This is a genomic window from Duganella sp. Root336D2, assembly GCF_001425005.1.
Classification (GTDB): domain Bacteria; phylum Pseudomonadota; class Gammaproteobacteria; order Burkholderiales; family Burkholderiaceae_D; genus Rugamonas.
The window spans coordinates 1-57,671 of the sequence record NZ_LMDB01000003.1 but is presented as its reverse complement, the minus strand read 5'-3'; the positions used below and the strand labels follow the sequence as shown (position 1 = coordinate 57,671).

At 60.7% G+C, this 57,671-nt stretch carries 48 protein-coding genes, 1 tRNA gene and 2 pseudogenes (1 of these 51 running past the window's edge); 22 read left to right on the top strand and 29 right to left on the bottom strand.

From position 1 onward, the window contains the following. Positions 1-407: the 5' portion of a dihydrofolate reductase gene (locus ASD07_RS05290; protein WP_082507157.1), read on the bottom strand. The gene continues 76 nt to the left of window position 1, outside the view; 407 of the gene's 483 nt are visible here — the first part of the coding sequence; the start codon lies at positions 405-407; its stop codon lies beyond the left edge, outside the window. Between the two features lie 214 nt (positions 408-621). Here ASD07_RS05290 and carA point away from each other — a divergent pair, with 214 nt between their 5' ends. Genes carA through ASD07_RS05270 form a run of 4 tightly spaced genes read left to right on the top strand, consistent with a single transcriptional unit; the run spans position 622 to position 8,864 of the window. After that, on the top strand, positions 622-1,779 hold the full coding sequence (carA, locus tag ASD07_RS05285) for a glutamine-hydrolyzing carbamoyl-phosphate synthase small subunit (RefSeq protein WP_055926409.1): 1,158 nt from the start codon (positions 622-624) through the stop codon (positions 1,777-1,779). After that, the gene (carB, locus tag ASD07_RS05280) at positions 1,772-5,587 is read left to right on the top strand and encodes a carbamoyl-phosphate synthase large subunit (protein WP_055926407.1); all 3,816 of its coding nucleotides are present in this window, start codon (positions 1,772-1,774) and stop codon (positions 5,585-5,587) included. The genes carA and carB overlap by 8 nt, the downstream gene beginning before the upstream one ends. A gap of 3 nt (positions 5,588-5,590) precedes the next feature. Further along, entirely contained in the window at positions 5,591-7,324 is a 1,734-nt protein-coding gene (locus ASD07_RS32140) for a methyl-accepting chemotaxis protein (RefSeq protein ID WP_055926404.1), read from the top strand. Positions 7,325-7,337: 13 nt separating this feature from the next. Then, on the top strand, positions 7,338-8,864 hold the full coding sequence (locus tag ASD07_RS05270; protein ID WP_055926402.1) for a M48 family metallopeptidase: 1,527 nt from the start codon (positions 7,338-7,340) through the stop codon (positions 8,862-8,864). Here the strand turns inward: ASD07_RS05270 and ASD07_RS05265 are convergent. Genes ASD07_RS05265 through wrbA form a run of 10 tightly spaced genes read right to left on the bottom strand, consistent with a single transcriptional unit; the run spans position 8,861 to position 20,755 of the window. Then, positions 8,861-9,832 carry a thymidylate synthase gene (locus tag ASD07_RS05265; protein WP_055926398.1) on the bottom strand — a complete coding sequence of 324 codons (972 nt, stop codon included), beginning with the start codon at positions 9,830-9,832 and terminating at the stop codon, positions 8,861-8,863. The two genes, ASD07_RS05270 and ASD07_RS05265, sit on opposite strands and share 4 nt — an antisense overlap. A 12-nt stretch (positions 9,833-9,844) precedes the next feature. After that, positions 9,845-11,389 carry a DEAD/DEAH box helicase gene (locus tag ASD07_RS05260; RefSeq protein WP_055926395.1) on the bottom strand — a complete coding sequence of 515 codons (1,545 nt, stop codon included), beginning with the start codon at positions 11,387-11,389 and terminating at the stop codon, positions 9,845-9,847. Next, a complete protein-coding gene (locus ASD07_RS05255) occupies positions 11,386-12,465 on the bottom strand; it encodes a low specificity L-threonine aldolase (protein WP_055926392.1) in 1,080 nt (359 codons plus the stop codon). Before ASD07_RS05255 ends, ASD07_RS05260 begins: the two co-directional genes overlap by 4 nt. A gap of 8 nt (positions 12,466-12,473) precedes the next feature. Further along, positions 12,474-14,291, bottom strand: a complete 1,818-nt coding sequence (locus ASD07_RS05250) for an ABC transporter transmembrane domain-containing protein (RefSeq protein WP_055926389.1) — start codon at positions 14,289-14,291, stop codon at positions 12,474-12,476. A gap of 20 nt (positions 14,292-14,311) precedes the next feature. Then, complete coding sequence (locus ASD07_RS05245; protein WP_055926386.1) at positions 14,312-15,379, bottom strand: lipocalin-like domain-containing protein; 1,068 nt, start codon at positions 15,377-15,379, stop codon at positions 14,312-14,314. Next, complete coding sequence (locus ASD07_RS05240; protein WP_055926382.1) at positions 15,379-17,922, bottom strand: FtsX-like permease family protein; 2,544 nt, start codon at positions 17,920-17,922, stop codon at positions 15,379-15,381. Before ASD07_RS05240 ends, ASD07_RS05245 begins: the two co-directional genes overlap by 1 nt. Then, the gene (locus ASD07_RS05235) at positions 17,910-18,335 is read right to left on the bottom strand and encodes a DUF4124 domain-containing protein (protein WP_055926379.1); all 426 of its coding nucleotides are present in this window, start codon (positions 18,333-18,335) and stop codon (positions 17,910-17,912) included. Before ASD07_RS05235 ends, ASD07_RS05240 begins: the two co-directional genes overlap by 13 nt. Continuing rightward, positions 18,332-19,744 carry an FAD-binding oxidoreductase gene (locus ASD07_RS05230; RefSeq protein WP_055926377.1) on the bottom strand — a complete coding sequence of 471 codons (1,413 nt, stop codon included), beginning with the start codon at positions 19,742-19,744 and terminating at the stop codon, positions 18,332-18,334. Before ASD07_RS05230 ends, ASD07_RS05235 begins: the two co-directional genes overlap by 4 nt. Positions 19,745-19,746: 2 nt before the next feature. After that, entirely contained in the window at positions 19,747-20,148 is a 402-nt protein-coding gene (locus tag ASD07_RS05225) for a DUF2069 domain-containing protein (RefSeq protein WP_055926374.1), read from the bottom strand. Then, complete coding sequence (gene wrbA / locus ASD07_RS05220) at positions 20,141-20,755, bottom strand: NAD(P)H:quinone oxidoreductase (protein ID WP_055926804.1); 615 nt, start codon at positions 20,753-20,755, stop codon at positions 20,141-20,143. The genes ASD07_RS05225 and wrbA overlap by 8 nt, the downstream gene beginning before the upstream one ends. Before the next feature lie 53 nt (positions 20,756-20,808). Here wrbA and ASD07_RS05215 point away from each other — a divergent pair, with 53 nt between their 5' ends. Continuing rightward, a complete protein-coding gene (locus ASD07_RS05215; RefSeq protein WP_055926371.1) occupies positions 20,809-22,161 on the top strand; it encodes a YihY family inner membrane protein in 1,353 nt (450 codons plus the stop codon). Positions 22,162-22,168: 7 nt separating this feature from the next. On the opposite strand, the gene ASD07_RS05210 is transcribed toward ASD07_RS05215, so the two are convergent. Together ASD07_RS05210 and ASD07_RS05205 are read right to left on the bottom strand one after the other, a co-directional pair. Next, positions 22,169-22,957 carry an alpha/beta fold hydrolase gene (locus ASD07_RS05210; protein WP_055926368.1) on the bottom strand — a complete coding sequence of 263 codons (789 nt, stop codon included), beginning with the start codon at positions 22,955-22,957 and terminating at the stop codon, positions 22,169-22,171. A gap of 2 nt (positions 22,958-22,959) precedes the next feature. After that, positions 22,960-24,270: an O-acetylhomoserine aminocarboxypropyltransferase gene (locus ASD07_RS05205; RefSeq protein ID WP_055926365.1), complete on the bottom strand. Its 1,311-nt coding sequence runs from the start codon at positions 24,268-24,270 to the stop codon at positions 22,960-22,962. A gap of 145 nt (positions 24,271-24,415) precedes the next feature. On the opposite strand from ASD07_RS05205, the gene ASD07_RS05200 reads away from it, so the two are divergent. Continuing rightward, positions 24,416-24,874 (top strand): CBS domain-containing protein, encoded by a 459-nt coding sequence (locus ASD07_RS05200; RefSeq protein WP_055926361.1) that lies wholly within the window; start codon positions 24,416-24,418, stop codon positions 24,872-24,874. A gap of 67 nt (positions 24,875-24,941) precedes the next feature. Here ASD07_RS05200 and ASD07_RS05195 read toward each other — a convergent pair whose 3' ends face one another. Then, positions 24,942-27,203 (bottom strand): EAL domain-containing protein, encoded by a 2,262-nt coding sequence (locus ASD07_RS05195; RefSeq protein ID WP_055926358.1) that lies wholly within the window; start codon positions 27,201-27,203, stop codon positions 24,942-24,944. A 211-nt stretch (positions 27,204-27,414) separates the two neighbouring features. Between ASD07_RS05195 and aroC the strand changes: the two genes are divergently transcribed. Both aroC and ASD07_RS05185 read left to right on the top strand, forming a co-directional pair. Continuing rightward, positions 27,415-28,515: a chorismate synthase gene (gene aroC / locus ASD07_RS05190; protein WP_055926355.1), complete on the top strand. Its 1,101-nt coding sequence runs from the start codon at positions 27,415-27,417 to the stop codon at positions 28,513-28,515. Continuing rightward, positions 28,512-29,654, top strand: coding sequence for an MFS transporter (locus ASD07_RS05185; protein ID WP_229207061.1), 1,143 nt, complete (start codon positions 28,512-28,514; stop codon positions 29,652-29,654). The genes aroC and ASD07_RS05185 overlap by 4 nt, the downstream gene beginning before the upstream one ends. A gap of 3 nt (positions 29,655-29,657) precedes the next feature. On the opposite strand, the gene ASD07_RS05180 is transcribed toward ASD07_RS05185, so the two are convergent. Next, positions 29,658-31,136: an HDOD domain-containing protein gene (locus tag ASD07_RS05180; protein ID WP_055926353.1), complete on the bottom strand. Its 1,479-nt coding sequence runs from the start codon at positions 31,134-31,136 to the stop codon at positions 29,658-29,660. Continuing rightward, positions 31,133-32,866: a bifunctional diguanylate cyclase/phosphodiesterase gene (locus ASD07_RS05175; protein ID WP_055926350.1), complete on the bottom strand. Its 1,734-nt coding sequence runs from the start codon at positions 32,864-32,866 to the stop codon at positions 31,133-31,135. The genes ASD07_RS05180 and ASD07_RS05175 overlap by 4 nt, the downstream gene beginning before the upstream one ends. A gap of 246 nt (positions 32,867-33,112) precedes the next feature. Here ASD07_RS05175 and ASD07_RS05170 point away from each other — a divergent pair, with 246 nt between their 5' ends. The 4 genes from ASD07_RS05170 to ASD07_RS05155 all read left to right on the top strand — a co-directional run bounded on the left by ASD07_RS05170 (position 33,113) and on the right by ASD07_RS05155 (position 36,254). Further along, positions 33,113-34,795, top strand: a complete 1,683-nt coding sequence (locus tag ASD07_RS05170) for an isovaleryl-CoA dehydrogenase (RefSeq protein WP_055926347.1) — start codon at positions 33,113-33,115, stop codon at positions 34,793-34,795. A 45-nt stretch (positions 34,796-34,840) separates the two neighbouring features. Then, the gene (gene upp, locus ASD07_RS05165) at positions 34,841-35,491 is read left to right on the top strand and encodes a uracil phosphoribosyltransferase (protein ID WP_055926344.1); all 651 of its coding nucleotides are present in this window, start codon (positions 34,841-34,843) and stop codon (positions 35,489-35,491) included. A gap of 5 nt (positions 35,492-35,496) precedes the next feature. Beyond that, positions 35,497-35,850, top strand: coding sequence for an Hpt domain-containing protein (locus ASD07_RS05160; protein ID WP_055926341.1), 354 nt, complete (start codon positions 35,497-35,499; stop codon positions 35,848-35,850). A gap of 200 nt (positions 35,851-36,050) precedes the next feature. After that, a complete protein-coding gene (locus ASD07_RS05155) occupies positions 36,051-36,254 on the top strand; it encodes a cold-shock protein (protein ID WP_028102570.1) in 204 nt (67 codons plus the stop codon). Between the two features lie 110 nt (positions 36,255-36,364). Here the strand turns inward: ASD07_RS05155 and ASD07_RS05150 are convergent, their stop codons facing one another. Continuing rightward, on the bottom strand, positions 36,365-37,270 hold the full coding sequence (locus ASD07_RS05150; RefSeq protein ID WP_055926339.1) for a LysR family transcriptional regulator: 906 nt from the start codon (positions 37,268-37,270) through the stop codon (positions 36,365-36,367). A gap of 124 nt (positions 37,271-37,394) precedes the next feature. Here ASD07_RS05150 and aceB point away from each other — a divergent pair, with 124 nt between their 5' ends. After that, on the top strand, positions 37,395-38,984 hold the full coding sequence (aceB, locus tag ASD07_RS05145) for a malate synthase A (protein WP_055926336.1): 1,590 nt from the start codon (positions 37,395-37,397) through the stop codon (positions 38,982-38,984). A gap of 105 nt (positions 38,985-39,089) precedes the next feature. On the opposite strand, the gene ASD07_RS05140 is transcribed toward aceB, so the two are convergent. Next, on the bottom strand, positions 39,090-39,740 hold the full coding sequence (locus tag ASD07_RS05140) for a 2-hydroxychromene-2-carboxylate isomerase (protein WP_055926334.1): 651 nt from the start codon (positions 39,738-39,740) through the stop codon (positions 39,090-39,092). A gap of 13 nt (positions 39,741-39,753) precedes the next feature. Continuing rightward, positions 39,754-40,539, bottom strand: coding sequence for a hydroxyacylglutathione hydrolase (gloB, locus tag ASD07_RS05135; protein ID WP_055926331.1), 786 nt, complete (start codon positions 40,537-40,539; stop codon positions 39,754-39,756). Between the two features lie 20 nt (positions 40,540-40,559). On the opposite strand from gloB, the gene ASD07_RS05130 reads away from it, so the two are divergent. The 5 genes and pseudogenes from ASD07_RS05130 to ASD07_RS05110 form a co-directional block, all read left to right on the top strand. After that, positions 40,560-41,339: a class I SAM-dependent methyltransferase gene (locus ASD07_RS05130; RefSeq protein WP_055926328.1), complete on the top strand. Its 780-nt coding sequence runs from the start codon at positions 40,560-40,562 to the stop codon at positions 41,337-41,339. Then, positions 41,332-41,772 (top strand): ribonuclease HI, encoded by a 441-nt coding sequence (gene rnhA / locus ASD07_RS05125; RefSeq protein ID WP_055926325.1) that lies wholly within the window; start codon positions 41,332-41,334, stop codon positions 41,770-41,772. Before ASD07_RS05130 ends, rnhA begins: the two co-directional genes overlap by 8 nt. A gap of 45 nt (positions 41,773-41,817) precedes the next feature. Next, the gene (gene dnaQ / locus ASD07_RS05120) at positions 41,818-42,519 is read left to right on the top strand and encodes a DNA polymerase III subunit epsilon (RefSeq protein WP_055926322.1); all 702 of its coding nucleotides are present in this window, start codon (positions 41,818-41,820) and stop codon (positions 42,517-42,519) included. Between the two features lie 12 nt (positions 42,520-42,531). Next, a tRNA-Val gene (locus ASD07_RS05115) sits at positions 42,532-42,606 on the top strand. A 285-nt stretch (positions 42,607-42,891) separates the two neighbouring features. Continuing rightward, a pseudogene (locus ASD07_RS05110) lies at positions 42,892-43,383 on the top strand (SNF2-related protein); the annotation flags it as partial. Between the two features lie 206 nt (positions 43,384-43,589). Here ASD07_RS05110 and ASD07_RS05105 read toward each other — a convergent pair. From ASD07_RS05105 to ASD07_RS29930, 7 genes are all read right to left on the bottom strand, one after another. Then, entirely contained in the window at positions 43,590-43,946 is a 357-nt protein-coding gene (locus tag ASD07_RS05105) for a Lar family restriction alleviation protein (protein ID WP_055926316.1), read from the bottom strand. An 11-nt stretch (positions 43,947-43,957) separates the two neighbouring features. Next, a complete protein-coding gene (locus ASD07_RS05100; protein WP_055926313.1) occupies positions 43,958-44,137 on the bottom strand; it encodes a hypothetical protein in 180 nt (59 codons plus the stop codon). Between the two features lie 22 nt (positions 44,138-44,159). After that, the gene (locus ASD07_RS05095) at positions 44,160-44,432 is read right to left on the bottom strand and encodes a hypothetical protein (protein ID WP_055926310.1); all 273 of its coding nucleotides are present in this window, start codon (positions 44,430-44,432) and stop codon (positions 44,160-44,162) included. 74 nt (positions 44,433-44,506) lie between these two features. Continuing rightward, positions 44,507-44,908 carry a hypothetical protein gene (locus ASD07_RS30685; RefSeq protein WP_156397880.1) on the bottom strand — a complete coding sequence of 134 codons (402 nt, stop codon included), beginning with the start codon at positions 44,906-44,908 and terminating at the stop codon, positions 44,507-44,509. Between the two features lie 711 nt (positions 44,909-45,619). Continuing rightward, complete coding sequence (locus ASD07_RS05085; RefSeq protein WP_055926304.1) at positions 45,620-46,756, bottom strand: sensor histidine kinase KdpD; 1,137 nt, start codon at positions 46,754-46,756, stop codon at positions 45,620-45,622. 378 nt (positions 46,757-47,134) lie between these two features. Then, positions 47,135-47,383, bottom strand: a complete 249-nt coding sequence (locus ASD07_RS05080) for a hypothetical protein (RefSeq protein WP_057245901.1) — start codon at positions 47,381-47,383, stop codon at positions 47,135-47,137. 498 nt (positions 47,384-47,881) lie between these two features. Continuing rightward, positions 47,882-48,037 carry a hypothetical protein gene (locus ASD07_RS29930; RefSeq protein ID WP_200953761.1) on the bottom strand — a complete coding sequence of 52 codons (156 nt, stop codon included), beginning with the start codon at positions 48,035-48,037 and terminating at the stop codon, positions 47,882-47,884. A 473-nt stretch (positions 48,038-48,510) separates the two neighbouring features. On the opposite strand from ASD07_RS29930, the gene ASD07_RS05075 reads away from it, so the two are divergent. Continuing rightward, positions 48,511-48,909: a hypothetical protein gene (locus ASD07_RS05075; protein ID WP_055926299.1), complete on the top strand. Its 399-nt coding sequence runs from the start codon at positions 48,511-48,513 to the stop codon at positions 48,907-48,909. A gap of 117 nt (positions 48,910-49,026) precedes the next feature. Here the strand turns inward: ASD07_RS05075 and ASD07_RS05070 are convergent, their stop codons facing one another. The 3 genes from ASD07_RS05070 to ASD07_RS05060 are packed head-to-tail and all read right to left on the bottom strand — an operon-like array spanning position 49,027 to position 54,844. After that, positions 49,027-50,349, bottom strand: a complete 1,323-nt coding sequence (locus ASD07_RS05070; protein WP_055926295.1) for a T6SS immunity protein Tli4 family protein — start codon at positions 50,347-50,349, stop codon at positions 49,027-49,029. A gap of 46 nt (positions 50,350-50,395) precedes the next feature. After that, complete coding sequence (locus ASD07_RS05065) at positions 50,396-52,090, bottom strand: triacylglycerol lipase (RefSeq protein WP_055926292.1); 1,695 nt, start codon at positions 52,088-52,090, stop codon at positions 50,396-50,398. A 3-nt stretch (positions 52,091-52,093) separates the two neighbouring features. Beyond that, positions 52,094-54,844 carry a type VI secretion system Vgr family protein gene (locus tag ASD07_RS05060; protein ID WP_082507140.1) on the bottom strand — a complete coding sequence of 917 codons (2,751 nt, stop codon included), beginning with the start codon at positions 54,842-54,844 and terminating at the stop codon, positions 52,094-52,096. Positions 54,845-55,055: 211 nt separating this feature from the next. Between ASD07_RS05060 and ASD07_RS05055 the strand changes: the two genes are divergently transcribed. From ASD07_RS05055 to ASD07_RS05045, 3 genes and pseudogenes are all read left to right on the top strand, one after another. Then, on the top strand, positions 55,056-55,598 hold the full coding sequence (locus ASD07_RS05055; protein ID WP_055926286.1) for a hypothetical protein: 543 nt from the start codon (positions 55,056-55,058) through the stop codon (positions 55,596-55,598). Between the two features lie 405 nt (positions 55,599-56,003). Beyond that, positions 56,004-57,275 (top strand): DUF6531 domain-containing protein, encoded by a 1,272-nt coding sequence (locus tag ASD07_RS30680; RefSeq protein ID WP_156397879.1) that lies wholly within the window; start codon positions 56,004-56,006, stop codon positions 57,273-57,275. A 209-nt stretch (positions 57,276-57,484) separates the two neighbouring features. Continuing rightward, positions 57,485-57,671: pseudogene (locus ASD07_RS05045) on the top strand (hypothetical protein); the annotation flags it as partial.

Below are 57,671 nucleotides of genomic sequence, written 5' to 3'. Positions count from 1 at the left end.
CATTCGCCCGCCGCCAGCGCCGGGAAGAATGCATCGCATTCGTAAGTGCGGCCGATGCGGGTGATTACAAGCTTATCAACCAGCGGCAAGGCTTGCTGGTACACCTGCGCGCCGCCGATCACGAATGCCTCGTCGGTGCCGGCGATCAGGGCCTTCGCTTCGTCCAGCGAGCCTACGCGCTCCACGCCGTCGTGCTGCCATTGCGCGTTGCGGCTGATGACGATGTTGCGGCGGTTGGGCAAAGGGCGGCCGATCGAATCGAAGGTCTTGCGGCCCATGATAATCGGGTGGCCGGAAGTCAGGCGTTTGAAGTGCGCCAGGTCCTCCGGCAAGTGCCAAGGAAGAGTGTTGTTGATGCCGATGCCATTACTGGAATCTGTGGCAACGATAATGGTCAAATTCGTCATGGCCGACATTATATATCGGAGCACTTTGCAATCCGGTCACGTTGCGGAATTGCGCCACCGCAATGTATTTTGGCCTTGGAACGGGGCCTTGTGACGTTTGGAGAGTTTTGGCGGGGGTGTGCCGGCGTATCGTAGCTTCCAGCGCGCTAGGAATTACTGCTGAGTAATTCTGTTTGTTGGTTTTATAACGATATGGACCCCAGGAGAACCCCTGATGAAACACCCACTCAAGCATCCCCAAGGGAATGCCGGGCGCGCTATTCTCGCATTGGCTGATGGCACCCTGTTTGAAGGCACCTCGATCGGTGCCAATGGCTCCACGGCTGGCGAAGTCGTATTCAATACCGCCATGAGCGGGTACCAGGAAATCCTGAGCGACCCAAGCTACAGCCGCCAGATTGTCACGCTGACTTATCCGCACATCGGCAACACCGGCGTCAACCGCGAAGATGGCGAAGCGCCTTTGATCCACGCGGCAGGCCTGGTGGTGAAAGACGTGCCTTTCCTCGCATCGAATTTCCGCAGCGAGCAAGACCTGTCGTCCTGGCTGGCGGAGCAGGGCGTGGTTGCCATCGCCGGCATCGATACCCGCAAGCTGACCCGCATCCTGCGCGAGAAGGGTGCCCAGTCCGGCGCTATCATCGCCGGCGGCGCAGCGGAAGAGGCATTGCGCCTGGCCCGCGAGTTTCCCGGCCTGTCCGGCATGGACCTGGCGCAAACCGTCAGCACCGCTGCGCCATACGAATGGAACGAGACCGAATGGATGCTGGGCCACGGCCATGGCCGCCAGGTGCAGCCGCGCTGCCACGTGGTGGCCTACGACTTCGGCGTGAAAGCCAATATCCTGCGCATGCTGGCCCAGCGCGGCTGCCGCGTGACGGTGCTGCCTGCCAAAGCCGGCGCCGCAGCAGCACTGGCCCTGCACCCGGACGGGATCTTCCTGTCGAACGGCCCTGGCGATCCCCAGCCCTGCGACTACGCCATTGAAGCCGCACGCGAATTGATTGAACGCGGCGTGCCGACTTTCGGCATCTGCCTCGGCCACCAGATCATGGCATTGGCTTCCGGCGCCCGCACCGTGAAGATGAAATTCGGCCACCACGGGGCCAACCATCCTGTACAAGATATCGAGACTGGACGTGTCATGATCACCTCGCAGAACCACGGCTTTGCCGTCGATCCTGATTCGCTGCCGAATAACTGCGCAGTCACTCATATTTCCCTGTTCGACGGTTCGCTGCAAGGCTTCCGCCGCATCGACAAACCGGCGTTCTGCTTCCAGGGGCACCCGGAGGCATCGCCGGGACCGCACGACCTGGCGCCGCTGTTTGACCGCTTTGTCAGCATGATGGAGGGCGCACGCCATGGCTAAGCGGACCAACATCAAGCGCATCCTGATCATTGGCGCCGGCCCGATTGTGATCGGCCAGGCCTGCGAATTCGATTACTCCGGCGCCCAGGCCTGCAAAGCGCTGCGCGAAGAGGGGTATGAGGTGGTGCTGGTGAACAGCAACCCGGCCACCATCATGACCGACCCGGGCATGGCCGATGTCACCTATATCGAGCCGATCACCTGGGAAACCGTGGCGCGCATTATCGAGAAAGAGCGTCCGCAGGCCGTGCTGCCGACCATGGGCGGCCAGACCGCGCTGAATTGCGCGCTCGACCTGCACCGCCACGGCGTGCTGGAATGCTTCAATGTGGAGTTGATCGGCGCTACACCGGAAGCCATCGACCGCGCCGAGGACCGCGCCAAGTTCAAGGCAGCCATGGAGCGTATCGGCCTGCAGTCGGCGCGTTCCGGCATTGCCCATACCATGGCCGAAGCCTGGCAGGCGCAGGAACGCCTCGGCTTCCCGGTCATCATCCGCCCGTCCTTCACCATGGGCGGCAGCGGCGGCGGCATCGCCCGCACTGCCGACGAATTCACCGCCATCTGCCTGCGCGGCCTGGAGCTGTCGCCGACTTCTGAACTGCTGATCGAGGAATCGCTGATCGGCTGGAAGGAATTCGAGATGGAAGTGGTGCGCGACCGCAAGGACAACTGCATCATCGTCTGCTCGATCGAAAACCTGGACCCGATGGGCGTGCATACCGGCGACTCGATCACCGTCGCTCCGGCCCAGACGCTGACGGACAAGGAATACCAGATCATGCGCAATGCCTCGCTGGACGTGCTGCGCGAGATCGGCGTCGATACCGGCGGCTCGAACGTGCAGTTTGCGGTCAATCCGCAGGACGGCCGCATGATCGTGATCGAAATGAACCCGCGTGTGTCGCGCTCCTCCGCGCTGGCTTCCAAAGCGACCGGCTTCCCGATTGCCCGCGTCGCGGCCAAGCTGGCAGTCGGCTTCACGCTGGACGAACTGCAGAACGATATTACCGGCGGCGCCACCCCGGCCTCTTTTGAGCCCGCGATTGACTACGTAGTGACCAAGATCCCGCGTTTCGCATTCGAGAAGTTCGCCGGCGCCAACGACCGCCTGACCACGCAAATGAAATCCGTGGGCGAAGTGATGGCGATGGGCCGCACCTTCCAGGAATCGTTCCAGAAGGCGCTGCGCGGCCTCGATATCGGCGTTGACGGCCTGCAGCGCATCGCCACCGGCCGCGACGTGATCGAACAGGAATTGGGCCTGCCAGGCCCGCAACGTATCTGGTACGTGGGCGAGGCCTTCGCACAGGGAATGTCGCTGGCGGAGGTGAATCGCCTGTCGCATATCGATCCCTGGTTCCTGGCCCAGATCCAGGACCTGGTGGAAGTCGAGGAATGGGTAGCCACGCAGCAGTTGGGCGGTTTCGACCGCGCGGTGCTGCGCCGGCTGAAGCAGCAAGGCTTCGGCGACCGCCGCCTGGCCGACCTGCTTGGCGTGCACGAAGATGCGGTGCGCAAGCAGCGCCACGCCCAGGGCATCCGCCCGGTGTACAAGCGCGTCGACACCTGCGCCGGCGAATTCGCGACCCGCACCGCCTATATGTATTCCACCTATGACGAGGAATGCGAAGCCGAGCCGACCGGCGCCCGCAAGATCATGGTGCTGGGCGGCGGCCCGAACCGGATCGGCCAAGGCATCGAATTCGACTATTGCTGCGTGCACGCGGCGCTGGCAATGCGCGAAGACGGCTACGAGACCATCATGGTCAACTGCAATCCGGAAACCGTATCGACCGACTACGATACTTCCGACCGCCTGTACTTCGAATCGCTGACGCTGGAAGATGTGCTGGAAATCGTCGCCATCGAAAAGCCGGAAGGCGTGATCGTGCAGTACGGCGGCCAGACCCCGCTCAAGCTGGCCCTGGCGCTTGAAGCGAACGGCGTGCCGATCATCGGCACCTCGCCCGACATGATCGATGCGGCCGAAGACCGCGAACGCTTCCAGAAGCTGCTGTTTGAGCTGGACCTGCGCCAGCCGTCCAACCGCACCGCACGCACCGAGCAGCAAGCCGTGGCCATGGCGGAGGAAATCGGCTATCCGCTGGTGGTGCGCCCATCCTACGTGCTGGGCGGCCGCGCCATGGAAATCGTGCACGAGCGCGCCGACCTGGAACGCTATATGCGCGAGGCGGTCAAGGTTTCGCATGACTCGCCGGTGCTGCTGGACCGATTCCTGAACGACGCCATCGAAGTGGACGTGGACTGCGTCAGCGACGGCAGCCAGGTCGTGATCGGCGGCGTGATGGAGCACGTGGAGCAGGCCGGCATCCACTCCGGCGATTCGGCCTGCAGCCTGCCGCCGTATTCCCTGTCTGATGCCACCGTGGCGGAAATCAAGCGCCAGACGGTGCGCCTGGCCCAGGGCCTGAATGTAGTGGGCCTGATGAACGTCCAGTTCGCGGTCCAGCGCCAGAAAGCCGACGCCCGCATGGTGGACCGGGTGTATGTGCTGGAAGTGAATCCACGCGCCTCGCGCACCGTTCCTTTCGTTTCGAAGGCGACCGGCGTGCAGTTGGCCAAGGTCGCGGCGCGCTGCATGGCCGGCCAATCGCTGGCAGGGCAGGGTGTTACCGCGGAGGTGATTCCGCCTTATTACAGCGTCAAGGAGTCGGTTTTGCCGTTTGCAAAATTCCCCGGTGTCGACACCATCCTCGGGCCGGAAATGAAATCCACCGGCGAGGTGATGGGAACCGGCACCACCTTCGGCGAGGCTTTCATGAAAGCCCAGCTGGGCGCCGGCGTGCGCATCCCGCAGGCCGGATATGTCTATATGCGGGTGCGCAAGTCCGACCAGGCGCGCGCCGTGGCGCTGGCGCGCGAGCTGGCCGACGCCGGCTACTCGCTGTGCGCCAGCGAAATAACGGCTGCTGTACTGGAGGCGGGTGAAGTGCCGGTCAGTACCATCGAAGACGAAACCCTGCTAGGCTTGCTGGCCCTGCGTGAAATCGCCATGGCCGTGGTCACGGTGGACGAGAAACGCGTGGCCATTGCCGCCACACGCAGCCTGCGCATGGCGGCACTGGCTTCCGGCACGGTGATGTTTACCACGATCGCCGCAGCGGAAGCAGCGGCGGAAGCACGCAAGCATGCCGACAACACCACCGTGCGCTCGTTGCAGGAACTGCATGCCATGGGCGGCGCCGAACTGCGCCAGGCGCCGCCGGCGCCGCGTCCCGTGCCCGGCGCAGCAGACCTGGCTGCGGCAGCCTGGCAGGTGCCGGAACGCCGCGCCCAATCGCGCCAGCGCAGCGTCGGGGTGGAGCCGCTCAAGGTCTTCATTCGCCAGCCTTTCACCGAATCGAACGAACACGAGCAGCGCATGATCAACGAGATCATGCAGATGATCGACAGCGCCAACGGCTTGCCGCATGCCTTCGACTACCTGACCGGCTTGCAGGCCGAGAGTGCGGAGACCTTCCGTGCCTCGTTCGAGCGCAGCCAGGGCTTGCCGTTCACGCCGCAGAACTTCCGCCGCCACCGGCTTGCATTGCTGGACCAGGCGGACGTCATGCTCAACATCCGTGTTGGGATGAGTGAGAGCAGCGCTTTCGAGTTGAGCTATCACATATTCAAAGGGCGCCGAACACCTATCCTGTTCCTGGTGTGGAAAGGCGCGCCGATTAAAACCACGCTGCTGCGCGAACTCGATGACCTGGTGGATATCACCTATATCGAATTCGACGAAGTTTCGGAGCTGCGTGGCCGGTTGCATCAGTTTTTCAAATGTTTGGTAAAGGAGTGAGCGATGTTCAATAATTTCAAAATCAAGACCCTGCTGGTAGGCGTGCTGGGTTTGCTGATTGGCCTGCTGGCGATTATTGGCGGCCTCGGAATCCTGAGCGCGGAGCGCTCGGTCGGCCTGGTGAAGGACGTTACGGTAGCTAACCAGAAGAACATCGCGGAGCGCAACGCCATCCGCCTGGACATGGAAACGGGCCGCAGCCAGATCCTGCAGGCATTGCAGCATAATCCGGACTTCGCCTGGAGCAAGCTGCATGACCACCCGCTGACCAACCACTTCAACATCGTGGACGAAGTGACGGCGCGCGTGAACAAGCGCTGGGAGAGCTACCTGGCCAGCATCAAGACGCCGGAAGAGCGCAAGCTGGCCGAAGACTGGTTCGCCAAGAGCGATGGCCTGGGAGTGGAACACGTCCGGGCCGCCACGGCGGCAGTAAAGGAAAACCGCTGGGACGACGCGGAAACGGTCCTGATCAAGAAGATCAATCCGTCCTATCGTATCGGCGACGGTGCGCTGAAGACGTTGACTGAACACGCCGACAAGCGTATCGAGGCCGATGCCGCCGCGGTCGCAGCGGGCCTGAGCCGCAACAGCACCACCGTAACCGTGGTCCTGGTCTGCGGCCTGGCCCTGAGCGTATTCGCCGGCCTGGTACTGATGAAGGCGATCTCCGAACCCCTGGCGGAAGCCATGGACGTGGCGCACCGCGTTGCCGATGGCGACCTGAAAGGCCAGGCCACCAAACATTCGGACAACGAATTCGGCGAACTGCTGCGCGCCCTGGACAAGATGCGCGACAACCTGGGCGCCATCGTGACCGAAGTGCGCGGCGGCAGCGACACGATTTCCAGCGCATCGGCCCAGATCGCGGCAGGCAATATGGACTTGTCGGACCGCACCGGCGAGCAGGCCGCGTCGCTGGAGGAAACCGCCTCCTCGATGGAGGAACTGACCAGCACCGTCAGGCAGAATGCCGACAATGCACGCCAGGCCAACCAGCTTGCCGTTTCGGCATCATCGATCGCAACCAAGGGAGGCGAAGTGGTGGAACAGGTGGTGGCAACCATGGGATCGATCAACGAATCGTCGACCAAGATTGTGGACATCATCGCCGTTATCGACGGCATCGCCTTCCAGACCAACATCCTGGCGCTGAATGCGGCTGTGGAAGCGGCGCGTGCCGGTGAGCAGGGCCGCGGCTTCGCGGTGGTCGCCAGCGAGGTGCGCAACCTGGCGCAGCGTTCGGCCGCCGCGGCCAAGGAAATCAAGCAGTTGATCGACGATTCTGTTGGCAAAGTGGAAAGTGGAGCCAAGCTGGTGAACCAGGCCGGGCACACGATGAAGGAAATCGTGACGAGCATTCAGCGCGTGACTGATATTATGGGAGAAATTACCAGTGCTACGCAGGAACAAACTGCCGGCCTGGAACAAATCCACCAGGCCATCAACGAGATGGATACAATCACCCAGCAGAATGTGGCGCTGGTGGAGGAGGCAGCTTCGGCGTCCACGGCCTTGCAAGACCAGGCCAACAGCCTGTCGAAGATTGTCAGCGTGTTCCAGATCGATGGCCAGCGCCGCGAGCATCCTGCGGCGGTGCAGGCACGCGCGGTGATCCAGGCGGTTCGCACCAGGCCGGCATTGCCGGCCAAGGCAAGGCCGGCCCAGCGTGACGGCAAGGCGCCGGCATCGCGCAAGGTCGCCAATAGCCAGGTGGGAGATTGGGAAGAGTTTTAATTAAGGAGCATGATTGGAATACAAAGCGTTTGAGCACTTAGTCCGCCGGCTGGAACTGGATTCAAATGCCAGCCCGGAGGCATTCCGCCGCAAAGTGTTTGCGATCAGCCTGGCCGCCTATGCCATCCTGTTTGGATTGCTGGCCGGGCTGCTTGCATTATTTGTCATGCTCGTGCATTGGGCGATTGAATCGCATCGCGCCTTTGCGATGATCAAGACAGGCCTGGCCGGCCTGTTCCTGCTGTCCTTGATCTTTGTTGTCCTGCGCGTGATGCTGATGCGCCTCGATGCGCCGGTCGGCCGTGAACTGAGCCGCGACGAAGCGCCGAAGCTGTTCGACATCCTCGACAAGCTGTACGGCAAGCTGAAAGGCCCGCGTATCGAGCACGTCCTGATCACGGACGATTACAACGCGGCGATCGTCCAGCATGCCCGCTTCGGCCTTTTCGGCGGCTATCGCAACTACCTGCTGCTCGGCCTGCCTTTCCTGCTCGGTTCCACGCCGAAGGAAATGCTGTCCGTGCTGGCCCACGAGTACGGCCACCTGTGCGGCGACCATGGCAAGGGCTCCGCCCGCATTTATCGCCAGCGCCGCCTGTTCGTCGCCATGTACCAGCACCTGGAAAGCAGTGCGGACGACAACGTCCTCAGCGCGGCGATTGTCCGCGCCCTGAAACACTTCTTCCCGTATTACAGCGCCTACACCTTTGTGCTGTCGCGCCAGGATGAATACGAGGCCGACCGCACAGCAGTCGAAATGGCCGGCCACACAGCCACCGCCAACGTACTGGTACGATCCCGCCTGCTGGGTGACTGGATTGCCCGTGACTTCTGGCCAAGCATGTATGAAAACGCGGACCGCCTGGAACGCCCGCCGTTCATGCCGTTTGCGTCGATGCGGATGGCAATCAAGGTCAATTACGATGAATGGGCCACAAAAAAAGCGCTGGACGCTGCCTGGGCCGCGCGCTCTGACCTTGACGATACCCATCCCTGCCTGCGCGAGCGGCTGGATGCTATGGAGATGGCGCCGGACATGCCCCCTCCCGTAGAGACCAGCGCGGCCGATGTGATGCTGGCGTCCGGCGTGGGCAAGAGGCTGGAAGCGGAACTGGACCAGGACTGGTGGGAAGTCAATTCACGCGGCTGGGTGCATCGCTTCCGCCAGGTGAAGACGTCGCGCGCGCGCATCGTCGAGCTTTCAGCATCGCCGCTGGCCAAACTGTCGGTGCAGGACTTGATGGAACTGGCGACGTTGAAGCTGGAATTCGAAGAAACGGCTGGCGCCAAACCGGCCCTGGTTGAACTGATGAAGCGCGCAGGCGGCCCGTATCCGCGTGCCTCGCTGATGTATGGACGCGTGCTGGTGGCAGAAGGCGACCGCCGTGGCGTTGACCACCTGCGCGAAGCGGCGCTGAATGAGCCGCGCCTGCTGGAGGAAGCCGCGCAGCGCGGCTACCAGTTCCTGCTGGAGCGGGACGGCGAGGCCGTCGCCAACCGCTGGTGGGGCAGCATCGTGCCCCAGGACGAAACGGCTTAAACCGCCATCGGCGCCGTCAGCGGCGCGTGGTGCTGGTAGCCTTCCAGCGTGAAGTCGGAAGGCTCGATCTTCTGCAGCCATTCCGGCTCGTACTTGCCGGTTTCGGCGAACGATGGCACGCGGCTGTTGATATGCAGTTGCGGCAGCGGCAGCGGTTCGCGCTTCAACTGCTCCTGCACCATGTCCATGTGGTTCTCGTAGATGTGCGCGTCGCCGATAAAGTAGCTGAACCAGCGCGCCTTGTAGCCGGTCAGGCGCGCCACCAGGTGCAGCAGGGCGGCGCCTTCGGCGATATTGAACGGCGTGCCCAGGCCGATATCGTTGCTGCGCACGTACAGGCACAGCGAAATTTCGCGCGTAGTGGCGTTCGGGATGAACTGGTACAGCAGGTGGCAGGCCGGCAGCGCCACCTGGTCCAGCACGGCCGGGTTCCAGCCGTGGAACAGGATGCGGCGGCTCGACGGGTTGTTGACGATGGTGTCGAGGCATTCGCGCAGCTGGTCGATGGCCTTGTACATCAGGACTTTCTGTACTCCGTCTTCTTCCAGCGGCGACACCTGGCGGAAGCCGTTGCGTTCCGCGTCTTCGATCTGCGCGGCTGCGCCGGCGTCCAGCACCTTGTAGCCTGGCCACTGGCGCCACTGCACGCCGTACACCGGGCCCAGGTCGTCGGTGCCGGTGCGGTGCGGGTTGGCCAGCCATTGCGCATTTTCGTTGGCGTTCTGGTCCCAGACCTTGCAACCCAGGGCGCGGAAGTCGGCGGCACTGCGGGAGGCGCGCAGGAAGGCGCACAGCTCACCGACCACCGATTTGAAGGCCAGCTTCTTGGTCGTGACAGCAGGGAAGCCGTCGTTCATGTCGAAGCGCATCATGGCGCCCGGCACGCTCAGGGTGCGAATGCCGGTGCGGTTGTCCTGCCAGCTTCCCTGTTCCAGTACGGTGCTGATCAATTCTTTGTACTGCTTCATTCGTTTCTCCGTTTATCGTTTGTTGCCGCGGCCGCCTGGCTTGGAGGCGGCACGGCCGGCAGCGCGGGCGGTCGATTTGGCGCCGCGCGTTGCGGTCACCACGACTTTGCCGCCTTGCCCGCCGGAGGCGCCAGTGCCAGAACGCCCACCGCTGGCGCCTGCACCGGGGCTTCCCGCCCGAGCGCCGTAGATCGGTCCGCGCGAGCGTTGTTTTTCTTTCGGCGGCAGCTCTTCCTTCAGTCCGCCGAACCCGCCTGCAGGGCGTGGCGTTTCATCGCGCGCCGGCGCCGGCTGCTTGACTGCGGGCCGTGCCGCAGTGCCGGCTGCGGCGCCTTTCGCAGGCTTGGCAGCGCCGCGCGCCGGTTTGGCGGCGGGAGCGCGAGCGGCTGGCGCGCTTGGCGCGCCGGTCGATGGCACCCGGTGGTCCGCTTCAAAGCCCGCTTCCTCCAGGCGCGGCAGGACGGCGCCGGTCAGCTTTTCAATTGCCCGCAGCAGTTCGACTTCATCCGCGCAAATCAGCGAAATAGCTTCGCCCTCGGCGCCGGCGCGGCCAGTGCGGCCGATGCGGTGCACATAGTCCTCCGCCACGGTCGGCAAGTCGAAATTGACCACCAGCGGCAGGGCTTCGATATCGAGGCCGCGGGCGGCGACGTCGGTCGCCACCAGGATCTGCACGTCGTTGGCCTTGAACCGTTTGAGCGCCTTGATGCGGGCCAGTTGCGGCTTATCGCCATGGATCGAATCGGCCGAGATGCCTTCGCCCTGCAACAGGGCGGTCAGTTGCTCCACGCCCTTGCGGGTCTTGACGAACACCAGCACCTGGCCCCAGCCTTCCTTGCGCAGCAGGTGCACGAACAGCTCCGGCTTATTGCGCTTGTCGGTGGTGAACACCATCTGGCGCACGGTTCGCGCTGCCGTGTTGGGCGCACTGGCCTGCACGGTAAGCGGATCGCGCAGCAATTGCCTGGCCATTGCCCGGATCGGATCCGGCATGGTGGCCGAGAAGAGCAAGGTCTGGCGCTCGGCCGGCAGTACGGCAAACAGCAGGTCCAGGTCGGCGGCAAAGCCAAGGTCCAGCATGCGGTCCGCCTCGTCCAGCACCAGGGCTGTCAACTGGCCGAACTCAATGGCACCTTTGCGGTGCAGGTCGAGCAGGCGGCCCGGCGTCGCCACCAGCACGTCCAGGCCTTTGCGCAGTTTCGCCAGTTGCGGGTCCATTGGCACGCCGCCATAGGCCACGGCGGAACGCAGCGGCAGGTGGAAGCCATAGCTGTGGAAGCTCTGGTACACCTGGTCGGCCAGTTCGCGGGTGGGAACCAGCACCAGGCAGCGCACATGGTTCGGCGCGGCCGGCCCGCCTTCCATGGTCAGTCGCTGCAGCAGGGGCAGGGCGAAAGCGGCGGTCTTGCCGGTCCCGGTTTGCGCCGCGCCCAGCAGGTCGCGGCCTGCCAGGATTGCGGGGATAGCTTGTTTCTGGATTGGCGTCGGTGTGTTGTAGCCAATCGATTCGAGAGTGCGAAGGAGCCCGTCAATCAGGTCCAGCGAAGCAAAACTCATAGCGCGTCGCTCCATAAAGTGAGGGCGTGGCGGACTTGTTCGTCCGATAATGTGAGCAGGTTGTCGCCGACATACCATTCGGTATAGCTGGTGCCGGGCAGTTGTGCATGGGCCGCGCGGTTCAGCAGCCATACGCCGTGATGGGCGGCAGTTTCATTACGAATCTGCAGCAGGCGGTCGCGTTCAAGCGGCACATGGATATGCAGCATGTTCGCATGCGGCTGCGAAGGATTGGCGCGCAGGCGCGGGTAGTCGCGCAGGGTGTCGTACAGCCATTGCGTACGGCGGAAATATTCCGGCATGGCCGCCAGGCGTGCATCGAACTGCATCGCGGCGGCTGCCACGTATGGCGTGCGGTGGATCACGTTGCCGCCCTGGCGGCGGAACCATTCCTGGGCGCGGGCGATGAAGGCGCGGCTGCCCAGCAGCATGGCGCCACCCAGGCCGCCGATACCCTTGTACAGTGAAACGTAGACGCTGTCGAAGCCTGCCGCCACTTCGGCCGGCGAACGGCCATATCCTGCAGCAGCTTCCCACAGGCGCGCGCCGTCCATGTGCAAGTGGATGCCTTGTTCGCGGCAGTGGTTTTTGATCGCTGCCAGTTCATCCCAGCGCGGCGACTGGCCGCCCAGTTCGCGCGCGGGCAGTTCCAGCGACACGGCGGCCAGGCGATCCGGCACGGACTGCAACTCGCCGAGCGTGAACGGGCGATGCAGGTCGCCCAGCTGGATGGCCTGGAAATGCTCCAGCAACTGGTGATTGCTGCGCTCATGCTTGAAGATGTGCGCCGTTGGATGCAGCGCCACCAGGCGGCTGGCGCGCTCCATGCAGGCCAGGCGCAGCGCCGTGACCTGGGTCATGGTGCCGGTGATGCAGAAGGCGGCCGCCTCAAAGCCCAGCAGGCCGGCGGTCTTCTGCTCGAAGGACTGGATCAGCTCGCCTTCGCCATACACGTCGTGGGCAATGCCGTTGGCTTCGCACCAGGCGGCCATGGCGGCAAAGGTTGCGGCCGGCGAAGGCTGGCGATGGCCCGGCAGGACCGTATGGCAACCCTGGCGCAGTTCAGCGTCGGTCACGTTGCGCCTCAATGCGTCACGTGGACATGATGGAACTGCAGCGCCGCCAGGTTGGCGTAGATGCCGCCCAGCGCCACCAGCGTCTGGTGGGTGCCGGTCTCGACGATCTTGCCGTCTTCCATGACGATGATGCGGTCGGCGCGCTGCACGGTGGCCAGGCGGTGCGCGATGATGATGGTGGTACGGCCAACCATGGCCGCTTCCAGCGCACCTTGCACCAGGCGTTCGGATTCGGCGTCCAGTGCGCTGGTCGCTTCATCGAGCAGCAGCAGTGGAGGATTCTTCAGCAGCGCGCGTGCGATGGCGATGCGCTGGCGTTGTCCGCCGGACAGGCGCACGCCGCGTTCGCCGAGGAAGGACTTGTAGCCGTGCGGCAGGCGCTCGATGAATTCGTGGGCAGCGGCCAGGCGCGCGGCCTGGATCACTTCCTGGTCGGTCGCGTCTGCGCGGCCGTAACGGATGTTCTCCATCGCGTCGGCCGAGAAGATCACGGTATCCTGCGGCACGATGCCGATGGCGCCGCGCAGGGTGTGCAGGTCCAGCAGGCGGATATCGGTGCCGTCCAGGCGGATTGCGCCGGACTGCGGATCGTAGAAGCGCAGCAGCATCTGGAACAGCGTGGTCTTGCCGGCGCCGGAAGGGCCGACGACGGCAATGGTTTCGCCCGGCTTGATGTCGAGCGTCACATGGTCCAGGGCCAGGGTGTCGGGACGCGATGGGTAGCTGAACGTCACGTCCGACAGGCTGAGGGCCGCGCCATTGGCGGCGCGCGGCGGCAGGGCCTGGGGCAGCGCAGGGTTCTGGATATCGGAGCGAACGGCCAGCAGCTCGAGCAGGCGTTCGGTGGCGCCGGCCGCACGCTGGGCCTCGCCCATGACTTCAGACAGTGCGCCGATCGCGCCGGCGACGATGGAGGCGTACAGGATGAACTGACCCAGGTCGCCGCCGGTCATGGTGCCTTCCAGCACCGCGTGCGCGCCCAGCCACAGCACGAATACGATGGTGCCGAATACCAGCACGATCGCCAGCATGGTCAGGAAGGCACGCGCCTGGATGCGGCGCATCGCCGTGCTGAAAGCGCCTTCGACGGAACTGCCGAAGCGCTTCGCTTCCAGGCCTTCGTGGGTGAAGGCTTGCACTGTCGGCATGGCGTTCAGGATCTCGCCGGCCATGGCCGAGGCGTCAGCCACGCGGTCCTGCGAATCGCGCGACAGCTTGCGCACGCGGCGGCCGAAGATCACGATCGGCAGCACGGTCAGCACCAGCAGGCCGATGATGATCGAGGACAGCTTGGGGCTGGTAATGAACAGCATCACCAGGCCGCCCAGGAACAGCAGCACATTACGCAGGGCCATCGAAATACTGGTGCCCACCACGCTCTGGATCAGGGTGGTGTCGGTGGTCAGGCGCGACAGCACTTCGCCCGTTTTCGTGGTCTCGAAGAATTCCGGGCTTTGCTGCACCACGTGCGAATACACCGCGTTGCGGATATCGGCGGTCACGCGCTCGCCGAGCCAGGACACGCTGTAAAAACGCGCCGCGGTCGCCAGCGCCAGCACCGTGGCTACCGCAAACAGGGCCAGGAACACCTGATTCACGTGGGCCGCGCTGCGCACGCCCGCATCGGCGCCGAAGCCCAGGTCGATCATCTGCTTGAAGGCATACGGAATCGCCAGCGTGGAGGCGGCGGCGACCACCAGCGCGATGCCTGCGATGACGAAGCGGTTGCGGTAAGGCTTGAGGAAGGGCAGCAGGCCCTTGAAGGCCGCCAGGCTGCCTTTCGTGAGTTCTCGGGCTTCTGGCTGACCGTTTTTGGTGGTGCTCATTGCGTATTCTACGTTCTTGTTCAAAGTTTCATAGGACGGACATAGCCCGTCAATTCCAGGTAGCCGCGTCCTGCCGGCTTGCCGCCTCGCGTGACAGTCACCGCGCCTTCCCAATACACCGCGCCAGTCGAGCGGCGCGAATCCAGTTCCTGGTCCTGCTGCAAAGGACTGACCTGCCACTCTTCGGAACCGGTGGAGATCAGGGTGGCGACGGGATACTCGGCTTGGGTGCGCGGCGATTTCCATCGCACCTGCGGCGTAAAACTGACCTGGTCCTGCGAATAGTGGGTGATCTTACCGGATGCATCGCGCCATGTCGCGTGGGCCCACAGTTTACCACCTTGGCGGTCCCTTATCTGGAATGCCATCAAGGCGCCGCCGTCGTGCAAATTGATGCCGGCCCAGTCCCATCCCGCGGCGGCGGGATCGAGCACCTGGCTTGACCATTCGTGATCGAGCCAGGTCACGCCCTGCACCGCCTGCGGGGCGGTGTTGCGGCGGGTCAGGGTGCCGCTGGTGCGCAGTTGCGGCTTGCTATAGTAATAACTTGCCTGCTCAGGTTTCGGGCCCTTCCGGGAGAACCCGGCGTCGCCTTGCAGCAGCACGGGCTGCGTCGGCTGCAACTTCAGTGCGAGCGCAAATTCAGCGGCATTGATGTCGATATGATAAGTCCCGTCTTCGGCGCGCAGCAGGCGCCAGCCATCCAGTTGCACGCTGGTGTCTTGCGTGGCGGCGCTGGCCAGGCCGAAACCTGCGCGGGCGGTGCGCTGGTCGTGCAGCAGCTTGCCCTGCGACGGGTCGGACAGGGCGACGTGGGCGACGATGATGTCTTTCGGCGCGAACTGGCTCGGGTTGTCGCGACCGTGGCCGGTGCTGCTGCGGAAGAAGGTCACCTGGTAGCCGAGCTGGCGGCCATCCCCGGTGTCCAGCCAGCCGGTGGCGTACCACCATTCCGTCTTGAAGCCGGGGTGGGCGCCGAAATCGCGCGGGAACTGCAGTCGGGCGCCGGGCGTTACCGGCGTGAATTCGGCAGCTTGCAAGGGCAGGCTGAATGCCAGCGCAAGCAGGGTGCAAAGCAGGGCGCGCATCACCAGTCCTCCCTGACGGCGCGGATCGGGCCGTCGGACAGCGCCTGCCGGCCTGCGATCAGTGCGGTTGCGGCCGAGGACAGCAGCAGCGCCAGGGCGACAGTGGCCAGCAGCGGCCAGGGATAGTGCATTTGCATCGTCCAGTGGAAGGATTGCGGGTTGATGACGTGGACCAGGACCAGGCTGATAACCCAGCCAAGCGCGAAGCCGGCCAGGATGCCGAGCGTGGTCAGGGCGGCACCCTCCAGCGCCAGGATGCCGAGTACCTGGCCGCGCGTGACGCCGACGTGGCGCAGCATGCCGAATTCGCGCGCCCTTGCCAGCGTCTGGGCGGAAAATGTGGCGGCGACGCCAAACAGGCCGATCACGATGGCGATGGCTTCCAGCAGGTAGGTGACGGCAAAGCTGCGGTCGAAGATTTTCAGCGTCAGGTTGCGAATTTCGGAGGGGACGCTGGTTTCAACCAGCTCGCCGAAGGGAAGTTTGCGGATGTTTTCCTGCACCTGCGCTGCGCCGGTGTTCTTGGCGAGCCAGATGGCCGCATCGCCGGCGTCGCGGTCGCCTGTAAGCGCGATGTAGTCGGAGCGGCGCACGATCACGGCGCCGCCAGCACGGGCGTAGTCGCGCCAGATGCCGGCGATGCGGAATTCGCGATACCGGCCTTGCAGCGGCAGGCGCAGCTTGGCGCCGGGCTGCAAGCCGTACAGGTCGGACATGGCTTCCGAGACCCAGGCCGGAGGCAGCGTCGCGGAGGCGCCCACGGTCCCGGCGTGCGCCGAACCGTCGACCAGCACCATCGCACGTCCGGGATCGTCAGGGTCGACATCGCGCGCCAGTATGGCCACGTTGGCGCGGTCGGGCGCCAGCGAGACCGAGCGTACGCGCAGGAACTCGATGCGTGCGACGCCGGGAACCGCGCGCAGGGCGTCCTGTTCTGCATGCGAAAGGCCGCCTGTGGTGCCGGCCGATGCGGCGCGTGCGTACACGTCGGCCGGCAGGATGCGCAGCACCCAGTCATCGACGGAAGTCCTGAAGCTGGCCACCATGATGGCCATTGCCACCATCAGGCTGAAGCTGGCCAGCACGCCGCCCAGCGCGATGCCAGCCTGGCCCGATGCGTTGGCGAGCCGCGCCAGCGCCATGGCGCGGACGGGGTTTGCCGTTTTGCGGCGGGAAAGTGCTGTGAACGCCATGCCCGAGAGCCGCGGCATCAAGGCGATGGCGCCAACCAGGAGCAGGGCGATGGAAAGGTAGCCGAAGATCGGCAACTCAAGCACCGGTGGCGCAAACGTCATGGCGCCTGCCAAAGCGAGGCAGGCGAGGCCCGGCCAGGGGCGGGACAACGGCCGCAGTGCGGTTTCGTCGGTGCCCGCCTTGAGCGCGACGGCGGGCCGCGCACGGGCGGCGTCAAACGCCGGTGCCAGTCCGCCCAGCAAGGCTACGCCCAGCCCGAGCGTAAAGTAGGCCAGCGCCGCAGCCGGTGCCCATTGCACGCTTGGCTGGACGCCGGCAAAGTAGCCGGCACCGAGGTCGCCGCCAAACAAGCGCAAAACTGCCGCAGCCAGCGCATAGCCGCCGGCGACGCCAAGCGCGGAGCCGATGCTGCCCAATAGCGCGCCTTCCAGCAGTACCTGGCGAATCAAATGGCGCCGTTCGAGTCCCAGTACCCGTAACAGCGCAAACTCGCTGCGACGCCGCAGCACGGACAGCGCCTGCGACGAGAACACCAGGAATGCGCCAGTGAACAGCGCAACCAGCGCGAGCACGCTCAGGTTGACGCGGTATGCCCGGCTCAGGTTGGCGTTGCGGCTTTCCTGCTCGGCATCGTCCGGCTGGCCGACCCGGAAACGGCCCGGAAACTCCCGCTCCAGGCGCGCCGCCAGGGAGCGTTCGAATGCGCCCCGATCCACACCGTCGCGCAGCTTCAGGTCGACGCGCGACAGCTTGCCCAGGCGCTGGAACTGCCATTGCGCCGCCGCGATATCCATGACCGCAAAACGCTGGCCCACGCGCGCCCGCTGCAGCGAACCGGCGACGCGCAGGACCGCCACCTTGCTGCCCGCTTGCAGCCGAAGCTCGCCGCCAGGCCTCGATTGCAGCCAGTTCATGGCGGCAGGCGAGAGGAAGATCGCATCGTCAGCCAGCGTGTCGTAAGGAAGGTCTTGTTCCGGCGCGCCGATCAGGTCCGGCGTGATAAAGCCGGCCCGGAACACATCCAGGCCGATGATTTTCAGTGCCTGCCGCGCACCGGGCATCGACGCATCAAATTCGAGCACGGGCGAGGCCACTGCCACTTCCGGCAGGCGCGCGAGCACCGGGTAGACCGCTTCGTCAAACGTGGTTTCGGTGCCGCTCACCAGGACATCTGCCTGCCCCGACAAGCTGTGGACCGCGGTCGTGAACTCGTTCAGCGCCGCTGCATTGACAAGGTGGATGGCAAATCCCAGCGCCACGCCGATCGCGATCGCCGCGATGGCGGTCAGGGCCCGCACCGGATGCGAGCGCCATTCACCGACGGCCAGCCAGCGTGTCAGCCGCCGCATTCCAGCTGGTACATGTCGCCGGCGCGTTTAGCCTTTACCCTGGCGCGTTCAGTATTCTGGAGCGTGGCGCCACGCGCGTCTTCCTCCGCCCATTTATGCTGCATCTGGAGCTTCTTGCATTTCTTATTATGGCTGGCCACGGCCCGCGCCTCGGCCAGGTTCTGGCGCTCCTCGCGCGCTTCCTGCTTGCGGCGCTGGCTGGCCATTTTTTCCGCCTCGCGTTCCTGCCGTTTCAGGTTCGCCGCCGCGGCGGGATCCGGGGCTGGGGCGGCCGGCACCGCAATCGTACTGGCCACGCCTTTCTCGCATGGCTGCTGCGAGTAGCTGACTTTCCCATCGATGGTGCACTTGTGCAGGGCTTGCGCTCCTGCAGGAAGCGCCATCGACAACAGCAGCAAGGGCAGGAGTTTCATATTATTTTCCCTGGATTCATCAGGCCCAAAGGATCCAATGCGGCCTTGATTGCCCGCATCAGGTTCAACTCCACCGGCGACTTGTAGCGCGCCAGTTCGTCGCGCTTCAGCGCGCCAATGCCATGTTCGGCCGAAATCGAGCCGCCGAATGCAGCTACCGCATCGTGCACCACGCGGTTGACCGCCTCCTGGCTTTGCAGGAAGTCTTCATTCGCTACGCCAACCGGCGGCGCAACGTTGAAATGCAGGTTGCCATCGCCCAGGTGGCCGAAACACACCAGCTGGCATCCCGGGAAGGCTGCCTGCAACTGAGGCTCGGTGCTGGCGATGAAGTCGGCAATCGAAGATACCGGCAGTGAAATATCGTGCTTGATGTTCTTGCCGTCGGCAGCCTGCGCCAAGGGAATATGTTCGCGCAGGTCCCACAGTCCGCGCGATTGCGCGGCGGAGCTGGCAACGACTGCGTCCTGCACCACGCCTTCGCCGAGGGCGGCGCCAAGTGCGCGTTCGAGCAGCGCCGCAGCATGGGATTCCGATTCGCTGCTGGAGAGCTCCAGCAAGGCGTATTGGGCGTGTCCGTCAGCCAGCGGCTGTGGCAGCGCGGGAAAGTGCCTGGCCACCAGCCGCAGGCAAAATGCCGACATGAGCTCGAAGCCGGTCAGGCTCGCGCCGCAATGGTCCTGCATGATGGACAAGAGGCGCAGTGCCGCCGCCGGCGTTTCCATGGCAGCCAGCGCCGTGACGGAAGCTTTGGGCTGCGGATAAAGCTTGAGGACCGCGCCGGTAATGATGCCTAGTGTTCCTTCTGCCCCGATAAAAAGGTCGCGCAGGTCGTAGCCGGTGTTATCCTTGCGCAGGCCACGCAGCCCGGACCAGACCTCGCCTTGCGGCGTGACGACTTCCAGCCCCAGGCACAGCTCACGCGTATTGCCGTAGCGAAGCACGCCGGTGCCACCGGCATTGGTGGACAGGTTGCCGCCAATGGTGCAGCTGCCTTCAGCCGCCAGCGAGAGCGGGAACAGGCAGCCTTGCCCGGCCGCCGCCTCCTGCGCGCGCTGCAGGATCACGCCTGCATCGACGGTCATGGTGCGGTTGACCGGATCCACCTTGCGCACCGTCTGCATGCGCGCCAGCGACAGCACTACGGCGGTTCCGCTGGCATCGGGCACGCTGCCCAGCACCAGCCCCGTATTGCCGCCTTGCGGCACGATCGGAATACGCGCTTCCACGCACAGCTTGACGGCCGCTGCAACTTGTCCGGTATCGGCTGGGCGCAGGACAGCCAAAGCGCGGCCGGTAAAACGACCGCGCCAATCGCGCAGGAACGGCGCCATGTCCGCCTCGCCGGCAATGACGTGCGCGTCGCCAAGCAGGGCGCGGCAAGCGCCGAGGAAAGCGGAATTATCCATAGTTACTTGGTCTTGCTGGTATTGACCTTTTCCAGCAATTCGCGGGCGGCCTGCCTGGCTGCCCGCTTGTACGGCTGCACATAAAGGATGGCGCACAGGAAGTAGACCACTACGATGGCAACTTCGCCCCAGCCGAGCCACGGCGTGACCTTGTCGCCGTAGGCGCGCACCACGCCTTCGACGAAGTAAATCAGGATCATCATCGAGGTCCACTGCAGGGTATAAATGTCGCGTTTGATCACGCCCAGCAGCGGGAACAGCAGCGGTACCGCTTTCAGTACCAGCCAGGAGCCGCCCGGCTTCAGCGGCGACAGCCACATTTCCCAGGCTACGCTCCAGATAATGAGCAAGGCCAGGCTGGCGATGGCGCCCCAATGGAAAAGTTTATGCTTCGTACTATTCATTTCGTCCCCGCAGCTTGACGGCCGCTTCGGCCAGGCGGCGACCCATCGCGATCGCCAGGCGTTTCTCATCTTCCGTGAACGGCTTCTTGCCGTCCAGCCCCGACCAGTGGGTGGCGCCGTATGGCGAGCCGCCGCTGGTCGTCGTCATCAGTTCGGGATGGGTATAGGGCAGGCCCATGACCATCATCCCATGGTGCAGCAAAGGCACCATCATCGTCAGCAGCGTCGACTCCTGCCCGCCGTGCTGGCTGCCGGTCGAGGTGAAAACACAGGCCGGCTTGCCGGACAGGGTGCCGGACAGCCAATGCGCCGACGTTCCATCCCAAAAATACTTCATTGCCGCTGCCATATTGCCGAAGCGGGTAGGGGAGCCCAGCGCCAGGCCGTCGCAGTTCTCCAGGTCCTGCAATTCAACGTAAGGCGCGCCATCCAGCGGCACTTCCGGTTCGGTCGCTTCAGTTACGGTGGAAACGGCTGGCACGGTGCGCAGGCGGGCGTCGCAGCCCGGTACGGATTCGACACCCTGGGCAATCATTTCCGCCAATTTGCGTACGGATCCGTGCCTTGAATAATACAAAATTAGAATTGTGAGGTTAGTTCTGTTCATCATTGCTATTATATGGCCCTTTACTCAAGTTGCCTGACTAATAAGTTTCACTGATGGTTTTTAAGTCCCTCTATACCAACGTAGCCCGCGCCTGCACCAAAGGCGTGGCGGAATTGCGTGCGCTCTCGTGGGGCGAACTGCATGACCTGATCCAGTTCGCGCGCCGCCGCCTGCGCGAAGAAAGCCTGCCCCAGGTGGCCGGCGGCCTGACGTTTACCACCGTTTTTGCGCTGGTGCCGGTCCTGACGATCGCGCTGGCGATTTTCACCACTTTCCCGATGTTCAATACCTTCCGCACTGCACTGGAAGCGTATTTCATCAAGAGCGTGATGCCGAAGGCGATTTCCAGCACGATCATGGGTTACCTCACCACGTTTGCAGCCAAGGCGACGCGCCTGTCGGCAGTGGGTGCAGTGACGCTGGTGCTGACGTCGGTGGCAATGATGAGCATGATCGAGCGCGCCTTCAACCGTATCTGGCGCGTCAAGAGCGAGCGCCGGCTGGTGCGGCGGGTGCTGGTGTACTGGGCGCTGATCAGCCTTGGCCCTTTGCTGATCGGCGTCTCGATCAGCCTGTCGACCCACTTGTTCGATGCCACCAGCGGGCTGGTAGGATCGGTCACCGGGCCGATTTTCTATACGCTGCTGTCCGTCCTGCTGACGACGCTTTCCTTCACTTTCCTCTACATCACGGTGCCGAACCGGATGGTCGACTGGCGCGACGCGATCTGCGGCGGCGCATTGGCCGCAGTCTCGTTCGAGCTGGCCAAGCGCGGGTTTGCGATCTTCATTACGCAGGCGCCGACCTATTCGAAGATTTATGGCGCGCTGGCCGCCTTGCCATTGTTCCTGTTGTGGATTTACGTTTCCTGGCTGATCACGCTGCTGGGTGCCTTGCTGACGGCAGCGCTGCCGGTGGTGAAGTACGAGCGCTGGTGGCACGAAGCGGTGCCGGGCGGTGAGTTCGTCGATGCCATGGCGGTGCTGAAGGTGCTGCACGAGGCGCGCGAGCAGGGCGACAACGCGGCCGTCAGTTCGGCCGAGATACGGGGCCGTACCCGTCTCGGTTTCGATGAGATGGACGCCTTGCTGGAGAAGATGCTGGCGCCCGGCTGGGTGGCGAAAGTGAAAATTGCGCCGCCGCCGCGAGTGCAGTTCGGCAAGCGAGTCAGCGAAGGCGCCGACAACTGGGTGTTGCTGGCCAACGTACACAAGATCACGGTGGCGGATGTGTACCGCCTGTTTGTATTCGGTGGCATGTCGCTGAATGCTGGCGTGCTGGCCGATTCGGATGACGAAATGGACCGCCAGGCCAGCCACAATGCGGCAACCCTGGCGCGCCAGGTCGAAACCGCAGTGGAGTCGGGGCTGGGCTCCACCCTGGCCGTGCATTTCGGCGCGGCCTGAACGAATTTCAGCGCAGGAAGGCGAGTAGCGCGTCCAGCACCGCGTCCGGCTGCTCGGCCATCATCTGGTGGCCGGCATCAACCGTCACGGTTTTTGCGCCTGGCAGTGCCGCCAGCAGCGCCTTGGTGCTGCGCGGCGGCGTCATCATATCCTTGCTGCCGAAGATGAACTGCACCGGGCAGCGCACGCTCGCAGCGGCCGCGTCGCCATTTGCATAGCTGTTGCAGGCCGTGAAATCGGTGTGGAACAGCAAGTCTTCCCCTTGCGCGGAGATGCGCTCCATCAGCCGTTTCGACATTCCGCTGACATAGAAACCCGGCCCCGGGCAGGACGGCTTCTGCGCGTAGGAGCTGTGCGACCAGATATTGACCATGTCGATCGCCTCGCCCTCGGCCTCGCGCGCGGCGTTGAGCAAAGCGTCGGACACCTTCATTGGATAGGTTGCGCCAAGCAGCGCCAGGCGCGTAATGCGGTCTGGGGCGCGATGGGCGGCCTGCAGCGCGACCAGGGCGCCCATGCTGTGCCCAACCAGCGCGGCTTGCTGCACGCCGGCTGCGTCCAGCAAGGACAATAAGCAGTCGGCCATTTCCTCCACGCTGCGCAGCGCGGCGCCGCCGCTGCGGCCGTGGCCGGGAAGATCCACGGCCAATACGCCAAAGCCGTGGTGCGCCAGGTAGCGCGATTGCAGCGACCAGATTGAATGGTCGTTTTGCGCCCCGTGGATCATGGCCACCGTCGGCAGCTCCGGGTCGAACGCCTTGCCGCCCGTGTAGCAATACGTATCGCCGAATTTCATGCTCAAGCCCCTTTCTGCGAGGCTTTGAGCCCGCTTGCCAGGTCTTCCAGCAGGTCATCGGCGTCCTCCAGCCCGACCGAAAGGCGCATGGTGCCTTCCGCAATTCCCGACGCCGCCAGCTGCTCGGCCGGCACGCGGAAATGGGTGGTGGAAGCAGGGTGGATGACCAGCGAGCGCGCATCGCCGACATTGGCCAGGTGCGAGAACACTTTCAGGTTGTCGACAAAGCGTTTGCCGGCCGCACGATCGCCCTTCAACGTGAACGACAGCACCGCGCCTGCTCCCTTGGGCAAAAGGCGGGTGGCCAGAGCGCGGTCCGGGTGGCTCTCCAGTTCAGGATAGATCACCGACTCGACTGCCGGATTGGCGAGCAGGAACTCTGCCACGCGGCGCGTGTTGGCGACGTGCCGGTCCATGCGCACCGCCAGCGTTTCGACGCCCTGCAGGATGGCAAAAGCATTGTGCGGGCTCATGGCCGCGCCGAAATCGCGCAAGCCCTCGCGCCGCGCGCGCAGCGCAAACGCTGCCACGGTTGATTCTTCGGCGAACACCATGCCGTGGAAGCCGTCATATGGCTCGCAAAGCTCGGCAAAACGTCCGGTCGCCTCATAAGCGGCCTGCCAGTCGAAGGTGCCGCCATCAAGCAATACGCCGCCGATGGCGGTGCCGTGCCCGCACAGGAATTTGGTGGCCGAGTGGAACACCAGGTCGGCGCCGTGCTCGAAAGGCCGCAGCAGGTAGGGCGTAGTGAAGGTCGAATCGACCATCAGCGGCAAGTGGGCTTCGTGCGCAAGCGCTGCTACGCTGGCGATATCCAGCACGTCCAGGCCCGGATTGCCCAGCGTTTCACCGAACAGCACCTTGGTGTTGGGCCGGATCGCGGCACGCCAGGCGTCCAGGTCGCGCGGATCGACAAAGGTGGTCTCGATGCCGAAACGCTTCAGGGTATAGCCGAGCAGGTTGTGCGAGCCGCCGTACAGCGCCCGCGACGCGACGATGTGCGAACCGGCGCCGGCAATGGTGGCCAGTCCCAGGTGCATGGCCGCCTGGCCGCTGGCGGTGGCAATCCCCGCCACGCCGCCTTCCAGCGCCGCCATGCGCTCCTCCAGCACCGCATTGGTGGGATTGGAGATGCGTGAATACACGTGGCCGGCCCGTTCCATATTGAACAAGGCTGCCGCATGGTCCGAATCGCGGAAAGCGAAGGAGGATGTGAAATGGATTGGGGTAGCGCGGCTGCCGGTGACCGGATCTGGCGTAGCGCCCGCGTGCAGGGCGAGGGTATCGAACCCTGGATAATTTGGCGTTGTCATGGTTGCCATGCTATCGTGTTATTTAGCTTGTGAATACTGTTGCGTTTTGATTAATCCACCTCTGGATTTTTCACTTGGCATACGCTAAATTCGATGGTAAGGCTTACAATAAAACCATAATCACCACCGGACAGGACGGCCCAAAATGAAAGTATCTGAAATCCTCCAAGTCAAAGGGAACATCCTCTACACGATCACTCCGGACCAGCCGTTGGTCGAAGCGGCGAATACCATGGCCGAAAGAGACATCGGCTCCCTGGTGGTGATGGAATACGGCGACCTGGTCGGCATGCTGACGTTCCGCGAAGTGCTGAAGGCGCTGCACGCGAACCAGGGCTCGGTCGGCGGCGGCACCGTGCGCAAGCACATGGATGACCACCCGATCACCGTCACCCCGGACACCGAAGTCAATGAGGTACGCCGCATCATGCTGGAAAAGCACGCGCGCTACCTGCCTGTGATGAACGCCAAGACCCTGCTGGGCGTGATCTCGTTCTATGACGTGGCGCGCGCCGTGCTGGAAGCGCAAAGCTTCGAGAACCGCATGCTGAAGGCTTACATCCGCGACTGGCCAGCCGAGGAAGAAGAGAAGTCCGAGGGGTGAAATAAAAAATGGGGAGGTACCCCATTTTTCGCGGTTCAAAAAATGGGGTGCGTCCCCATTTTTTTATTTATGCGACGCCGGCCAAGGCGTCGTCGCTTAGCCAGCCGACCAGGGCTTCGCCGGTCATTGGCCGCGCGAACAGGAAGCCCTGGCCCAGCGGGCAGCCCAGGGTATGCAGGATTTGCGCCTGGCGCTCGTCTTCCACGCCTTCCGCGATCACCGCCAGGCCAAGGTTGCGGCCCAGTTGCACCACCATTTCGGCAATGCTGCTGCCGCGCGCGGAATTCGTGATTTCGGTGACGAAAGCGCGGTCGATCTTCAGGCGGTCGACCTGCAGGCGCTGCAGGTAGGACAGGGAAGAGAAGCCGGTGCCGAAATCGTCGATTGCAATGGTCACGCCGGTCTGCTTGATCTGCGCCAGCATCCTGATCAGCATATCCGGCTCTTCCATCGCCATCGATTCGGTAATCTCAAGCTCCACATACTCCGGCGGCGCGCCCGTGTCGTGCAGCGCATTGCGCAGCATTTCGAGGAAGTGCGGGTGGCGGAACTGCACCTGCGACACGTTGATCGACATGGTGAACTCGGTATGCCCCGCCGCGCGTAGCGCCACCAGTTCCTGCATCGACGTGCGCATCACCCATTCGCCCAGGTCGATAATCAGGCCCGAATATTCGGCGATGGGAATGAAGCGGTCGGGGGAGACAAATTTGCCGTCCGGCGTCTGCCAGCGCAGCAGGGCTTCCGCGCCCATCGGACGGCGTGAATCGAGGTCGACTTGCGGCTGGTAGACAACAAAGAGTTGGTTCTGGCTGAAACCGGTACGCAGGGCGTGCATCATGCGTACACGTTCGCGGATTTCCACGCCCATGCTGCGCGAGAAGTAGAAGTGGCCGGCGCGCTGCTGCGTCTTGGCGCGTTTCAGCGCGATGTCGGCATCCTTCAGCGCATCGGCGCCGCTGCCGTCATGTTCCAGCAAGCGCACCAGGCCGAGGGTGGCGGAAAGCTGCACATCTTGGCCATCGATACTGAACGGCGTTGAGAACAGGCTGATGATGGTGGCCGGATTGACCTGGCCTGCGTCGCCCAGCACACAGAAGATATCGCCGCCGATGCGGGCCACGGTCAATTGCTTGCCGAGGCTATTCTGCAGGCGCGCCGCAACCGCGGACAGCAGCAGGTCGCCGAATTCGTGGCCCAGTGCGTCGTTGGTCTCGGCAAAGTGGTCGAGGTCGACCAGGCAAAGCGTGGCGTCCTGCTTGGCCGGGCCGGCCAGTGTGGCATCGAGGATTTCGATCAGGCGCGTGCGGTTCGGCAGCTTGGACAGGTTATCGTAGAAGGCTGCGGTATGCAGGTGCGACACCAGTTCCACGTTGTCGAGGCCAACTGCCACGTTGCTGCAGAAAACTTCCAGCAGGCTTTCTTCGAGCGGGCTCGGACTGCGCGAAACGTCCATGAAGGCGACGAAGGTGCGGCTGGCCTTGCCGGCAAAGTACAGCGCTATGCTGTCGCCGCAATAGACGTTGCGGCGCGCGCCAAGGCATTCTTCCATTGCCTTGTGGACGCGCGGGTCTTCTTTCGCAGTGAGCTGGGAATTGGACAGGTTATGGTGGCTGCCGCTGGCTGCCATCACGACCAGCTCGTGGCAGCCGGCATCGGGACATTCCTGCACGCACAGTACGCCGTGGGCTTCCTGGCCCAGCAGTTCGGCAATCTGCGCCAGCACGCCGGAGGCGAAATTCTGCACGCCGTGCAGTGCCATCAGCTCGGTGCTGGAGTGCACGATACGCGCCAGGCCGCGGCGGCTTTCGTTGATGTTGCGGATTTGTTCGTAGGAACGGATTGCCGCAGTCACGGTGGTGAACAGCTTGATGCGCGTCAACTCCGATTTGGTCTTGTAATCGTTGATGTCGAAATCGCGAATTGCATCGATCTCGGGCGCGTAGCCCGGCTGGCCGGTGCGCAGGATGATGCGCACGTCGGCAAGCTTCAGTGTTTCGCGGATATAACGCACCAGGTGCAAACCGGCGTCATCCTGCTCCATGACTACGTCGAGCAGGATCACGGCGATTTCCTGTTCGTGCTTGAGCATTTCGCGCGCTTGTGCGGCGGAATAGGCGTGCACGAATTCCAGGGGGCGGTGCTGCATGTCCAGGTTGCCAAGGGCGAACGTGGTCGTCGAATGGACGTCTTCGTCGTCATCGATAATCATCACGCGCCAGACATTGCGCAGTGCGGGGAGAGCTGGCTGAGCCGAATGCTCTTCTAAGAAAACCAGATCGTCCTGATCGTCGTGGCCGCCATCCGGCGCCGTGATCGAAGGGGGCATTTGTCGCTTCTCCAAGGGGTCTCGGTGTTCTTACAACTTAGTATATAGCGAATTGTTCATGAGAACGACCATTAAAACACTTTCATGGAAGTTAACGAATAGTGGGGTGCTAGTTTCGTAAAAGTTGTAGCTTAAACAGCTACTTCCTGCGAGTTTTGCCATATCGGGTTAGAATGGACAGTTACCCCTGTTACTACTCATCGTCTCCATCATGTCCGGCAATTCCTTTGGCAAGCTGTTCACCGTCACCACGTTTGGCGAATCCCATGGTCCTGCAATTGGTTGCGTCATTGACGGCTGCCCGCCGGGGCTGGCACTGAGCGAGGCCGACATCCAGCCCGAACTGGATCGCCGCAAGCCTGGCACTTCGCGCCACGTGACGCAGCGCCAGGAGCCGGACACGGTGCAGATCCTGTCGGGCGTGTACCAGGGCGTGACCACCGGCACCCCGATTGCGCTGCTGATCAAGAACGAAGACCAGCGCAGCAAGGACTACGGCAATATCGCGGAGAGCTTCCGCCCAGGCCACGCCGACTATACCTACTGGCACAAGTACGGCGTGCGCGATCCGCGCGGCGGCGGCCGTTCTTCGGCGCGCCTGACCGCGCCGGTGGTGGGCGCCGCGGCCATCGCCAAGAAATGGCTGAAGGAGAAGTACGGTACCGAGTTCGCCGGCTGCATGAGCCAATTGGGCGAGATCGAAGTGCCGTTCGAGAGTTTTGAGCATGTGCCTTCCAATCCGTTCTTCGCCGCCACCTCCGACGCGGCCCTGGTCGAACGCATGGAAGACTATATGGACAGCCTGCGCAAGGATGGCGATTCCATCGGCGCCCGCATCGACGTGGTGGCGCGCAATGTGCCGGTCGGCCTGGGCCAGCCAATCTACGACAAGCTGGATGCGGATATCGCCTATGCGATGATGGGCATTAATGCGGTGAAGGGCGTCGAGATCGGCGCCGGCTTCGACAGCGTGGCGCAGCGCGGCTCGGAACACGGCGATGAGCTGACGCTGGAAGGCTTTGTCGGCAACAACTCCGGCGGCGTCCTGGGCGGTATTTCGACCGGCCAGGACATTACGGTATCGATCGCCATCAAGCCGACTTCCTCGATCCGTACGCCGCGCCGCTCGATCGACAAGGAAGGCAATCCGGTAATGGTCGAGACGTTCGGCCGTCACGATCCTTGCGTCGGCATCCGCGCGACCCCGATTGCGGAAGCGATGCTGGCCCTGGTGCTGATGGATCACGCGCTGATGCACCGCGCACAATGCGGCGACGTCAAAGTGTCCACGCCGGATATCAGTAAAGCGTGATTCCAGCCCAGGCTTTCGGATTCGCGCTTTTCCTCTTCTGTTATTACGCTTACGCCGGTACCTTTTCGACTTACGCCAGCCTGTATTTCCAGGGCCGGGGGATGTCGGTAGCGCAGATCGGCGTCCTGATGTCGATGATCCAGGTGTTGCGGATCTTCGGCCCCAATCTCTGGGGCTATGTCGCTGACCATTCCGAACGGCGCGTCTTCGTGCTGCGCCTGACCGGCGTGGCGGCGATGATTGCGTTTTCCGGTTTCATTTTCGGTTCAACCTTCGCGCACTTCTTTGCCGCGATGGCGCTGCTCAACCTGTTCACCAGTGCGCAAGGTCCGATGTGCGAAGCGCTCATGCTGTCGGAAATGCGCGGCGACTTGACCTACTACGGGCGCATTCGCCTGTGGGGCTCGATCGGCTTCATCGTTACGGTGATGCTGGCCTCGTTCCTGATGGACTGGCAGGGGACCGGCGCCCTGGTCTGGTTCTGCGGCGCCTTGCTGGTATGCGTGCTTGGCGCCGCCTTCCGCCTGAAGGACGTGCCGCGCCTGGCCCATGCCGGCAAGCCGCCGGCCTTGCTGGCGGTGCTGCGCAAGAAGGAAGTGCTGGCCTTCTTTGCGTCGACCGCGCTGATGGTGTCGGCCCACGCAGCGCTGTACACGTTCTACTCGCTGTACCTGGAAAGACAGGGTTACAGCAAGACCGTGACGGGACTTATGTGGTCGCTGGGCGTGGTGGCGGAGGTGCTGTGCTTCTATTACCAGGCCCCCTTGTTCCGGCGCTGGGGCGCCAAGCGGTTGATGTATGCCTGCTTCGCATTCGGTGTCGTGCGTTTCGCGTTGATCGGCGCCGGTGCGCAGTCGCTGGCCTTGCTGGTGGCGGCGCAGGTAATGCATGCAGCGACCTTCGCACTGCATCATTCGGCTTCGGTACAGACCATGCAGCGCTGGTTCAACGGCCCGCTGCAGGCGCGCGGGCAGGCCTTGTACATCAGCATTTCTTATGGTCTCGGCGGTAGTATCGGCAGCCTGGCGCTGACCCCGGTATGGCAACATGCGGGGCCGCAATTCATCTTTTACATTGCGTCGGGACTGGTGGCGGCAGGCGCCGTGGCTGCTGCGCTGAGTTACCGCTGGCAGCGGTAAGGGTCAGGCGGCACGGTTGACGGTGCCGACCTGGTGGCGGCGTTCGACAGCCTTCACCACCGTTGAGCGAATGTCGTTCAGCAGCGAAAACTCGGTCGGGCTGAGGTGGATGGCCGGGAAGGAATGGTCCCAATCGCCGTACAGGAAGCCGGTCGGCTGGCCGTTGGAGCACAGCGGCAGGATGACAAAGCTACGCGCGTCGTTCAGCGTGTCGCGCCACCAGGCCGGCAGCTTGGCCGCAAATTTGGGGTCGGCCGCATTCTCGATGAAGATCACGCGATCGCTGCTCAGGGCCGCGTGGAACACGTTCGGCTCGTAAGCGTCGGCAAAATGCATGGCTTCCAGATGCTCGCGCACGCCTTCGCCCAGGCACATGCGCGCCACGTATTTGTTCTCGCGGCGGTTGCGCACGAATGCCACCGAGCGGCTGAATTGCAAGCCTTTGAACACGGTTTCCAGCGCGATCGAAGCCATCTGGCCGACACTCGCGGTGTCGAGCGAATCGCGCATATCGGCCAAGCCGCTAAGCAGGATATTGTTGCCGGCGGCACGCTGGCGGGTTTGTGCCAGCGCCTTGGCGCGGCGTTCGGCCGGCTTGGACAGGGGCGCAATCGACAGGTCGGCCGCGGCAACGGCTTTGGCCTGCTCGATGGCCAGCGCCAGCTTGTCGGTGCTGACGCCGATCATGGACGAAAAGCGGGCAGTGATGCGCTTGACTTCCGCTGCGCCTTCTTCATTGTCATTCCAAAGTGCGCCGGCGCAGATGCAGGCCATGGTCGAAACGCCTGCCACCCAGTCTTCCGCGCTAAGCGGTTCGAGCGGCATATCGCCGGCAGGCGGTACCAGGGTACGCATGCCGGACAGCAGGTTCTCCGGCAGACCCCAATGCAAGGCGGCGGCGCGGCCGATATCCTGCAGGCTCAAGCCCAGCATCTCCGGCGCGGCGCTGTCTTCCTTGCCGGCGCCGGCGGCCTGCTGCAGCTCGGTCCAGCGCTCCGGCATGTAGAAGGTAACCAGCATGCGGCCCAGCGTTTGCAGCATGGAGCAAACCACAGCTTCTTCGCCGTGACGGTTTTCAGCGGTGGCCGACACTTCGCGGGCGACGATGCCGGCCAGTACGGCCTTTTCCATTTCAATATGGGCCAGGCCCGAATCGGGCGATACCACGGACAATTCTTCGATGAGCTTCAGGCCGAGTGCCAGGTGGCCAATGGCCTCCGTGCCCAGCACCAGCATGGCCTTGCTGACCGTGTTGATTTGCTGGCCGAAAGCGGAATACATGCCGCTATTCGCCAGGCGCAAGACTTTCTGCGTCAGGACGGGATCCGATAGTACGGTGCGCGCCATGTCGAACTCTTTATCGTCTTCGCCGCGCATGGCGCCGAGGATGGCCGTGATTGCTTTTGCGAAGCCAGGCATGTCGCCTTGCTGGCGCGTACGTTCCCACAGCGTAGACAGGGTCTGTTCGCTCAGCGCGCTCATTGCCCCACCTGCCGCGGTTCTTCCGTCATCAAGGATGCGTAGGTACGTTCCTTCAAGGCGGCCAGGGCCGTGTGCGCAGCCATTGGACGGCCGGTCAGGAAGCCCTGGACATACTGGCAGCCGCGCTGCGTAACGTAATTCATTTGCTCTTCCGTCTCGACGCCTTCCGCAACGACCGACAAGTCCAGGTGCTTGGCCAGGTCCAGCACCGCGTTGCAGATGGCGCCATCCTTCTCCGAGCCGGGCAGGTCGCGGATGAAGGTGCGGTCGATCTTCAGTACGGAAATAGGGAAGCGTTTCAGGTAGGACAGCGAGGAGTAGCCGGTGCCGAAGTCGTCGATCGCGATGCGGGCGCGGCGTTCAGCCATCCTGGCAAGGATCGTCTCGGCGTGCGCCGGATCGATCATCAGTGTGCCTTCGGTAATCTCCAGCACCAGTTGTTCACCAGGCAGGCCGGAGAAGGCCAGCGCATCGTCGAGTACATCGAGGAACTTGTCGTTGCGGAATTGACGGGGGCTGATATTCACCGAAATATACAGCGGCCGTTGCGCCACTTCCTGGAACTGCTTCAGCTGGACACAGGCCGATTTCAGCGCCCAGGCGCCGAGCAGGTTGATCAGGCCATTGGTTTCCGCGATGGGGATGAAGCGCGCCGGCGGCACCATGCCAAGGGTAGGGTGCTTCCAGCGCATCAGCGTTTCGAAACCCTCGATTTCGCGGGTGGCAGAGTTGACGATAGGCTGGTAATACAACAGGAATTCGCCTTCGCGCACAGCCTGGAACATTGCCGCTTCCAGCGAAATATCATGCTCCGGCGGGCCGCTCTGGCGCTGGCTGTAAACGATGGCGCGGGCTTTCCCGGTTTCTTTGGCGCGCGACATGGCCGCATCAGCCAGGGCGACCAGGCGCACCTCGTCTTCCGCATGCTCGGGGTAGACCGACACGCCAAGCGAGGCGCTTACGTAGATCGTGTGCTGCCCGACTTCAAACGGCGACTGCAGCGTGGCGAGCAGGCGGCCGGTGACCAGCTTGATTTGCGCCTCGTTGTAAGTGCCGGGCAGCACGGCGACGAATTCGTCGCCGCCAACGCGGGCCAGGGTATCGCTGTCGCGCAGCGTTTTGCGCAGGCGCGCCGCGGCCATTTTCAGTACCGCATCGCCAACCGGATGGCCCAGGCCATCGTTCACTTTCTTGAAGCTGTCGAGCCCAACGGTAGCCACCGCAAAACCCTGGCCGGAGCGGCGGGCCTGGGCGATGGTCATGCGCAGGCGGTCCGACAACAGCAGGCGGTTCGGCAACTCGGTCAGGCCATCGTGGGTGGCCATGTGGCGCAGGCGGTCTTCGGTCGCGTGCTGGGCCGTCATGTCGCGGCCGACCACCAGCAATTCATAGGCCTTGTTGGCGGTGGCGTAACTGCTGAGGCGCAGTTCGAACCAGATTTCCTGCTCGGGGGTTTTGAGGCGGACTTCGGCGCGGTGTGCACCGCGGGACTGGATCGATTCGGAGAGCGCGGACTTCAGTGCTGCATGGTCCAGTTCACAGGTAAAAGCGAGGAGGGGGTGGCCTTCGAGTTCCTGGCCATTACGCAGCAAATTCGCGGCTCGCTGGCTGGAGAAGAGGATATGACCCATCAGATTCAGCCTGAACACCACATCGCCCGCTTCCTCTAGCAGGAGGTTCGCCTCATGGTGTGATGTTGTTAAAGGCACTGTTGGGGAGCTGGAAAGCATTGTTGCGCTCGATTCTTTCTCTTCAGGTCGTAACCAGAAAGAAATGTATCACTTAAACCTCATGTTTCACATGAAAAAGAGCAACATTAGTCCATGTTTTTAGGAAATTTATTGCCCGAGATCAGTTTTATATGAAAGCAGGAGAAGTTTGGTGCTTTACTAAGCAATGTTTCGTTTTTATGTGAACCTTGCTAGTGCTGAAAGTTTGCGCTAGCCTCGCGTTACAGAGAACGCCGGGAGGGCGAAATGAACCGTTTGGACACGCACGAGGTTTTCAACCAGGTGAGCCCGTTTGTGAACGTCAACCTGTTCACCTGCGACACCGCCTTGCGCGAAGCGCTGGAGCGTGAGGGCGCCGCTTTCGCCACTGCCTCGCTGATGGAACTGGGGGCGGAACTGGGCACCGCCGAAATGCAGGAGCTGGCCCGGCAAGCCAATGAACATCCGCCGGTCCTGAAGAACTTCGACCGCGCCGGCCACAGGATCGACGAGGTCGAATTCCACCCCGCCTGGCACAAACTGATGGAGCTGATGATCGCTGCCGGCGCCCATGCCTCGCCGTGGGAGGGCAAGCATCCTCACCACGGCGCGCAAGTGGCGCGCGCGGCCCGCTACATCCTGTTCGGGCAAGTCGAAAACGGCGCGCAATGCCCGATCACCATGACGTATGCCAGTGTGCCGGCCTTGCGCCATAGCCCCGGCCTTTCCGCGCGCTGGCTGCCGAAAATCCTGTCGCGCGTGTACGATCCGAGCCCGCTGCCGATTGACGAGAAACGCGGAGCGCTGATCGGCATGGGCATGACGGAAAAGCAGGGCGGATCCGACCTGCGCGCCAACACGACGCAAGCCGAGCCGGTACCGGCTGACGAAATACGCACGCTGTTCGGCGCGGACAGCGAACCGGTGTATCGCCTGACTGGCCACAAATGGTTCTTCTCCGCGCCGCAATGCGACGCCCACCTGGTGCTGGCCCAGGCGGGCGATGCGGGATTGAGCTGCTTCCTCGTGCCGCGTTTCCTGCCGGACGGTGCGCGCAACCAGGTGCGCGTGCAGCGGCTGAAGGAAAAGCTGGGAAATAAATCGAATGCCTCGTCCGAAGTCGAATTTACCGGCGCCTATGGCTGGCTGCTTGGCCCGCTGGGCCGCGGCGTGCCGACGATCCTCGAAATGGGCAATCATACGCGGCTGGATTGCGTGCTGGGTACTGCCGGCATCATGCGCGCCGCATTGACCCAGGTCCTGCACCACGCTCGCCGCCGCAGCGCTTTTGGCAAGCCGCTCGCCGAGCAGCCCCTGATGCAAAATGTGCTGGCCGACCTGGCGCTGGAGTCGGAAGCCGCCACGGTCTTCGCGATGCGGCTGGCGCGCTGCTTCGACCATCTGGATAATCCCGCCGAAGCGCTGCTCGCGCGGCTGCTGACACCCGCCGGCAAATACTGGATCTGCAAGCGCGGCCCCGGTTTTGGCGCCGAGGCGATGGAGGTGCTCGGCGGCAGCGGCTATGTTGAGGAGAGTTCGCTGGCCCGGCTGTACCGCGAGCTCCCGGTGAACTCGATCTGGGAGGGTTCGGGCAACGTGATGTGCCTGGACCTGCTGCGGGCACTGTCGAAATCCAGCCAGGTGCAGGAAGTGCTGGCGGCGGAATTGGGCGAGGGCAGCCACGCCAATCCCGATTATGTGCGGTTCACCAGCCAACTGCTGGCGGACCTGCCCAAAGCCCGCGAAGACGAGTTCGGCGCACGACAGCTGGCTGAACGCGTCGTGCTGGCGATCCAGGCGGGATTGCTGCTGCGCCACGCGCCGGCATTTATCAGCTCCGCCTTCGTCGCCAGCCGCTTGGCGCGTGAGCCGGGGGGCGCTTACGGGCGGTTGCCAGCAGGAACTAACTGTGAAGCCATTCTACAGCGGGCGCTGGTGGAAAACGCCTGAGGCTGGGATAATGCGCGCAATTGAACGAATTTATTCCTGAATAACATGAAACAAGATCCGCGCTTTCCCAACCTGTTCATTACCGACCACCCGCTGATCCAGCACAAGCTGAGCCATATGCGCGACAAGGCAACGTCGACGCGCACCTTCCGCGAGCTGCTGAAAGAAATCACGCTGCTGATGGGTTACGAGATCACCCGTGACCTGCCGCTGACCACGCGCGAAATCGAAACCCCGCTGGAAACCATCCAGGCCCCGGTGATCGCCGGCCGCAAACTGGCCGTGGTACCGATCCTGCGCGCCGGCGTAGGCATGAGCGACGGCCTGCTGAACCTGGTGCCATCGGCACGCGTCGGCCACATCGGCGTGTTCCGCGACCCGGAAACCCACCAGCCGGTGGAATACCTGGTGCGACTGCCGGACCTGGTCGACCGTACTTTCATCTTGTGCGACCCGATGGTGGCGACCGGTAATTCGGCTGTGCACGCGGTGGATGTGCTGAAAAAGCGCGGCGTTCCCGACGAGCAGATCATCTTCCTGGCCCTGGTGGCGGCACCGGAAGGTATCGAAGTGTTCCAGAAATCCCACCCGAACGTGAAGATCTTCTGCGCGTCGCTGGATTCCCACCTCAACGAACACGCCTATATCATTCCAGGCCTGGGCGACGCGGGCGACCGCATTTTCGGTACCAAATAAGAGCCATGGCGACGCCGGCCGATCCCGAATTCCACGACCGGCTGCAAGCCCTGCGCGACAAGTACGCCGCCAGCGTTCCCGAGCGCATGGCGGCCATCCGTAATGCCCTGGTGCTTTGCCAGGGCAGCCTGGTTCCAGCCCATATCGAGCAATTGCACCACGCACTGCACAGTGTGGCCGGCTCTGCCGGATCGTTTGGCTTGGCTGCGCTAGGCGATGAAGCGCGCCGTATTGAACAGATGGTGCGCGGCGTGATGGAATCCGGTGCGCCATGGCTCGGCATCGAAGCCGCCACTCATGCATTGTTGCAATGGGCCGACAAGGATTTTGGCGCAGGGCAAATTGCTGCGCACGATTGATATTTATCAAACAAGATTGATAAATCTTGTCTATAGTTAGTCATACATGTTCGGGACCTGTTGGCACGATGTGAATTAATTTTGCGCACTGCGTGCTTTTAGCAGGTATTTCGGTATAATGGCGGATCGTTTAGATTCAGGTGACTGGGTTCAAACGGTATCACGGGCGTAAAGCTCATTTAACTGTAATAGGAATTGTAATGGCAACTGGTATCGTAAAATGGTTCAACGACGCAAAGGGTTTTGGCTTCATTACCCCTGATGAAGGCGGCGAAGATCTGTTTGCTCACTTCTCGGCTATCCAAAGCAACGGCTTCAAGTCGCTGCAGGAAAACCAACGCGTGTCCTTCGACGTGACCTCCGGCCCAAAAGGCAAGCAGGCGTCGAACATCCAGCCTCTGTAATCGAGACGGATCAAAACGATAAAAAATCCTCCAATTCGGAGGATTTTTTTTCGTCACTACACTTGGGCCCGTGTCACGTTTGGGGTGTGACCCCATGGTGTGACACGGTCTCAGCCTTTGCGCCAATAGCCCGGCTGGGCGTATGTATGGCGCAGGAAGTCGACGAAAGCGCGGATGCGGAACGGCAGGTGGCGCCGTTGTGCGAATACGGCGTAAATGTCGTTGCCAGGCGCCGAAAATTCGTTGAGCACGGATTTTAGTCGGCCTGCTTCGATATCGGCGCCAACTTCCCACATCGAGCGCCAGGCCAGGCCTTTGCCGGCCAATACCCAGTCGTGCAGCACGGCGCCGTCGTTGCAACTCATATTTCCCGCAATTTTCAGCGTCACGTTTTTATCGCCTTGACGGAAGGTCCAGCCGCGCTGGCTGCCTTCGCTGCTGATGGTCATGCAGTTGTGCTTAGCGAGATCCTCCAGCGTTTTGGGCACGCCGTGCCGTTTCAGATAGGCCGGGGTGCCGACTACCACGCGGTGGTTATCAGCCAGCTTCACGCTCACCAGGTTCGAGTCCGACATCGAGGCGATGCGTATCGCCACGTCCACGCCTTCGCCAATCAGGTCCACCACCCGGTCATTCAGGTTCAACGTCACCGCCACGTCACGGTGTTCCGCTAAAAAGGAGGGGACCAGGGGGGCGACGTGCAGACGCCCAAACCCTGCCGGCGCGGAAATCATCAGGTGTCCCGTGGCGCGCGCGCTACGTTCCGCGACGGCCGCTTCGGCGCTTTCGAGTTCGACCAGGATGCGTTGGCAATCCTCAAGGAAGGCAGCGCCTTCGTCCGTCAGCGCCAGCTTGCGCGTGGTACGCTGGAGCAGTTTGACGCCAAGCCGCTGCTCCAGCGCGTCCAGGCGGCGCCCAATAACGGCGGGCGCTATGCCTTCCGCGCGAGCCGCGGCCGACAGGCTGCCACGGTTAACCACTTCTACAAAGGTGGAGATTTGCCTGAACTGACCCATAAGACCTCATTTATGACTAAAAAGCACAGATGAAGTGCGTTTTAGTCTTGTTTCTCTATGTTTTTAGTCAATATACTGGAAAACATCGAATCACAACACTAATCATCAATCACGGAGAAAGACTATGAGCATCACTCTGCCAGCAGGTATGCAAATCACAGGTGAAATCAAGCCAGGTTTCGAACGCGTGCTGACCCCGGAGGCACTGGCCCTGGTGGCCAAGCTGAGCCGCGAATTCGAGCCGCGCCGCCAGGAATTGCTGGCCAAGCGCGTTGAGCGCGCCAAGCGCCTCGATGCCGGCGAGCGCCCGGACTTCCTGGCCGAAACCGCCCATATCCGCAATGGCGACTGGAAGATCGCTCCGATTCCTAAGGCCCTGGAATGCCGCCGCGTGGAAATCACCGGCCCGGTCGACCGCAAGATGGTCATCAACGCGCTCAACTCCGGCGCTGACTCCTACATGACCGACTTCGAAGATTCGAACTCGCCGAACTGGGATAACCAGATCTCCGGCCAGGTCAATATGCAGGACGCGGTGCGCAAGACCATCACGCTGGAACAGAACGGCAAATCCTACAAGCTGAATGAAAAGACCGCCACCCTGGTGGTGCGTCCACGTGGCTGGCACCTCGACGAAAAACATGTGACCGTCGACGGCAAGCGTGTTTCGGGCGGCATCTTCGACTTCGCCCTGTTCATGGTCCATAACGCGAAAGAGCAGCTGGCGCGCGGCGCCGGCCCATACTTCTACCTGCCGAAGATGGAATCGCACCTGGAAGCCCGCCTGTGGAACGACATCTTCGTAATGACCCAGAATGAACTGGGCCTGCCACAAGGCACCATCAAAGCGACCGTGTTGATCGAAACCATCCTGGCGGCCTTCGAGATGGACGAAATCCTGTACGAGCTGCGTGAACACAGCTCCGGCCTGAACGCCGGCCGTTGGGACTACATCTTCAGCTGCATCAAGAAATTCAAGCTGGACAAGGACTTCTGCCTGGCCGACCGCGCCAAAGTCACCATGACTGCGCCGTTCATGCGCGCTTACGCACTGCTGCTGTTGAAGACCTGCCACAAGCGCAATGCACCAGCAATCGGCGGCATGGCTGCGCTGATCCCGATCAAGAACGATCCGGAAAAGAACGAAGTGGCGATGGGCGGTGTGCGCAACGACAAGGCGCGCGATGCGACCGACGGCTACGACGGCGGCTGGGTGGCTCACCCGGGCCTGGTGGAACTGGCCATGGGCGAGTTCAAGAAAGTGCTGGGCGATGCGCCGAACCAGATTTCCAAACAGCGCCCGGACGTGGAAGTCACCTCCGCCGAACTGCTGGACTTCAAGCCGGAAGCGCCGATCACGGAGGCTGGCCTGCGCTACAACATCAACGTCGGCATCCACTACCTGGGTAGCTGGCTGAATGGTAACGGCTGCGTGCCGATCCATAACCTGATGGAAGATGCTGCGACCGCGGAAATCTCGCGCTCGCAAGTATGGCAGTGGATCCGTTCGTCGAAGGGCGTGCTGGAAGACGGCAGCAAGGTGACGGCGGACATGGTGCGTGCGATGATTCCCGAGGAATTGGCGAAGGTGAAAACCACCGCTCCGGATGGCTCCACCCCAGCCTACGATCGCGCGGCACAGATCTTCGAGAAGATGTCGACTTCGGAAGCGTTTGAAGAATTCCTGACGCTGCCGCTGTACGAAGAAATCTGAACCGGTAAACCAGGGTCAGACCCGAGGGTCTGACCCTGTCTGCCCGCAGGCCAGCGACGTCGGTTGTGCGCACTCGGGGTCTGACCCTTTGGGTCAGACCCAGGTTTAGCGGTTTTGACGAGTAGCTAGAGGCGCCCTGTCAAGAAACTCCTGCAAGCGCGCCTCATCGATACGATGGCCCGCAATCCGGTGCAGCAAGCTGTCGACGCGATCCGCCCCCCAGAACAGCTCCCCCTCAAAAACAAAACTCGGCACACCAAAAATGCCATCATTGATGGCCTGCTCGGTCGCCCGCGCCAGTTCCGCCTTCACCTCCGGCGTCCCAGCAGCAGCAACCAACGTATCCGCATCCAGTCCGCAATCGCGCGCCACCCGCGCCAACACTGCGAAATCCTGCGCATCCTGCCCCAGTTCCCAGGTCGCCGCCATCACCGCAGTCACAAACGCAATCCGCTCCGCACGACCGCTAATCGCAGTCGCCATCCGCAGCATTGGCAGGGGATTGAAGGGGTGCCCCGGCGGCCCCGCAAACTCCAGCCCCTGCGCAGACGCCTGCCGCATCACATCGCGGAAAGTCAGCACCCGTTTCGCCGGCACTTCCGCCGGCCCCACCAAGCCATGCTTGTTCAGCATCGCTGCAAACAAAACAGGCACCATTTCAACCTGCACGCCAGCCGCCTCGATGCGGGCAATCTGCTTGGTTGCCAGCCACACGAAAGGGCTGATGGGATCAACATACATGCGGACGGTTTGCATAAATCTCCTCAGGTCAGAAGTTATTTTTCCACTCCCTTAGCGCCGCGAAGACGGCAACCGGTGGCTCGCCGCCGCGCAGTTTACCGGCCTCGCGCAGCTGGGCAGCGATTTCAGGCTCACGATAACGCAGGAAAGGGTTGGTGGCGCGTTCCAGGCCAATGGTGCTTGGTACGGTCGGCTGGCCGCGCTCGCGTGTCGCAGTATCGACCGCCACCCGGGCACCCAGGGCTGGATTCCCCGGTTCCACCGCACTGGCGAAACGCAGGTTGGACAGCGTGTATTCATGGGCGCAGAACACCTTGGTCGCATCCGGCAGCGCCGCCAGCTTGCCGAGAGAGCTGACCATCTGCTCCGGAGTGCCCTCGAACAGTCGTCCGCAACCGCCAGCGAACAGGGTATCGCCGCAAAATACCCAAGGCTCAGCGCCATCCCGGACATAAGCAATATGGCCGAGGGTGTGGCCCGGCACGTCCAGCACCCTGAATGACAGGTCCAGCCCCGGCACCTCTAGATGGTCGCCTTCACCCAGCGGAACGGTCACTGCTGCGATACCATCATGGCGAGGACCGAAAACGGGCACCCGGAAATGGGCCAAAAGCCCCGGCACGCCCCCAATATGGTCAGCATGGTGATGGGTGAGTAGAATGGCGGTAAGTGTCAGGCCATGCTGCTGCAGGGCGGCAAGAATCGGCGCCGCATCGCCGGGATCAATTGCCGCAGCATTGCGGCCATCGTGGACCAGCCACAAGTAGTTATCCTTGAAGGCGGGCACGGTCAGGACAGAAACAGGTTTGCTCATGGGCTCAGTAAAGGGAATGCATGGATAGCGCAACATCCGACGAATCCATTATAGCGTTCGACAAATGGCTGGAAACACCGCCGGGTGCATACGTGCGCGCCTGGGAGCAGGCATGCCTGGACAAGATGGTGGCGGATATCTTCGGCTTCAATGCCGTGCAGATTGGGATGCCGCAAATCGACGCCCTGGCCGCCAACCGCATGCCGCACCAGTGGCTGGCCGACATCCGCCTGCACCCGCGTCATTCCGGCGCCGGCCGCGCGGTCGCGGTCACACTGGACAGCGTGGAACTGCCATTCGCCACCAACAGCATGGACCTGGTGGTGCTGCCGCACGTGCTGGAATTCTCCGCCGAACCGCACCAGGTGCTGCGCGAAGTGGAAAGGGTGCTGATTCCCGAAGGCCAGGTCATCGTTTGCGGCTTCAATCCCGCCAGCCTGTGGGGATTGCGCCAGTTGAGCGGCCGCCTGACCGGATCGCACTACCTGCCGAAAGCAGGTGAGTTCATCTCCATGCCGCGTATTAAGGACTGGTTAAAATTGCTGAATATGGGCGTCAGCCATACGCACCTGGGTTGCTACGCTCCGGCATGCCGCACCGACCGCTGGCTGGCACGCTACAACTTCATGGACCGCGCCGGCCCCAATTACTGGCCGTATTTCGGTGCGGTCTATATGGTGCAGGCGATCAAGCGCGTGAAAGGCATGCGCCTGATCGGACCGGCCTGGAAACAGAAAACGGCCAAGGCAGGTGTACCTGTCCCGGCCACCAACAAACACAAAGAAAGACTCGATGGATAAAGTAGAGATTTACACCGACGGCGCATGCAAGGGCAATCCCGGCACCGGCGGCTGGGGCGCATTGATGATCGCGGGCGACGCAAAGAAAGAACTGTTCGGCGGCGAGCTGAATACCACCAATAACCGCATGGAGCTGACCGCGGTGATCGAATCGCTGAAAGCCCTCAAACGCCCCTGCGAAGTAGTGCTGCACACCGATAGCCAGTACGTCCAGAAGGGCATCAGCGAATGGATTCACGGCTGGAAGGCGCGAGGCTGGAAGACTTCGACCAAGGAGCCGGTCAAGAACGCCGACCTGTGGCAAGCGCTGGACGCCGCGCAAGCCTTACACACCGTCGATTGGCGCTGGGTGCGCGGCCACAACGGCCATCCAGGCAACGAGCGCGCCGACCAACTGGCCAACATGGGCGTGGAAACGGTCCGTCGCAAATAAGGCCTGCTATACTTCGCCGCTTGCTACGAACATATTCGTGAATTTATGCGTCAAATCGTCCTCGATACCGAAACTACCGGCATTAACCCGAAACAGGGTAACCGAATCATTGAAATTGGCTGCGTTGAGCTGTTTGAACGCAAACTGACCGGGAATAACTTCCACGTCTACATCAATCCTGAGCGTGATTCGGAAGAGGGCGCATTGGCGGTGCACGGATTGACCACCGAATTCCTGCGCGATAAACCGCGCTTCCATGAAGTGGTGGAGGATCTGCGCACTTATATCCAGGGTGCGGAAGTCATCATTCACAATGCACCGTTTGACTTGGGCTTTTTGAACCACGAGTTCAATATGCTCAAGCTTCCGACCTTCGATTCCCACATCGGCGGTGTGATTGACACCCTGGTGCAGGCGAAGGAGATGCGCCCAGGTAAACGTAACTCGCTGGATGCGCTGTGCGAACACTTCGGCATCTCCAACGCCCACCGCAAGCTGCACGGCGCACTGCTGGATGCCGAGTTGCTGGCCGATGTTTATCTGGCCATGACCCGTGGCCAGAACAGCCTGGGCATGGACATCGTCATCGAAGAAACCGGCAGCGGCATTGCCATGGCGGAAATTGCCTTGGCTGAAGTCATCGTGTTGCGCGCCAGCGAAACGGAAGAGGCGGAGCACAACGCACTGCTGGACGGTCTGGACAAGGCAGTCAAGGGAACTTGTGTTTGGCGCAACCCTAGTCTATAATAGCGCCACTTCGGGAGGTTAGCTCAGGGGTAGAGCACTGCATTCACACTGCAGGGGTCGCAAGTTCGAAACTTGCACTTCCCACCAAGAATACTCAAACAAATCAAAGGCTTGCGAATTCATGTCGCAGGCCTTTTTTGTTTGGTGTGGAAAAAGTGTGGAAACCTGATTCCAAGGCAGTAGGCGGCGCTGTTTTAGTGTCGTTTAGGCAACTGAACTTGCGCCTAGTTGCTCTGATCGCCACATGTAACTAAAAGTTCATCCTAGCTAACTCTGATGCTGGTCAGAAAGCGCTGCATATGGGAAAATTGGACAGAGTGGCAACAAGTATCGAACAGCGGAGGACCTTTGAGCCAGGTTGACGGATCACGCATTACACCGCATCAACGTAAATATTTGGCCTGGCTGCTGACAAGGCGCGCAGCTGGCGACACAGTGGAATCGCTTGCGACAACGCTGGTCGACTCACAGGTTGATCTTAATCCTCATCAAGTTGAAGCCGCGCTGTTCGCATGCCGCAATCCTTTGTCACGCGGGGTGATTCTTGCTGACGAAGTCGGGCTAGGCAAGACGATTGAAGCCGGTCTCGTCATTACACAACGGTGGGCGGAGCGGCGCCGTAAGATTCTCATCGTTGTTCCAGCGAATCTTCGAAAACAGTGGCATCAGGAACTGCAAGAGAAATTTGGTCTCCGGGGCCTGATATTAGAAGCGAAGAACTTTGCCGCCATCCGGAAGCAAGGCGGAGGAAATCCGTTCCACTTCGAGGACGGTCCGCTCATTTGTTCCTATCAGTTTGCCAAATCCAAGGCAAACGACATCAAAGCAATTGCATGGGATCTCGTCGTACTGGACGAAGCGCACATGCGCCCTTTCCCATCCGAGCAGATGAGGTCTTGGGAAATTCCGGTACCACCGCGCACCAAAAAGGCCGAGGAAGGCCTTTCCCCATGAGTGCAGCGGATAGTCTCATGTGTACTCTTTCCTGTCGGCCAGCTCCATAACGAACCGCTCAATTCACATGCCCGTCGTCCGAGCCGTGGCGGTACAGGTGTGCGTATTTCTCGATTTTAGGTGCGGGCACCACCCGCTGCGGTAAGTTGAATAAACTGGAAAATGCGCTGTGCCGCATCCACATGGCCGGCGTCTACCAGCAGCTTCCATGCGATGCGAAGGTCTGAATGAATTTGCGGCGGGAGAGTGGCCGGCGAGGCCCGCCGGGCGTTCCATTTTGCAGCGGCTCCTTCTTTGCTTTCGTCTCCTTCCGTGTCTACGTGGACCGCGCAAGTATTGCCGATGCAGCCCGCCAGCCAGGCGTTCACCGGTTCTTCGATGCCGTTCCGAAAATTACCTTGGGCCTCCCGATAGAAACCCGCTGGACCACCGCAAAATGGGCATGAGGCCAGCATAGGGTCGAATTCGAGCATGAGCTTCCTCCTTAATTCCGCCCAAGGCGGGTATTCGGTGCATATTGTGTTTCGCACTGTGCATCGAACAATAGGCCGAGAACGATGCTGCCGTATCCTGCTTGCTTGCACAGCTCTCGGTCCCGCTGGAGCGCTTTGAGGGCATCCTTAAGTGCTTCGTTTTCTGCTACCTCTTTGTCGTTGATGCTCACGGCGTTTTTCCATCGAGGTTAGTTACGCAGTAAGGCGCTTCTGCTGAGTCTCGTTACTAACGCATTTTAGCCACTTGCCTTTCAAAGTGACCTCGACCTTGTCACCAGGTGCTGTGAGCGCAGGGAGTTCGATCACGCGCTCGTACTCGCCAAACATGGCCCCGCCCTGCAGTACAATGGGCGTCGCTTCACCGTGGAGAAGAAGTACATACCGGCCCGAATTTTCACCCGTGTAAGCGAAGCCGATGCGCTCAACGGTTCCGGAATGTTGCGTTTCTTGCCGCGATCCAAACATGTGATATTTTCCTTAGGCCCGGCATGCGGGCCGTGCGGTTCAGGTGCGGCGCCGCCAGGGCGCAGGTGATTTTCCTAACTGTTCAATGTTGCCGTCAAGGCGGCAACCGATGGATGTCTAGCGAGTCGTGGATTCTTTTGAACCAGTTCGAGTACAGCAGCTTTCGCGCCCGCGAGTTCGCACTCGCAGCGTGATAGGAGTTCGACGGTGGCTGCATGGGAACCTCCGCAAAGCTTTCGACTAACGCTGTCACGAATCTCTTGCGTGCGCTTCAATTCGTGGATGGCGTCGCTCACTTCCTGCCTCTCCAGCAGGCGGAAATAAGCCTCGTCCTCAGCGCGTTTGGCTCGTTCCGGGTTCCATGGCGCGCGATCTGACGCTTGACGCCGTGCTCGGCTCTTACGCGGCGCCGCAGTGGATTCCTGCTGCTGTTCCGCCGCCGAATTTTCTTCGTCAGTGATATGTATCGTTGACATGTGTTATTTTCCTGGTTACTTCCGGCGGAAGAAGAGGTGGTAAGCAACGAACAGCGCGATGATGATCGGAACTGCCAACGTCCAAAAACCAAAGCTCATTTGTGCCGTAGCCGAGCTGTTCTCGATACCAGGAAAAATCACTGTTTACCTCAACCAGAGTGTGACACTGGCCGAGCGGACTCCCCATGCCAAGCGCCGATAGGCAAGGTCTGGATCGATGTCCTGTCCCATTCGAAGGAGCAATCATGTGAGGACGCGATTCGTGCTATCGTGATTTAGTCGAAACCACTTGGTGCATTGCCATGTCATTCTCCCCAGAGCGTCGGCATGAGTGCGTGAAGGCAACGGTCATCGATCATGCCATTGATCTGGTCTGCACGCATGGCTTGTCTTTTGCAGAAACATATCTTCATAACCAGAGATTGCGTAACGAGACGATCGCACGTGTCCTGTCTGCCTCCCAGGACCAGCACCGCAAGCACGAATGTGCCAGCCCGCATCATGAGTTACCATATGCATCAGAGTCGCAGGACACCAGCAATACGCCTGCCCGACAGCTGAGTTATAGTTCGCGCCCAAAACTTGGGCATCTGCGTTGATGTGGCGAGCGCCTGGCTGACTAAGAAATCAATGTAACACGACGCTTTCGGAACAATACGTCATCCGTCGAGCGCAACCCACGCCCCCAGCTGGCGAATAAAGTGTCGTCGGCTATTTCAAGGTGACCGGCATGGCATGGCGTGGGAGCGTAATGGTAAATACACAGCCAACATCAGGCATATCACGAACGCTGAGGCGACCTCCATTTTCGACGACAAACTGTTGAGCGATGGTCAGCCCCAACCCAAGACCCGAGCGGTCCGCGCCGCCTTGCACAAATGGCTGGAACATCCGATTGGCTAAGTCGGCGCCAAGTCCGCCGCAATGGTCAGCAACCTCGATCAGCACACTGTCATCGACGGCGTGACATACCATCGTTACCTCAGTGTGCAAGTGCGTGAATTTGAAGGCATTCTGCAGTAAGTTGACGACTGCAGCCAGAAGCATCGGCCGATTCCCCTGGATGGCCAATCGTGGATCTACTGGCAAAATGTTCAGTCGGCACTCTTTCGCAACTGCCGCCAGTGCGGACGTCGCTTCGACCTCAGCGGCAAACTCGGCAAGGGATATGAGATTCCCTATGCCCAGTTGGTGTCCATGACGTACCAGCGATACGGTGCCATTAATCATGCTTCCTAAGCCATCTAAGCTTCGCTCTAATATAGCCCCTGTGGCACCTCCCAGGCTGAGATTGCCGGTCTTGCAGGCTGAATACGCCAACTTGGCAGTACCAAGCAAGTTGCGTAACTCATGGACAAAGAAGCCCATCCGTTTGTTCTCTTCGGCATCGTGCCGGTCTGACTCAATAAAATCGTGTTTAAAACTAAACGCGGTCACCGCATAGGCAATGGCGTTGTCAAGACAGCGATTCAAGGTCCGGAACTCATCGACGGAAAAAGGAGCGTCACGCTCGACCGCCAGATCGGTTATCGCCTGGCACAAATCGCCGTAGTTGTGAACGACTTCATCCACCGTAAATCCCAGGGCAAGCATGTCTTCGCCATGAAGTGTTGCGGATACCCCTACCTCGCCGTTGCCGACCCCGCTATCCTGGATAATGGAAATAAATCGACCTTCGAGGACCTGATTCAATTGTTCCGACAGCAGGATGCGGATCAGCTGCTCAAGAAATATCGGCACGCCATTCTGCAATTGCTCGGCAGTCGCGAAGTGCTCCCGTTTGGCAACTTTTGCCCGACAACGAGCGATGAGCTCGCAGCGATTATGCGTAAGGAATTCGTGCAGCATGGCAAATTTCCTCTCTGCTTCAGCAGCGCCTTATCGAATTTTGAGGACCGGGCCAGTGGACACCTAACTTAGCCGAATCATGACCCCTGAAATCTAAAGTTGCCTCCGTACTTTCATTATAGATAGGAAATTTGGCGATATTGCGTCGCCATGTCTGGCCCCGAGCGAGCGAAGTGCAAGGCCATTGGCCGGCAGCGTGCAGATGGTGATGGCCAGCAGGTCGCAATCCACGTCGTTCACCGCGAGAGAATTTTTCGCAGTGCATGGACAAATTGAAGAAGACGGTTGGGTGTGGATCAAGTCGGACAGAATTATGGCGGTCGTATTTGATCGGACAGCGACCCGTTGGACTGGGCCTGAAACGGTTTGCTAAGGAGGTTATTGCGTCCGCCATGCGAGAACATATTCCAGTGCCAGCGAGCGCGCCTCGATGATCGCCCCTCGTGCATCGTGAAAGGTCGGTGTAGTTAAGGTCTCGATCGGGGGAAGGCCCCTCTCTGAAGGGGCGCTGATCCAAACTAACTGTGCCTGAAATCCATCGGCCACTGCTTCAACGAATAATTTGTAAGTATAGCCGTCGATGGCATGGATCTCGTCTGCCAGAGTAGGAGGGCATTCTTGTTGCATTGGACCTCCATCGTCGAGAGATGGCTGCATATAACTTTCATCTTAGTATGTTTTTTCGGTCGAGTATTGGCAGATATCGCAAATGATGCAGGCAAACGACATTGAGCAAGGGCAGGGAGCGCGAGCTAGGCAATGAAAATGGCCCGCTAATGCGGGCCAACCCGACGATGGGCAAATCGATCAAGAATCCCGGCGGGATCTCCAAACGTTTGGTATGTGGAGGTAGAACTCCTTCTGAACCAGACAAAAGTCGGTAATCTTTGCTTTGAACTTACACTTAATATGTAAGGCCGAACGTGCTGAATTTCACATTTGGGCGTTGATTAGGCGGACAAATTTTCCGCTGGCTATCACGGGAACCGTGAAAGAAGAGCACGACGGCGTCACGCGTTAGGCAAAGCGCCGCGATTGGGTCAGTGTGTACAGTTCATCGAAAAGGCTCATGGGTTCCTCCTGTCGTGATCCATGACTCCATGCTATGGCCGCAAACCGGTTCGTCTAGTGGACTGCTTGCGTTGCTGAGAAGGCCGCATCGACGGCGTATTGGTCGAGATCAATGACAGCGTCCGCCATTTCACTCAGCTCCTGTGTGTGCGAAATGAAGTACTCCTGGCGGTAGCCCCCGATGCGGAGTACCTCGCGCTTCATGGCCATGAACTGGCGCTTATGCTGTGCATCGAAGGTGCCATCGGCTTCATCGGAAAACAGGGTGCTGGAGCGTCGGCTGAGCGTGGCGCCAGAGACGTCTTTCGGTTCGAGAATACTGGCTGCGTTGTCACGGCGTCCGATGGAAAAGTATTGAAGCGAAGCGAACTACACCAGCGAGAGAATATTGTCATTCCCATAGGTTCAACGCTAACAGCTGCATGCTTGAATCCGACGTAGTAAAGTCGGCGGTCATTGATCGGGCGCATAGTTCGGGAAGGACGGAAGTGGTGAAGAAGGTCGGAGTTCCCCACATCGATGCGTACGGAACTGACCCTTTTGTGAACCTACAGCAATCGAAATGTACTGGATTCCAAACAGCGATACTGGCTGTACATGTGTTCCTCTTTCCGTTCCTGTGCCGATACCTGGGTCCTGGCGATGCGGAGTAAGAGCTAGCCCCAAGAAATAAGGTGCCGTTCATGAATATTTCGCTGACGATCATTTGTACCATCGCCGTTGCACTCGCAACAGCGATTGCGTTCTTAGCCCAAGACGATGTGAAGAATGGCGTGATCTTTCCTTGGCAGTTCATCGCTTCTTGTGTGATCGGCTTCCTGATCACGCATGGGGAGTATTACGTGCCAACGTTTGCATGGATGTACGGCCATTTGGCGGATGACGGGATCGCGGGAGGGTTTCTGAGTGCATGCGTGGCCGCTCTCGCCGAAATCTGCGTGGCCAGTCTCCCTATGTTGGCAGGGATCGCACTGCATGTTTTTCTGTCTGCTTGGGACGAGCGCTTCCCGCTGACGACATATACTAGGCTGTCAAGGCGCGACTGGTTGGTTTCGTTCTTACGCGGTTTCGCTATCCGTTAGGGAGATAAGCCCTTCGAAAGGCGCAAGTAGCTCAGCACACAATTCACAGTTTGTTGCGCATAACTACGGTGCCGCCGTGGGAAGTGGGGTCATTTAGGCGAACGACATTAGGCATGCTCAAGTCTCTTTCGATAGCATGCCGCGATCGTCCAGTAACGTTGGTGCCTCCAGGCTGCTTGGGACTTCGGCATATTTCACCAGTCGCCAGACGGTATTGGTGTCGATTTGGGCGTTGGCGCCCTTTAAACGTTCGATGAAAGACAGGTCACGCTGGATGACTGCGGGAGGCATTGTTTCGCCTTGCTGGAAGAGACGGGGGCTACCATGCACGTCACGATCGGGGCATTGCCAATACCCGGTCTGCGGGCAAACCACTCCGGTTCGCGCAAGTTCACCTAGCGGTACCGGACTGCCGGAATCAGCCCGCGGTGATGGCTTTTCGCCTGGACTGCCTTTGCCTTCATCTGTTGGCCGAAGACGCAGCGAATTCAGGATCCTTTCCCACAGATCGAGCATTTTCTCGTCAGTTAGGCTAATCGGCTGAGGGTCCAATCCACCGTCGGAATTACCTGATTGAAGGTCGATGCGTATCTGGGGATGAAGCTCATCGCCTTGCAATCCCGGCGCTTCCCAAGTGAACAGGTGGGCCTGCTGGCCATGGTCATTTGGAGCTTTCATTAGCCATTCTTGGCCAGGATTCCCAGCAACCGTTCGGTTACCTTCTTTGATATTGCGAACTCCACCGAGGGTCGCACCTAGAATTCCTAAGGCGCTGAAAACGCTTGGCTTGCGAGATAACAATGATTCAGGCGGAGCTCCAGCGTTGAGATTAGTGGAAAGGTCAACGACGATGTCGCGGTGCTGCTTGAGCCGAAATCGGATGTTCAGACTCTCGTTCCCGCTCGTGCCGCCATCAGCGAAGACTGCTTGCTCAACGCAAAAGCCAGGTACCGAAGGTGCGTCCAATCCCCTTGCCTGAAGCTTGGAGACCATAGTTCCCATCCGAACAACGGCATTTTCCATCCTACCCGGATCGGCTCCTTTATGAAGCAGGTATCGCTGGCCGCTAAGCCAGCGATAAGCGGCAATATCTACGGCGATATGCTGATAGTCACTGTCCCAATAGCCGAAAACACGGGTGTTCTCGTCTGGCGCGGTGCTTTTCAACAGAAGTGAGGACCCTGACTTATGCTTGGTATCCTTGAGTCGCTTTTCAAATGAACTGACTTCTTGATTGAACTCGTCGAACCCCATAGGCTTGCGTTCAAGAGTCGCAAAGGCATAGTCATAACTTCCGCCAACATAGTCCGCTTCTGCGGGAAGATCGATTAGAAATCGGCCAATGCAGTGCGTGGTCCAGCTATCTTTTTTTGTTGTGTCCATCATTTGATCCTTGCGAAGTCCAATCGGGGCGGCGCTCACTTGTGCAGTCACGACCATTAGCAGTATCGTTGTTGCAATCCGTTGGCCTAACTTTTCTCCTGCTCTAAGCATTATTAACCTCGTCTAAGATCCCGGAGTTCAGCGTCAGTTTGACGATCGAATATAGCGTTAGGCCTGCTGTTAGGTCGTTGCTGTAGCTGCCTTGATGGTCATAACTTACGTGGCCTTTCCGCTTACCCTCGTGCCGGAAAATTTGTCTCACGAATGGCTTAGGCGCCTGGCCGGATAGTTCAGGCACGGTGCCATCGCCAGGTATGTCGGGACCTGCAATTTCCAGTGCACATATCTGCTCGCCAAATTTCACTTTCACCGCACCATTCAAATCATCGTGGATCAACTCACCTTGCACGAAGTCGGGAACGGCGGTTTTGGCTGCCCAGCGTACTTCGCCCCACGCCGATTGGGCGGTGTCCGCTGCATAGTATGCATGACAGTTTTCGTGGTATTGCCCTTTTATCCGTTTATGAAACTCTTGCGCGACAAGCAGCGCTTTCGAATAGTTTGCAAAGTCGGGGTCCGCGTAGTCCGCGTCTGTCGTGGAGGAAGTGCTCTGATTGCGTTCAGTGGAGCGGTCTTCGTTTAAAGGGTTGATTAATTCCGATTTGACTAGGCGCCACCAATCGGCCTTGTTCAGATAAACCTGATCGTATGGATCGCCCTGCCCAAGGAAGGACGTTACCTCGTTCTCGGGAATCTTTTCTCTGCTGTAGTGCGCTCGCAGCCAATGTTGGGCGCCACCAGGCAGCTTTGCCTGATACTCTGCAGTCGGGAGCAACTCCATTGGGCCAGGAGCTTGCGTCAAGACCGCTGTGGCTTCCGCGGCATTGCGGCCCAGGAGAACTTGTTCAACGCCTTCAAAACCCGCGCGCATACGTTTGTAAGTTGCAGGTGCGCCGATGGCGGGCATGACACCGTGTAGGACACCCAATACCTTGTCGCTTTTGCCTTGCAACTGCGTGCACGCCCGCGCCACCAAACCACCCATGGAATGGGTGATTAGGATTACCTTCTCGCAGTCCTTGTTCAACGTGCTTTTGTAGAAGTCTGTAATTGCGTCGATTTTCTCGACCAGTCGAAGGACGGAGACGTTGTTCGATTGCAGCCAGTTATAGCCAACGGCGTGCACAGGATACGCAGCGTTGGCAAATCTCTTCAAGTCGTCGGGCGTGATTTCCTCGAACGACTTTTCCGCACCGAACTGATGGATTTTTTGCTGCTCCAGAACCAGCTGTACCCAGGCATCATCGGGAGTGCCGTCGATCTTCAATATGTCGTGCAAACGCTCCTGAAGGGTATTCAGGATACGTCCGTAACTGTCGCGATGGAGTTCTCCCCATCCGAACAGGCGTGCCAACTTCTCAGGATCGAGGTCCGGCGCCCCCTTTAATTGCTTCTCAACCTTGCTGGTTAGGCCGACAGGACCGTCAGCATCGACCTCGACCCGATCTGGATGCAGGACCTTCTTCCTGGCAGCAGCGTCTTTGCCCAGGTATTGGATAACTTGGACGAGACCTGCCAGTTTGCCATTTGGTGGCCGCCACGCATGCCCCTTTCCATTTTTCACGCGAAGGTTTGTTCCCATGATTCCGGGAATAAAGACGATCGGGATGATGCGTTTTGGGTAGAGTTTGACAAGTGCGCGCACAGGAAAGCCTTCCGGGGACAGCACGGACTTCGCGCGCACAGTCTGGCCATCGTACTCAGATCGGACTTCTCGTGTTGGTGTGTTCTCTGTCATTTCTCAGTTCGTTGATTTGGCGTCGTCAAGGACTTCAATGTCGGCGATGAGCATTTCTTCCTCTTTACTCAGCTCCGTCTCGCCTTCGGCATTGGTTTTTCCGCTGATGACATTGCCGTTGTTCAGTTTGATGATGTAAGACGCGCCTTTTACCGGCGCGTTACTGCCGATGTAGCGGACGATGAATTTTTCGTCAGCTTTGACGGTGCTCTTCGGGAGATTCAGGGCTTGGGGAGTGGCGTCGCCAGGCCCACTATGCGCGAACGTGGCAGACTTGACTGTGTAAGCACCACTGAGCTGGTGGGTGAGGGCGCCGCCTCCATATGCTGACTGCGCACCCTGGCTGACGATGCGGACCTTCGGCGCCTGGATCACGATCTCTTCAGCGGCCGACAGCACGATCTTTTTTGCCGAGGTCAGTTCAATATCGTCCTGGTGGGTCTGCATTTCGATCTTGCCTGCGGCGGCAATCAGCTTCATGCCCAGTTTATGCGCGAACACGCTCACGCTTTGGCCGGCACGAAGCAGCAAATTGCGGCCCGCCGAAGCCTGCGTATTTCCGACGCTCACCACGTCCACGTGCGTTTGGGCGCCGATGACGATGTTGTCGGAACTACCCAGGATTGCGCCGGCCGGCGCGTTCACCGCGACGATGGGCAGACCGCCGGCGGGATCGCCCTTTCCGCCGTCGGTATTGCTGCCTTTTTCCCATTGCTTCAGGTGGCCAATCAGCTGCGCCAAGGGCTTGCCATCGCCTTCATCGGCGTGATGCGTGCCGGCCAGTTCGGCCAGTTGCTGCTGAATGCTCTGCAAGGCGTCCGCCAAGCCGGTCAGTCCATCGCGTTCCAGCTGGCGGCCGGCAGCGCGCAAGTGCGCATCGGCGCTGATGTAGACACCTTGCGCCCCTTTGATTGCGACGGCGTGGTCGCTGCGCAGCTCCGCGCCTTCACCGCGCGGGCGGCCCTCGCCGTTGTAGCGCGGATCGGTCAGGTAGCCGAGATTCAGTTCGCTATGCCCGTGCTCACTCGCGAGCTGCGCGCTGATCTGGCCGGGCGTGTCGTCAACACGCAGCTGGTTGTAACGCGCACCCTGGACCTCTTTGCTTTTGATCCCGGAAACGTAGCGGTTTCCGGGCAGCCCTCCAGCGTGGCTGAAGGTCGGCGGTGGTGTGGTCCCGCCATGCACGCGGCCGGTGATGATCGGTTTGTCTGGATCGCCGCCCAAGAAGGTGACGATGCATTCATCCCCGGCGCGCGGCAGAGAGATTGTGCCCCACTGGCGGCTGGCCCATGTGCCGGCAACGCGCACCCATGCCGAATCGCGGTCGCTGCCAGAAGCGCCTGCGCCGGTGGCATGGTCTTCCTGCCGATAGGCCGGGAAGCGGATCTTCACCCGTCCTAATTCGTCGCAATGCACCTCCTCGCCGGGCGGGCCGACCACGATCACGCTCTGCGCCTCGGTCCGCGGCAGGTCGATGCGCGGATCGTAGGCCGGAACGATGGCGGTGCCGCGCCGCACGCAAGTGAAGTGATTCGTATAGCGCACGCCGCGTTCCTCGCTGGCCTGTTCCAATGCGCCATGCCAGCGGTTTACGGCGAACAGACGGCGCGCCTTGTCGTTCAGGGCCTTGGGCAGGTTGTTTGCCGCATCGATGTGCAACTCGGTGATGATGAACTCGCGTTCTTCGGAAGGGTGGGCATCGATCACGGCATGCCCGGTCACCGCAATCCATTGGCCGATGCACAAGTCGCGCACGCCGCTCTCGCCCCGATAGCATTTCGACTCGTACTCGTGGCGCAGCATCCGGAGGGTACCGAGGCTCCTGTAGTCGGCACTGGTATCGCCGGCATGCGGCACGTCCACCAGGTAGTCGGCCAGCATTGCCGCAAGTTGGTCTCCCCATTCGCCCTGGTTGTTGCGTCCTGACTCGTCGCTTACCGACATCTGGCCGCCGGCATAGTCCCAGCTCTGACGGCTGATCTTTCCAGGCCGCAGTGAGCGCACAGCATGCCAGGCAGTGATGCTGTCGCGGGCTTCGGTGCCGTCGTCGCGATGGTAGCGCACCGTGCCGGCGGCATTCTTCTCCAGCGACGTCGCGTCGTCGAACAAGACCAGCGAATGCGCCGGAACGCCGCCATTACAGTCGCCGCTCGCCTTGCCGGGACGGATGAACCACGCGATGCCGCGCCGCTTCCAGAGGCGCCGCAAGAATTGTGCGTCCGATTCGTTGTACTGCATGGTGAATTCGCGCGGTGGGTAGTCGCGCAACTGGCCGAGGTCGAATTCGAAAGCACGGGCCATCATGGGCGTGCGCTGGCACCATTCGCTTAGAAGCATCTGGGTAATGTCGATCTCGCTGGCGTTGCGAAATACACGCGTGTTCGTACGCAGTTCCATGATTGCCAGCGCGTCGCGGATGACCAACTGGTAGGTGGCAAGGCCACCATCGCTTTGACCTTCGACGGCTTCGGCGACAATGCCGCACACGGAGCGCAAGTCGCCACTGTCGGTGACGAACTGGACTTCGGCTGGCAGGGCGATGAACTGCTTGGTCGGCAGGCCGGCCTTCATGGAGACGCAAAGCAGCCTGTATTCGATGCCGCCGCAGACGGTTTCCGAACCGCTTACGTGTTTGACCAGCAGGAGATCGTCCTGTGTGTCCGACAAGCGCAAACGGATCGGCCGGCTGGTACCGGCCAACGATCCGAGCGGCAGCAACCCCGCGAGCGAGTTTGGCAAACTGTTCAGTTTCATGGGCAAAAATCCTGGCGAAGCGCTGGAGTGCGGGAAACGCAGCAAGTTGCTAGTCACTCAAGCGTACAAAAAAAGCAATACATTATAAATGGACTAATGTTTCTTAGATTCGCAACTTTTCAATCGTGCGCGCCTGTTTATCGGCGACGCTTCAATCCCCGCTGGGTATGGTATTGTTGGCTGATTGCCAACCTTTTTTGGTGTGCCTGGGATGAGCGACAGTGTGGATTGGATTGTGGTGTTGGATGTGTCGCTGGAAGAGGCTGCGACCTTGGCGGACCAGGTCATAAATTGGTTCGTGCAGGAGAAGATCATCCTGCCGGATGCGGTGGCTTCCTCGCGTGGCAACAAGATGTGGAGTCGTGCCTGGGCCCACAAATGGGATGCCGACCTGACTTTTCAGACGAGGCCCGCGCAGTGCGGGCTGGAGATTGCGATTGGCCGCCGCGTGTTCGACGCCGGGGGGCAAGGCATTGACGCGCTGGTGTGTCCCGCATGCGGAACGCGTCACGAACCCGACATCCTTCCGTGGAGTGACGCTGTAGGTGCATGGCACGCAGGGGATGACCAGAGCGCGATGAAGTGTCCAGCATGTGGCGTTGAACAATGCATTGGGGCGTGGCATTTCGATGTTCCGTGGGCACTCGGAAATTTGGGTTTCGGCTTCTGGAACTGGACGATCAAAGAGCGGTTGGTCCAAGAGGTCGCGTCACTCATCGGGCGTCGCTGCCGCCTTGTAAGACAGCACCTTTAGAGTCGCGCGATGCCAAGGCCTTTTGAATCGCTTCGAATTCATCTTACAAGGCAGATTTGTCAGCACTCCTGTAGTTCGGCGCCAAGGAGCTAGAACTCCAAGGCTTTCCCATCTCTATTCTGGAACCTCGCTGAATTCCGTACTTTGAGCACTCAAGTTGAGGATTAACAGCCTTCAAGCCGAGGCACGGACACTGTCGCATCAAATCCACAATGTCGAGTTGACCATTTCTGCAGTAACCCCTTGTCACCGAGCACCCGTCACTCAATTCTCCGAGAGGATGTTGAAAATAACTCGGCAGCTGTGATTATTGGTGAGAATCCCCATGTTTTTGCTGTCTATTCTAAATGTAGTTGCTGAGCCGAATCACCGTATCTGCTGAATCTATTCATGTGTGGAGAGCTTATGCGTGCCGAAAAAATCTATATGCAGGCGCTGATTCGTATCGCCAAAAGATTGGCAATTTGTGTTGTGAGTTTAATCGCCGTCGGACAAAACGCATTCGCACAGTTGCCGGAAGGAACGCTAGGGTGGTGGTATCTGGCACCCGGTAGCGGCAATTACGCTCCTGACCCGGTTACTGCCTGCCAGTTGACGGCGCGTAACCACATGGGAACGGATCTCCTGGAAATGCGCCGACACCCAACACTTGTTTGGTACGACTGCAAATATCCTCATTTTTTAAACGTAGGTGGAGTGAATTGGTACGGATCGACCTACCTTGAGTGTGCATCAGGTTATGTCGTCCGTTGGCCGGGGGTCTGCACCAAAATTACCGAACCACCTTCACCGCTTGCCTGTTCAGCCACCCAGCCAGGATACGTTCAGGGCGATCCTGTAGTTGTGGCGACAGGAGATCAAGTGCGCACAGAATCCGATCCCCTTGGCGTGTCTCAAGATTCACCTCAAATAGCCCGTATTTACCGCTCGACAACCGTGCGGCCAGGCTCACTTGGGGTTGGCTGGTCGTTTGATTTTGACCGTACTTTAGAGACATCGAGCGGTCCAGGAGACGACGCTTTCCAAGTTTACGTACAAGGCGATCACGGAAGCTTTGTTGTGTTCACTCATCGTTCAGATGGGGCTTATGACCAAACAATAAATTCGGGGACCCTCACGCGACCAAATGCTTTGGGTGGTGAATTCGCTCACAGAAATGCATCTGGACGGATAGACTATTTCAATAAGATAACTGGCAGCCGCTATAGGTTGGTGAGCTCCTTCAGCAAGGAGGGGGTAGGGCAATTTTTTACTTATGACGCAAATAACCATTTGCAAACAATTACTGATTCATTCGGAAGGACGTGGCAAGTCGTTTGGAACAACGATTATGTTATTGATTCCATAATCGGACCTGATGTCACCGTGCAGTATCAATACGATCTCTCCGCCATATCACCTGGCACCCTCATCCCCGGAACGGAGCGATTAACCTCGGTTTTGGTGAAAGATGCGATGGGTACGCTGCTAACTACGCGCGTGTATCATTACGAAGATCCAAGAAACCGCTATTTCTTAACTGGCGTTTCGGATGAAAATGCGAATCGTTATGCAACCATCGCTTATGACGATTATGCAAAGACGCTTTCGTCTGAGCACGCAGGCGGCGCGGACCGACATTCCTTTTCCTATCCAAGCGATACGAGCCGAACGGTAACTGACCCGCTTGGAACGTAAGCGTGCAGTCGTTCCACCTGTGAAAGCGTGATTTGCAAAGCCATACTCTGATTTTTACTTTGGAGATGGGGATGTCAAACACTGAACGGGAATTGCTGTGGCGGGAGCGAGTAGCGCGCTGGCGCAAGAGCGGNGTAAGCGTGCAGTCGTTCCACCTGTGAAAGCGTGATTTGCAAAGCCATACTCTGATTTTTACTTTGGAGATGGGGATGTCAAACACTGAACGGGAATTGCTGTGGCGGGAGCGAGTAGCGCGCTGGCGCAAGAGCGGTATGTCGCAGCGAGCATTCGCGCTGGAGGAAGGTTACCCGGTGCGCCAAGTGGGGTATTGGGTTCGCCGTATAAGCAGTGAGGCGCCGCAAGCTTCGGTGATGCCGGTGGTGGTCAAGCAAGCGC

Coding starts and splice junctions, on each gene's coding strand:
- ASD07_RS05195 (WP_055926358.1), bottom strand. CDS start 27,203: ATGCCCCCTTCGATCACGGCGCCGGATGGCGGCCACGACGATCAGGAC.
- carA (WP_055926409.1), top strand. CDS start 622: ATGAAACACCCACTCAAGCATCCCCAAGGGAATGCCGGGCGCGCTATT.
- ASD07_RS05095 (WP_055926310.1), bottom strand. CDS start 44,432: ATGTTTGGATCGCGGCAAGAAACGCAACATTCCGGAACCGTTGAGCGC.
- aroC (WP_055926355.1), top strand. CDS start 27,415: ATGTCCGGCAATTCCTTTGGCAAGCTGTTCACCGTCACCACGTTTGGC.
- ASD07_RS05070 (WP_055926295.1), bottom strand. CDS start 50,349: ATGGTCGTGACTGCACAAGTGAGCGCCGCCCCGATTGGACTTCGCAAG.
- carB (WP_055926407.1), top strand. CDS start 1,772: ATGGCTAAGCGGACCAACATCAAGCGCATCCTGATCATTGGCGCCGGC.
- aceB (WP_055926336.1), top strand. CDS start 37,395: ATGAGCATCACTCTGCCAGCAGGTATGCAAATCACAGGTGAAATCAAG.
- ASD07_RS30685 (WP_156397880.1), bottom strand. CDS start 44,908: ATGTCAACGATACATATCACTGACGAAGAAAATTCGGCGGCGGAACAG.
- ASD07_RS05105 (WP_055926316.1), bottom strand. CDS start 43,946: ATGCTCGAATTCGACCCTATGCTGGCCTCATGCCCATTTTGCGGTGGT.
- ASD07_RS05240 (WP_055926382.1), bottom strand. CDS start 17,922: ATGCGGCGGCTGACACGCTGGCTGGCCGTCGGTGAATGGCGCTCGCAT.
- ASD07_RS05065 (WP_055926292.1), bottom strand. CDS start 52,090: ATGACAGAGAACACACCAACACGAGAAGTCCGATCTGAGTACGATGGC.
- upp (WP_055926344.1), top strand. CDS start 34,841: ATGAAACAAGATCCGCGCTTTCCCAACCTGTTCATTACCGACCACCCG.
- ASD07_RS05210 (WP_055926368.1), bottom strand. CDS start 22,957: ATGAAATTCGGCGATACGTATTGCTACACGGGCGGCAAGGCGTTCGAC.
- ASD07_RS05250 (WP_055926389.1), bottom strand. CDS start 14,291: ATGAGCACCACCAAAAACGGTCAGCCAGAAGCCCGAGAACTCACGAAA.
- wrbA (WP_055926804.1), bottom strand. CDS start 20,755: ATGAACAGAACTAACCTCACAATTCTAATTTTGTATTATTCAAGGCAC.
- ASD07_RS05260 (WP_055926395.1), bottom strand. CDS start 11,389: ATGAGTTTTGCTTCGCTGGACCTGATTGACGGGCTCCTTCGCACTCTC.
- gloB (WP_055926331.1), bottom strand. CDS start 40,539: ATGAGCAAACCTGTTTCTGTCCTGACCGTGCCCGCCTTCAAGGATAAC.
- ASD07_RS05160 (WP_055926341.1), top strand. CDS start 35,497: ATGGCGACGCCGGCCGATCCCGAATTCCACGACCGGCTGCAAGCCCTG.
- ASD07_RS30680 (WP_156397879.1), top strand. CDS start 56,004: ATGCGTGCCGAAAAAATCTATATGCAGGCGCTGATTCGTATCGCCAAA.
- ASD07_RS05215 (WP_055926371.1), top strand. CDS start 20,809: ATGGTTTTTAAGTCCCTCTATACCAACGTAGCCCGCGCCTGCACCAAA.
- ASD07_RS05075 (WP_055926299.1), top strand. CDS start 48,511: ATGAATATTTCGCTGACGATCATTTGTACCATCGCCGTTGCACTCGCA.
- ASD07_RS05060 (WP_082507140.1), bottom strand. CDS start 54,844: ATGAAACTGAACAGTTTGCCAAACTCGCTCGCGGGGTTGCTGCCGCTC.
- dnaQ (WP_055926322.1), top strand. CDS start 41,818: ATGCGTCAAATCGTCCTCGATACCGAAACTACCGGCATTAACCCGAAA.
- ASD07_RS32140 (WP_055926404.1), top strand. CDS start 5,591: ATGTTCAATAATTTCAAAATCAAGACCCTGCTGGTAGGCGTGCTGGGT.
- ASD07_RS05175 (WP_055926350.1), bottom strand. CDS start 32,866: ATGCTTTCCAGCTCCCCAACAGTGCCTTTAACAACATCACACCATGAG.
- ASD07_RS05225 (WP_055926374.1), bottom strand. CDS start 20,148: ATGAATAGTACGAAGCATAAACTTTTCCATTGGGGCGCCATCGCCAGC.
- ASD07_RS29930 (WP_200953761.1), bottom strand. CDS start 48,037: ATGGCCATGAAGCGCGAGGTACTCCGCATCGGGGGCTACCGCCAGGAG.
- ASD07_RS05180 (WP_055926353.1), bottom strand. CDS start 31,136: ATGAGCGCGCTGAGCGAACAGACCCTGTCTACGCTGTGGGAACGTACG.
- ASD07_RS05080 (WP_057245901.1), bottom strand. CDS start 47,383: ATGCAACAAGAATGCCCTCCTACTCTGGCAGACGAGATCCATGCCATC.
- ASD07_RS05230 (WP_055926377.1), bottom strand. CDS start 19,744: ATGGATAATTCCGCTTTCCTCGGCGCTTGCCGCGCCCTGCTTGGCGAC.
- ASD07_RS05150 (WP_055926339.1), bottom strand. CDS start 37,270: ATGGGTCAGTTCAGGCAAATCTCCACCTTTGTAGAAGTGGTTAACCGT.
- ASD07_RS05130 (WP_055926328.1), top strand. CDS start 40,560: ATGGATAGCGCAACATCCGACGAATCCATTATAGCGTTCGACAAATGG.
- ASD07_RS05245 (WP_055926386.1), bottom strand. CDS start 15,379: ATGCGCGCCCTGCTTTGCACCCTGCTTGCGCTGGCATTCAGCCTGCCC.
- ASD07_RS05055 (WP_055926286.1), top strand. CDS start 55,056: ATGAGCGACAGTGTGGATTGGATTGTGGTGTTGGATGTGTCGCTGGAA.
- ASD07_RS05155 (WP_028102570.1), top strand. CDS start 36,051: ATGGCAACTGGTATCGTAAAATGGTTCAACGACGCAAAGGGTTTTGGC.
- ASD07_RS05265 (WP_055926398.1), bottom strand. CDS start 9,832: ATGAAGCAGTACAAAGAATTGATCAGCACCGTACTGGAACAGGGAAGC.
- ASD07_RS05205 (WP_055926365.1), bottom strand. CDS start 24,270: ATGACAACGCCAAATTATCCAGGGTTCGATACCCTCGCCCTGCACGCG.
- ASD07_RS05200 (WP_055926361.1), top strand. CDS start 24,416: ATGAAAGTATCTGAAATCCTCCAAGTCAAAGGGAACATCCTCTACACG.
- ASD07_RS05170 (WP_055926347.1), top strand. CDS start 33,113: ATGAACCGTTTGGACACGCACGAGGTTTTCAACCAGGTGAGCCCGTTT.
- rnhA (WP_055926325.1), top strand. CDS start 41,332: ATGGATAAAGTAGAGATTTACACCGACGGCGCATGCAAGGGCAATCCC.
- ASD07_RS05085 (WP_055926304.1), bottom strand. CDS start 46,756: ATGCTGCACGAATTCCTTACGCATAATCGCTGCGAGCTCATCGCTCGT.
- ASD07_RS05140 (WP_055926334.1), bottom strand. CDS start 39,740: ATGCAAACCGTCCGCATGTATGTTGATCCCATCAGCCCTTTCGTGTGG.
- ASD07_RS05235 (WP_055926379.1), bottom strand. CDS start 18,335: ATGAAACTCCTGCCCTTGCTGCTGTTGTCGATGGCGCTTCCTGCAGGA.